The sequence below is a fragment of the Bradyrhizobium sp. RT6a genome (assembly GCF_040547675.1).
GTDB lineage: Bacteria > Pseudomonadota > Alphaproteobacteria > Rhizobiales > Xanthobacteraceae > Bradyrhizobium.
The window spans coordinates 679,413-737,083 of record NZ_JBEPQC010000002.1 but is presented as its reverse complement, the minus strand read 5'-3'; the positions used below and the strand labels follow the sequence as shown (position 1 = coordinate 737,083).

Below are 57,671 nucleotides of genomic sequence, written 5' to 3'. Positions count from 1 at the left end.
CGCCGAAGTATCGATCGGCTCGGCGTGACGGGCTGCCGGGCGATACCGTCGGCAGTAGTTCGGCGCGCACAGATGCGAGCCTCCCTTAAGCACTCTCCGGGGAATGCTGATGTTTGGGGTACGTGGGTCGTAGCTTTCGCCTTCGGCGCCGCCGCGGGGATTCTGCGGAATGCAACAAGCCTTCGGCGCATCGGCGTCGTGCTTCGGCGAATACCAATCGGCCGTCCACTCCCAGACATTCCCGATCATGTCATAGAGGCCGTAGCCATTCGGTGGAAACGCGGTCACCGGCGAGGTACGTTCGAAGCCATCGGCTAAGAGGTTCTCATGCGGGAAGTCACCCTGCCAGGTGTTTGCCATGTGTTTGCCAGCAGGCGTCAGTTCGTCTCCCCACGCGAACTCCGCCTCGCTCAATCCGCCTCGCGCGGCGAATTCCCACTCGGCTTCGGTTGGCAGATCCTTCCCGGCCCATTTTGCGTATGCGTCCACGTCGCGTAATGCGACGTGGACGACGGGATGATCTTCGAGGCCACGGATATTGCTGTGGCGTCCGTACGGCCGCCGCCAGTTGGCGCCGAAGGCGAAGGTCCACCACTCACCCCAGTACCGCAGATCCACCGCCTCTTTGGGCGGAGTGAAGACAAGGGAGCCAGCTTTAAGCATCTGCGGCAATGCGTTCGGATAATCCTTCGCTTCAGGAGTTATCTCGGCGAAGGTGACGTAGCCGGTCGCGTTGATAAAGTCGCGGAACTGGCGATTGGTTACAGGGGTCCGGTCCATCCAAAAACCGTCCACGGTGACGCGGTGGGCGGGAGCTTCTTCCGGATAATGCTTGTCCGAGCCCATCCGAAACGTACCGCCTGGTACGCGCACCATCTCATGCGGAGGATCTTCAAGGGGGCGCCTGAGATCAGACTGGCGGGCAGAATTCATGTGACTTCCGTCTTGACGGTCACTTCAGCAGCAGAATGCCCACCCTGCGCCGTGCGCACTATGCGAATTCGGCAAAATCCGTAAACCCCGAAGAGAAAAGAAAGCCTTAGCTACGAACTCGAAAGGCCAGGATTACCAATCCCGCGCCCTGAATGAGGAGCAGCGCACCAAAGACAACCGGCACGGCCAATGCGGCTGCTATGGGAGACCCTAGTAGCAGAAGACCAACCAGGCCGTTGATCGCTCCCAAGATAAGCGGCCCGATGCCGCCACCCTTGAGGCCGGCAATGATCTGCAGAGTGCCCATGAGAAGTCCTTGAACGCCGAGAATGAGCACCAGCACCGTCGGCACAGTCAGGGCAGCAACGAGCGGGTGTCGCAGAACGAAAAGACCTGCGAGAACGCCAACCACTCCGCTGAGCAACGACCATATCCATGGCGTTGAGCGATCGATAAACACTTGGACGAACGCAAGCAAGCCCGTTATGAGCCAGTAAAATCCCAAAAACGTTGTGAGCGCGAGGATCGTCGCGCTGGGTTGGGTGACAAGCATAAGGCCCAGTATGACGCCGGCAAACCCTTGCAGGAGGAAAACCCACCAGATGCTGGACTGCTGTGGCAGGACGGCGATGTTGGTCATGACCTAACCTCCGGAGTTTTGCTAATTGTTGGCCGGCGGCAGCCTCAGTTTATCCATCGCCTCTTCGACGGAGAACGAACCCGGACGTTGCCGAGGCGGAAATTGCGCGAAAGTTGCTAGGTGCTGCCCCACAATTGCCTGCGCGGGCACGACCACGAACGCATGCTCGATAAACCATCTGACATAGTCGCCGGACTCACGTTGGGCGCGCTCGAATGGATCGGAGCGCAAGTTGAACAGCATTGGGAGGCGGAGCTGAACCATCGGTTGTTGCCAGACGCTGAAACCTTCGGCCTTCTGCTCGAGAAAGACTGCTTTCCATTGGTCGAAGCGGAGCCCGGCGAGGTCGCCGTCATCGGTCCAGTAAAAGAATTCTCTACGTTTGTCGGGCCCCTTTCCTGCCAGCAGGTCGCGCTGATCATAGCCGTCTAGATGAACCTTGAAGTTCTGGCCTGCCGCATCATAGCCTTGCAGCAGCTTTTCCTTGATAGCGGGCTCGCCGGCGGCAGCAACCAGCGTCGTCGCCCAATCCTCGGCGGAGAAAATTTCGTTGATTTCCGTTTTCGCCGGGACGAGGCCGGGCCAACGGATCATCGCGGGGACCCGATAGCCGCCCTCCCAATTGGTGTTCTTCTCGCCTTTGAACGGCGTGGTTCCACCATCAGGCCAGCTGAAAGTTTCAGCGCCATTGTCGGTCGTGTAGACGACGATCGTGTTGTTGGAAATACCGAGGTCGTCGAGTTTCTTCAGCAACTGGCCGACCTGCCCGTCGTGTTCGACCATGCCATCGGGGTAGATGCCCAAACCCGTCTTGCCTTGCGATTCCTTCTTAAGGCGCGTCCAGATATGCATGCGGCTGGGATTGAACCAAACGAAGAACGGCTTCTTGTCCCGATTGGCGCGATCGATGAAATCTGTCGATGCCTTTAGAAATTCCTCATCAATCGTCTCCATTCGCTTCTTGGTAAGAGGACCGGTGTCCTCACACTGCTGTTTGCCAAGAGGTCCAAATCGGGGATCGTCGCCGGGCGTCGCAGTTGCCGTAGCAAAACACTTCATGACTCCGCGCGGACCGAATTTCGCCCGGAACGATGGATTAGCCGGATAATCCGCATGCTCTGGTTCATCCTCGGCATTTAGATGATAAAGATTTCCAAAAAACTCATCGAAGCCGTGCACGGTCGGCAGAAATTCGTTGCGGTCACCTAGATGGTTCTTGCCGAATTGTGCGGTTGCGTAACCCTGCGGTTTCAAGAGCTCCGCGATCGTTGGGTCTTTCGCGGAGAGCCCTTCCTTGGCTGCAGGCAGCCCAACTTTCAAAAGGCCCGTGCGGAGCGGACTCTGCCCGGTGATGAAAGCAGCACGACCGGCTGTACAGGACTGTTGCCCATAATAGTCGGTGAAAATTGCGCCCTCGTTGGCGATACGATCGATGTTGGGCGTCCGATATCCCATCATACCCCGGTTGTAAGCACTGATATTCCAGTAACCGATGTCGTCAGCCATAATAACGAGAATGTTGGGCTTCTGCGGCTGTTGCGCTCGAACAGAAGTGTTGACGGCGGCCAAGGTGGCGAGTGCGATCAGGCTTGGTCGGATGATCTTACTGAAGCCCATTCTACGTCCTGTGATTCCTGGAATTTCTGGAACATGCGGCCGGCCCTTCGCGGCCGGCCGCTAATTGTGTTTCAATCGAGCACTAACCGTTCGCTAATCGCTCCGTCCAGCAGTCTTGGCCTGCTTGAGCTGCTGGATAACCTGGTCGAGGTTGTAGCTTGCAGGATCCTGGAGCGGCGGATATTCGACGTAGGTCTCCAATTCCTTCAGCCACAGCGTCTGACCGATGGGCAACATGTTCCAGTCGTAAACGTAGGCCGTCGAAGGTGAACCGATCGTGCCACCCTGGCCCATGAGGGTCTTGAACTGCGCACCGATCGACGTCTCGAACGGATCTCGCTTGATATTGACGACCTGTGCCCAGTGGTAGGGAAGCGCGCCAGCAATAAAGCCGGATGGAGCGTCAGATACCATCGTGAAGTAGATCTTCCAGTTCTTGTACCGAACCGCCGAGGGGTCCTTGCCGGAATAGTAGAAGAATGTGTCGCGCGCAGACTTTTCCGAACGTCCGGAGAGGTACTCGGTCTGATCGACGCCATCCAAGGTCGTCTTGACGATGCCGGGATATTGCCCGGCCTCGATGCGCTTCTTCAAACCATCACCCTTGGCGCCGCCCGCAATATTGATAAGCGTCGGCATCCAATCCAGCGACGCAAAAATATCGTTCTTGATCGTGCCTGGCTTGATCACTCCCGGCCAACGGATAAGTGCAGGTGCACGCATGCCGCCTTCCCAAGTGCTAAGCTTGCCGCCCTTGAATGGGGTAGTGCCGCCGTCCGGGAAGGTGATGGTTTCGGCGCCATTGTCGGTCGTGAACACGACGATCGTATTGTCGAGTTGGCCCATGTCCTCGAGCTTCTTAAGCACAGTGCCGATGTTATCATCCAGCTGCTTCATGCCGGCCTCGTTAAGGCCCCAATCCTTGCCGCCGGCTTCGCCAATCATGCCCGCGTACTTCTCATTCAGCACGGTCGTAATGTGCATGCGTGCCGGATTGTACCAGGCGAAGAAGGGTTTGTTGGTTTTCTTCGGGTCATTGCGATCGAGGAAGTCAACGACCTTCGCCGAGATTTCCTCGTCGACGCTCTTCGAGCGCTCAAGCGTCAGGGGACCTTGGTCGCTGCACGTCATGTTCTTTGCGGTGCCATCGGACGATTTGCACGACAAGACTGGTCGCGGCGGTGTCAGGCAAACTGGTGACGTTTTCGGATCAACCGCACCATTTACCTCCTGCAACCCAGGTATCGGCGTGTTCTTGCACGGCGGAGCAACGGTCTGTTGAGTAGGAGACTTGTTGAGGTCCGGGAAGCTCACGCCCTGCATCGCGTCGAGATGATACAAATAGCCCCAGAATTCCTGAAATCCATGCGCGGTCGGCAATGCATCGGTATGGTCGCCGAGATGGTTTTTGCCAAATTCGCCGGTATTATAACCGAGATCCAGCAGGAATTTTGCGAGTGCCGGTGTGCCGGGTCGTAGATAGGACGGGCTGCCAGGCAACTGCGGAGGAATCATACCTGTGCGCAACGGATGCATTCCAGTGAAGAAAGCGTTCCTTCCGGCCGTGCAACTTTGCTCGGCATAGTAATGTGTGAAGATCGCACCCTCGTTGCCGATGCGGTCGATATTGGGTGTCTCGCCAACCATCAATCCGCGATGATAAATGCCTGGCTGGTATAGTCCAATGTCGTCGCCCATGATGAAGAGGATGTTGGGCTTTCCGGCTGGTGCCTGTGCGAAGGCAGGCAGGGAGATTACCGGCAGACTGACTGCCGCCAAGGCGGTTGCTGACACCAGCATACGTTTGAAGTTTCTAGTGATCTTCATAACTCCGGCTCCTAGCTGTCACGATACTTGATCGGCAGACTTCTCGAAGTCTGTGGGGTGCAGAAGCGAAGAGGAGCTGCCCCACTCACAGGGCTCCGCTCTCCGTGGAGGTTAGTCTGTCCGAAGTTTCTTCGATCGCGCTATGCGAATTCGGCACAGCGCTTGAATTACTCCTCCTTGCTGGAGACGCGGCGCAACGTTGATGACGGCGTCTCTCCGAAGACGTCGCGGTAAGCCACCGCGAAGCGCCCGAGTTCGGTAAAGTGATGATTTCGCGCAATCTCTGAAACACTGGCTGATGCCGGATCGGCGCAACGCAATGCTGATCGCGCCCTATTCAATCGCTGCAACAGGTAGTAACGGCTTGGACTAACGCCCAGAAATTCGGCGCAGCAAAGTCGCAAGGTGCGCTCCGGCACCCCGATTGTGGTGCAGAGCTCCGACAGATTCAAATGAGGCTCTTTTTGTCGAGCCAAGCAGTCCTCGAAACCAACCATAATGTCCGAGTGGCGCCGCCTGGAGTTCGAGGGTCTACCCCCATTCTTGATCGACAGGCATTTGACAAGCGCGCTGAGCAACTCGCGCTCAAGCGAGGCGGCGCCCGCTGTTGAGAATACTTCTCCCATCAGTTCAGCGAGATCGCACAGCTTCGAAACGATGGCAAGAAACGCTGCGGTGGCGTCGTGTGCAGGCATGACGTCACAGGATTCTGATGGCACTCTGATACTTTCGCCGATCAACCTTCTGCTGCATGCGGTAAGCTCGTCTGGCGGCAGAGATATAAGGCACCACTCGGCTCCTCCAGTCGTGCGCTGGTGTGCTCGCTGTTCAAGGGAATGGAACACCAGGTCGCCGAAGTTCAAGGCCACGCCGCAATAGACCATGCTCCGCGTCCGGCTTGTCGAAAACGAGATATGCACATGGGCCGACGGCAAGGCGATAAAGGCGATGCGGGGAAGGTTCTCTCTTCCTCTCAGCACGTGCAGGCGACCAATTTTCAAGTGGGTCAATTGCCCCTTGAACTCTCCATTACCTGTTACAAAAAGCTCGACCTTTTCTGCTCCAATCGCCGCACCGTAGGCATCGGGACTAACGAAGATCGCCGTTCCGTTCTGGATCATCCGAATCGTCTCGTTCGAGATGGCCGCCACCGCCGCGAGCCCAGCCGGGCTACAGCATGGTAGATTGGCAACGACCTGCCTATGCAGCTTCGGAAGCCGATTGTGCTCCGTCGCGACTTTTTGGTGCCCTGAGATCTCCGCTACGCGACTCGCGCTTTACTCCGAGTGTTGCGCCGGTACATCAACCACGCACAGTTTGTTGTTTTTGCCGATTTTGCATAGCTTAAGGCCGAACCGCAGATAGCATAGGATAAGCATGTATCGAGGAGCGGGCAGATGCGGCGTGATCGTTCGATCAGGGACTTCCAGCTCGGTACCGGTGCGATCTGTGCGATGCTGATCCTCACGAGCCAACAGTCCCGCGCCGACGAAAGCGGCATTTCGTTCTGGCTGCCGGGCCAGGTCAGCAGTCTGCCGGCAGTCCCGCAGGGCGCGCCGGGCTGGTCAATGGGAACCGTCTACTACCACACGAGTGTTGCAGCCTCCGGCTCCGTCGCTGCGGCAAGAGAGATTCAGGTCGGCAGATTGGCACCGACTGTCAATGTCAGCCTCAACGCGAGCCTGAACGCGCAAGCCGATCTCTTGTTGCTCAACCCAACCTACACTTTCGGCACGCCGGTCCTTGGTGGTCAGTTGGCGATGGGAGTAACCGGCATATTCGGCCGGTCAGCCGCGACCATTGACGGAACATTGACAGCTAACCTGGGAGGATTTGCGGCAACCCGGATGGGGAGTATCGGAGATTCAATCACGTCTGTCGGCGACCTCTATCCGATGATCACGCTCAAATGGAATTCGGGTGTCAACAATTACATGACGTATATAACGGGCGACATTCCCGTCGGCGCTTACGATCCAAGTCGCATCGCGAACCTTGGTATCGGCCACGGCGCGATCGATGCCGGCGGCGGCTACACCTATCTGAACCCGGCTTCCGGCGTGACGATTTCCGGAGTTGCAGGGTTTACCTACAATTTCAAGAACCCCGACACTCAGGTTCAAAGCGGGATCGATTTTCATTTCGACTGGAGCACAGCCCAATTTCTTACGAAACAGGCTTTTGTGGGCTTCGTTGGCTACGCCTATCAGCAAGTCTCAGATGATACTGGCGGTCATCCACTGCTTGGTGGCTTCAGATCCCGCGTTCTCGGCGTGGGGCCCCAATTCGGATACATCTTTCCCGTCGGCGACATGCAGGGGTACTTAAACATTAAGGCGTATGGGGAATTCAATGCGGCCAACCGGCCATCTGGTTGGAATACTTGGCTGACGTTTGCAATTTCCCCAACTGCGGCAATTGATGCGAAAGCGACCCGGCATCTCGTGACGAAGTAGGGCCGCAAAGCCGCCGAGGCCTTCGCCTCCCAACGCGCCTTCTACTTTCCTTCTAATCGCTCGATCGGACGGGCTTGGCCGCCATGCCGGAAGCGCTACCGGGCCGGCGAATTACACCCAACGGCCGGGGCCATCGCCAATTTGACGTTCGTGGCTGCAATCGCGCCTGATGCCGAATGAAGTGCAGATAGAATGCAGTGCAGATAGAATGAACCAGCAGTGTTTTCAGCGCGTATCGAAGGGAAAGATCACTTTCCAGTCTTTTTTCATATCGATCACCGTCCACCTATTCGTAGCAGCGGCGTCCAAAGCAACGTCGAGATGCCCGAAATGCGACTGCCGATCGTAGGCGTACTCGCGCACTGCGTCGGTGTGATGAACGATAGCCCCAAAGCGCAAGCCGTCGCTGATGGTAGTCCATTGAAGCATTTCGAGATCTCCGTCTGAGTTTCCGAATGCAGCAATTGGGCGGCGGCCTACGGCTTCGTTGATGCCGACGGGCTTGCCCGCCTTATCGTCGATGAAGTTCAACTCCGGCAAACGAAACAGCGTAGGAATTCCGTCGCGCATCTCGAATTTGGTCTTGATGGATGAGCCTACGACCTGGTCGGGAGGAACCCCGTAAACCTTATCTGTCCATGGACGCATGAACTCAACTCCACCGCCCGAGACGATAAAGGTCTTGAAGCCGTTCGCCCGCAGGTAAGAGAGCAACTCAAGCATTGGCTGGTAGACCAGATCAGTATATGGCCGCCGGAAGCGCGGATCGCGCGCGGAGCCGAGCCAATCCATTACTATTTTCGAGAACTCGTCAGTGGTCATCCCGGCATGGGTCTGCATGATCAGATCGAGGAGGCTCCGCTCGCTGAACCCCGCCAGTGCTTTCATGTCGCCCTCAAGAACCGACTGGAAAGGCTCGGTATATCGCCATTCCGGATGCAATGGCGCCAAAGCCTTTACCCGCTCGAGGGCGAATACCAATTGAACATACATTGGTTGCTCAACCCAAAGCGTGCCATCGTTGTCGAAGGTCGCGATACGTGCGGCGGGCGGCACATACTGGGAACTTCCGGACGTCGTAACTCGACGCACGAAATCGACGATGGCTTGTTTAGTCGAAGTATCGTTCCATGACGGCAATGGGTCATCTTGGGCAGACGCGCGCGGCAGCCAGCTGAGAGTCAGCGCCACGCACAGTATCGCGCCGGCAATGGCGCGCCAACATTTGCGCCTCATAGCTCACCTCCAAAAGCCAATTGATGACAGCAGCCGTCTAGTCAAAGCTTGATGGACTTGGATGCTCACCGTCTATGCAGTTTCGGCGAATCTTCGGAATACACGGGTTTACGAGCAATGAAGGAGGAAGCTCGACATTGCTCAACCTTTCCGAAATATGTCTCCCCTACGGGCGCGTTCACATGGAACTGCCACAAAATCGAATGAATTAAATTTCTCCGGAATTGCATAGCGCGCCTGAGTGTTGAACTTCAGACTGCGGCAAGCCACTGCGATAAACCACCTCCAGGCACGATCGCTTTGGAGGCGAGGACAGCAACCACTCCATGGCCGACTGCAGGATTGTAGGATTGTTCATGATCACCGCCCGCTCGCTGGCTATCATTCTCATCCTTGAACATGCGCTGCCGTCAGTGGCCATCGCCAAAGACGGGCACGAACGCACCGTGACAATTCGCGATACTCGGTCCGCTCTGCGCGTGAGATCTAGCATGGTCGCTCGACAGGATCTGTTTGATCGGCGCAACCCAAATAACTTCCGCGTAGACTGGCCCAGCCCTCCTGCTCAACCCGGCCAATTCTGAGGGAGCAGAACTTTTTGATGAACTTCCTCATCCGTGAGGGTGATCAAGTCGGTCCTGTCGCACGCGATCTTGGGCCGCGTAGGTCGATGCCACGAAACGAACCGAGTTGCAGACAGGCCATTTTATTGTGATCTCGACGCCGACAACCGGACTGCCTTAACACTTCAGAGAGGCCAACAATGCGCAAGATGCTCCTTGTCGTGACAACAATGCTTTTGGCGGAAAACTCGCATGCGAAGCGCAAACGGACCTCACCGCATATGCGGATGCAAACGGATACATCGACGTCCAAACATTGACCTGCGCCGCGCTTGCAGGCACCTAGCAGGGGGACGCCGATCGGCTCCCCACCTGATATAGCGGCTGGTACAACGGCCTCGCCAAGAAGCATTACAATATAGCGAGATCAAAAGAGCTCGAGCATGAGGTGATCGTCTACTGCAAAGCAAGTCCTCAAATAGCATCATTGAGGCCATTGCCGTCATGCTCAAGCAAGAGCGGCTCTCGGCCGGATTCAAATGACATTGCTCTTGACCGCAATTTTTAAGCTTCACGATGTGGAGCACGTGGTCTTGCGAGAGCCTTCATCCCCAGATTCCGCGTCAGAATTGGCCGGCAGAGAGAATTACCTTTCCGGTCGCCGGAATTGCATAGCCAAACGCACAACGCTCTTCCATGGTCGCCCCGAGTAACGGGACGCCTTGCGACAATTCTGGAAGCGAGACGTCCGAGAACGTTGACGAATAAGGGGGCGATATGACGAGCAAGACCAAGACCGCCGCGCTCGCAGGATTTTTGGGCGTTTCCATCGCGTTCACAGGCATCGCCAGCGCATTTGGGCAGGCAGGTCCATCATCGTCCCCAATCAAAACGATCGGCACCCCCAGCGCGCCTGCCAAACCCGAAATCGTCCCGTCCCTGTTCGTAATGAACTCCCGCGGTGCATCACTGCAGGGAGATAACTTGGTTCTGACTGGCGTCACGCCGAGCTCGATTATCTTCGCCGATCGCCCGATACGAGCTGCCGGTCACCAGGCCACCGCCGACGTGATTGCAGAATGGGGCGCAGGAGAGGACAGCTTCGCCAAGAACCCGCCCAATGCGACAGTGTCCGTTTTAGCGAAGGACGGCTCAGTGAAGGATGCAGTCGTGGTGCTGAAGAGCCCGAAGCTCGAGGGTGACAAGCTGACGTTCACCGTGCAGACGCTGGAAGGTGATCTCGCCGGCGCCGACGGAGCGGCAGCGATCTTCATCGATATTATCGGGCGACCGCTGACGCCGCTATCGTTTGCCGGAGTTGCTCGCCGTTCAGCATTCCGCGGCGCAATGTACGCGGGCGCTGCAGGGGCTGCCGCATATGGGGCGGCAGCTTATGCCGCCCCATATTATCGTTCCTATCCGCCCCCTCCGGCCTGCGGCTACTACCCTTACCCGCCTTGCTATTGAAGACGCACCTCCGAGAACAGACCCTCTTGCCTTCGGAGCTCGGCGCCCTTTGCCGCGGGCGCTCAATCCTGACAGCCGCTCGGCTTCCCCGAATGCTCCTCCAGAATTCCGTCGGTAAAACTTGGCGGCTTCAACTCATAAGGACCGGCTCATGTGGCGTTTGTCACGTATCGCTCTCCTCGCCACCACGACCGGCGCCGTTAGCGCATCGGCATCTGCTGCCGACCTCCCAGGTCGACTGGAGCCGCTCGCACCGGTCGCCTATGCGCCTGCGTTTTCATGGACAGGCTTCTACGTTGGTGGAGAGCTGGGGTGGATACAAACGAACCCCCAATACACGACCGGCGCACATTTGTTCGGGGCTCCATTCCTGCTCACATCCGGCTCGCGTAAGGATGGCCTGACATATGGAATTCTCACTGGCTATAACTACCAAGCGGGTCAGTTTGTGTTGGGCGTGGAAGGCGATTTTCAGGGATGGACGGTCGGCGTAATACGCTACACCGCCATCACCGGCGATTTCCTCACGGCGCATAGCAAATGGGGCGGCTCGATACGCGGCCGGCTCGGCTACGCTGCCGACCGCGCCCTGCTCTATGTGACGGGTGGAGCGGCGTTCGCATCCATCGAGACCTCGATTCCTTTTACCGGCATTTCGGTCGGCGGCGACGGCACGCGGGTGGGCTGGACGGCCGGCGCCGGAGTGGACTACGCCATTACAAACAACTGGTTCACAGGCCTCGAGTATCGCTACTCACAGTATCAATCCAGATCCTTGGTGTATCCGATACCGGTTCTCAATCTTGGCATCATTGGGCTTAAGCAAGAGCTGAGCAACAACCAGGTCACGGTTCGCCTTGGCTATAAGTTCTGAATCGCCTTCGACCCTTGGCTGAGCCCACATCGAGTAATTGCAGCAACGCGGGATTTCGTCATGCTCAAATGTCTGTTCACGCTGTTGCTCGTGGGGCTCGCCGCAGTGGTCGTATCACCTTCGGTTGCCCAGCAGCCGGCTCCCGGAGTTAGCGTGGGTACCCTCACGTGCAAAATGGCGCCTTCCATCGGCTTGATCTTTGGATCACGCCAGCGGATGGCATGCCGCTTCGCACCCAATGGCCCTTATCCGCAAGAAGCATATCTCGGCGTAATGGGCACTATCGGTATCGATATCGGGATCACGGCAGGCGGGGCGATGGCTTGGGGCGTCTTTGCCCCCACGGCAGGTCCACGACGCGGAGCGCTATCCGGCACTTATGTGGGCGCGAGTGGCGCCGTTGGCGTAGGCGTCGGGGTCGGCGCCAATCTGCTGTTCGGCGGAACGGGGCGTTCGATCGCCTTGCAGCCGCTCTCCCTCGAGGGCTCGGTCGGGATCAATTTGTCGCTTGGAGTTTCAAGCCTCACGCTTTCCTTAGCGCAATGAATTACAGACAAGGAGCATCCCTCAGTGTTCATCACGAGCCCGCAGCCATTTCAACGATGGCACGGTTCGGAGCCAGTCATCAGAGGACGTATCGATGAGAATGACAGTCAGATTAATTATCATCCGTGGGGCTCTCCTGTGCCTGGCCATTTCGTCGGCTGGCAACGCGTCCGCGCAGACCGACGTGGGAAAGGCCCTTTTGGAAAAGCTGACCGCCAGGGTGGCAAAGCTTGAGAGCGCCTGCGCAAGCGATATCAAGAAATACTGCAAATCGGTGACGCCTGGTGAAGGGCGCATGATTTATTGCATGCAAGCCCATGAAGACAAGATCAGCCCCAAATGCGCATTTGAACTCGGGGAAGCCGCGACAAGTGTGCAAACAACGGCAGACGTTCTGAAAGACGCTGTGATTGCGTGCAAAGCCGAGATAACCGGAACGTGTGGAAAAATAGTGCCCGGCCAAGGTCGAATTGCCGCTTGTCTGCTGTCTAATAAATCGACAGCCTCTGCGGGTTGCGTGGAAGCCATTCAGAGGGTCGAGACCATGTCGTCTCAATAGCACATCGTCGATCAAAGCCTTATTGACCTGCCAGGTCGCTATCCCCATCAGCCTGACGGTCTCCCGAAGATCGCTGGCCCAAACAGCGCAGAAGGACTTCCGTGTCCGACAACGAACCGGAAGAAACGACCCGAGCTTTTTTTTGCTCTCGCACCGGACCGTTCGGGCTGTTCAGAATTCCAATGGCGCGAGACGAAACCGACTGTTTGACGATTAGACAAGTCAGTATTGGTTTGCTCGGAAGGGAAAACCGTGCCTACCCGGCACACGATCAATACACCTTTCCAAGAACCAGATTCTTAAGGCGCGCCAAGGCCCCGTAACACTCCGCCAATTCCAAAAGCTTCCGTCTTTGCGGTCCATCCTGCATGCTTGCGGCGTCTTGAATCAGGATTTGCGAGAGTTCGTCGCACTCCTCCACAGTCAGATGTTGATCTTCGATCGAGGGTCTGACGTTTATCGATGTGTTCACGCTGGCTACCCTTCTGGCGGTGCTCGCGATCAGGCCATCGAGGGGAAGCTTGCGCTACAACATGGGATAAACTTCGTTCATCTTTCTCGGTGGCGGTTCCCCGTGGAGCTACGTGCATGAGTTCTGAATGCTCGTTGCCGTGACAATGCCGGCTTTGCATATCCTGCGGCGACCTATCCGGCCGATTGCCGCACCGCTCGGCGCGCTCACCGGCGCCCGGATGACGATGGACCGGCAGACCTGCGCTGCGCATCGGCTTCCGTCTGGCCGCTGGTGTCGCGCCGGTGTTCCGCTATCCGCTTGATGACGCCGCTCCGGATCAGCCGCCACTGCCAAATTGTGTGATGTTCGGCGCCGGCGGATTGGGATATCGCCTTGTCGTTGCCTTGTAGTCTTCGACAGTTTTGAGCGCCGGCCCCGACACCCAGCCAAACATCGCAGCCACAATGAGGTCCTCGTGAGGATCCATCTCAATGTTGAAAATCTTCGGGTAACCGGCCATTGGAGCACCGGCGGAGAACATTCCCGGCTGCCGCTGCGGGCCGATACCGGTGGGGTGAACGTCGGTAAAGTAAATGCGCCACTGCTTCCAGCGCGTGGCGACGAGCTCTCCTCCGATAAAGCTCAACATGCTTTCGCGACGACCCGTGGCCGCAGCGCCGATCAGGAGATCGAACTGATCGATGCCGTCAATCGCTCGGTCCGCTGGCATCGTGCCTCCCACGATATGTGAGAACGTCGGCAGGAAGTCCATGATGGAGAACATGGCGTATGTAGTCGTTCCCGGCCTGACCCTGCCAGGCCAGCGGATGATCGCCGCTGTCCGTATCGCTCCTTCGGTCACTTCGCCCAATTCACCGCGGAACGGCCCGGAACTGCCCATGTCGGGCGTCCCCTGATTGCCGTGTTCGCGCGCGGTTTGTCCTTGCGGGCCATTGTCGGAAGCAAAGACGACAATCGTGTTGTCCTCGAGTCCAAGTTCCTTGAGCGTGTCGAGAATCTCGCCGACGTGATAATCGCCTTCCATCAGCTTGTCGCCATAGTTACCAATCCGCGATTTGCCCTTGAATTGCTGAGAAGGCAGGTTCGGAAAGTGCCCCATGGAAAAGGGAAGGTAGAGGAAGAAGGGCATCGCGGCGGCTTTTTGACGCCGCATGAAATCGACTGATTTGTCCACCAGCTCATTGTCGATGTTGGCGCGCACCTCTTCGGTGAATGGCTTGACGGTCTGCAAGGGCCCCTTAGCCTTCCCCTCGACGATATGGGGCCCTGCTCTCAGCAACGCATCATAAGGCTCGTCGATCGAATGCGTGAGAGCGATCGTTGCGGGGTATGTTGCTGCATCCCAGCTGATGTCAGGCGGAATACCGTAGAACTCGTCGAATCCGTGCGCCGTCGGCAGGCTTTGGGGGGCGCTTCCGAGATGCCATTTCCCAAAGATCGCGGTGGCATAACCCACGTTCTTGAACAATTCCCCCATCGTGAAGGCGTTTGCAGGAAGTGTATAGGGGCTGCCTTCAATGGCGATCAGCGAAAGCCCACTGCGAATCGAGTACTGGCCCGTCATAAGTGCTGCACGGGAGGGCGTGCAGGCCGGTTCGACCAAAAACTGCGTGAGACGGAGTCCCTCTTGGGCAAGCGCATCGAGGCGCGGCGTCGGAGCTCCGCGCAGCTGGCCTCCGCCGTACGATCCGAGGTCGCCGTAGCCGACATTGTCAGCCAGGATAAAGACGACGTTGGGCTTGTTGCGCTGCTGCGCAAACGTCGTCGACCCCATTACGGCTAGTAGCGCCACACAGGACGTAAAGCGCAATCCAGCAGAGATCTTCATGGGAGCACCTTTCTGAGCCCGGACAATTGATCCTGTTTCCGCGTGAGAACTGAGCAGTGCACTAGGACCAGCGGTGCCGAAAGGCACCCGGGGCGATCAGTGCCATATCGTCTGTTGCGGTATACTCAAAACGCCGTGCTATCGCGCGAACCGGCTTCACCCAGCAGTACATCGGCTTGAAAGCGATTCGCCACGGCCGATGCCCTCGAATGCGTCCGCCGAACATGCTGCCCGCAAGCAGCGTTGATGCGAAAGTTGTTCGGCTGCTTGCGTACATCTGAAACCTCTCGCACTACGACGACACGACCTTACGAACGTTCGTTTGCGCGTCTATGCGATTTCGGCACGCGCCGGTCCATGCTCCGAACAAGTAAGCCCGGAGCTACGAGCGTCTGCTTGCCACAAAGTCTAATCAAGCAAGCACGCTCTTATTCGCCGGGAGGCGGATGAGCCGCTTAGAAATTCTTCCGGCCCCCGTTCATGCTTCAGATCCTATCGCGCCGGCATATCGCCCATCCTGGAAACGCATCCTGTGCAGGGCACACCCGCCGCCCTCAACCTCCGCATACTTCCCAGGAGCGCACTGGGTGATTGAACTTCTAGGCTTGGGCTGGTCCAAGGACCACACTCGCCCGCACTAAGCTGGGTCATGCGGATTCCGCTGGTTCTTTGCATCACGTTTATCTCCATACGATTTGGGCGGAGACACGACAGGACATCGACGCCGATTTGCGACCACAGCAAGCAATTCGATGACGTGAGTTCGGTGCGCGCACGCTTCCGGCGGGTTTCCGTGTAGCGACTATGTCCTACCGTTGCTCTAATTCGCGGCGAATGTACCTGTCTCTCACTAACAAGCGAGTAAAACTGCCCCGTGATGGCTTTTCAGCAGCGGCCGATGTCGAGACTGCCGCCGATCTCAACGCGCTGTCGACGGTGCGCTATACTCGTCAACCCGAACTAAAAGAAGTCTACTTGGCCCATTGGTTCATTTGCAGGCACGTTTGCAAGCTGACGTAACTGGGAGTGCCCCCGATCGACTCCTGGGGAATGCATTCCGCTTTGCTCGAGGCCGGGAACGTCGACCATCGCTGGGCTAATTGCTTTCGCGCTCCCTGTTCATCCCTGATGCACGCCCGGAGCGATTGGGTATCGGACAGTCCGGATGTCGCAGCCAAATCGAGCTTGCAGCTTCTTGCCATGTCAAACGCCGGCACACCGTCCGCTACCGCCACAACCAGTTGTGTGCTCAGAGCGATCATAGCCACTGAAAAAGGCATTTTGTATTCTCCTAGAAGTAGCGCTTTTTTGCCGAAGAGCTGCCCTCAACGAAGGCGCCAGCGGCAGTCTCGATCGCTAACAAAAGCTCATGTCAGTGCGCTTTTCTCTTTGTAGCAAGCGCCCCCTGCGAAGCGGGTCAGAACACTTCCGGACCGCTACGCCAGTTAGCCACGCTCTGCGTACGACGTCTATGCAACTTCGGCAGACGCAATGACACAGGCTGGATTGACGGCTGGGCTTCTCGGGCGGAAGGCGCCTCCTGAGGTTTTGCCAACTCAGGTAGGCACTATGCCGATTTTCGGCGAACGGCCGATTCTGCATAGCCCCTAGCTGCAGCACCGGCGAACATCCTCCCGGCGGACATTCACTCAAACACTCGGCCCGCATGATTACGACTCTTGCTGATGGGGAGAGCAAAATGACGCGTCTCGTGCTCGGATTGCTCCGACCTTATCGCGGCTGGCTCGCTATTGTTTTCGCAGCGATGCTGCTCGAGATTGCGGCCAGTCTGGCGGCGCCTTGGCCCCTAAAGCTCGTGCTCGACGACGCACTCGGAAAGCATAGATTGCCCGACTGGCTGGCATGGGCACATGACTATGGCTTCGGACGCCACACGCTCGGTGTGGCCATGTTCGCGGGCGCCGCGACGCTGGTCATCGCAATCATAAGCGCGCTCGCCACATACATCGACAATTACTACACCACCAGCATCGGACAATGGGTTGCGAACGATCTGCGGATCCGGATTTACGAACACCTGCATCGATTGTCGCTCCGCTTTTACGATACCGCCAAGACGGGCACGCTAATGTCAACCATTACAAGTGACGTCGCGACAATCCAGAGTTTCGCGTCCTCGTCAACGCTAAGCATCGTCGTTGATGTCATTACCATCATTTTCATGGTGGGATTGATGTTTTGGCTAGACTGGGACTTCACCCTGATCGCCCTTGCAGTGACGCCCTTCCTCCTGATGGCCGTGATGCATTTCAAGAAAGCTGTAAAGGAGGTCACGCGTATCGTCCGAATCAAGCAGAGCGAGGTTGTCGCAGTAGTTCAAGAGGGCCTCGGATCCGTGCGCGCTGTGAAGGCATTTGGACGACAGGACCTTGAGACCGCTCATCTTGAGGCTGCGAGTCACGCTACCGTCGAGGCCGCTCTGAAGGCTCGGCAGGTAAAATCGCTGCTGTCGCCTATGGTCAGCATCGTAGTTGCGTTCTGCACTGCAATCGTACTGTGGAGAGGTACGGGCTTGATTGTCGCGGGGGTGATGACAACCGGCGCGCTTACTGTTTACCTCGCCTATCTCGCAAAGTTCTTCAAGCCTGTGAAAGATCTCGCCAGCATGACGAGCGCGATTGCACAGACAACTGTCGCGCTCGAGCGCATCCAGAAAATCCTCCTGGCCGACGCTGTCATTCGCGAACATCCCGAGGCAGTGGATCCAGGCCGCGTTAAGGGCGCCATTTCTTTCGAGAATATCGCGTTCGGCTATAGCGACGAAGTTCAGGTACTTCGGGACGTTTCGTTCAACATCGAACCCGGCCAAGTCATCGGCATTGTCGGCCCTACCGGGTCTGGAAAATCTACCATTCTGAGCTTGCTCCCGCGCTTTTATGATCCCAGCGGTGGCCGCATTCTCGTCGATGGAAACGACGTGGCTACTTTCAAGTTGGCGGCGCTGCGGTCTCAGGTCGGATTCGTCCTGCAGGAGACGGTCCTGTTCCGCGGGACCATTCGCGAAAATATCGCCTACGGGCGTCCCGGAGCAACCGACGAAGAAATCATCGCGGCGGCGACAATTGCCAACGCCGACGAGTTCATCAGCCGTATGCCCCACGGTTACGATACCGTCGTCGGAGAACGAGGAGACACTCTTTCTGGCGGTCAGCGGCAACGGATCGGTATTGCCCGGGCTGTAATTCGGAACAGTCCGATCATGATCCTGGATGAACCGACCGCCGCGCTCGATACCGAATCCGAACGCCTCGTGATCGAGGGGCTACGACAATTGATGAAGGGCCGCACCGTCATCATGATTGCTCATCGCCTCAGCACGATAAGCCAGGCAGACAAAATCGTCGTTCTAAAGGATGGCGTGGTTGCCGAGGAGGGTTCTCACAGCGAACTTCTCGCGCGCAACGGCGTCTATGCCGAGCTGCACCGAATTCAATACGAACCGGCATCGGCATCAGCAAACGCGGCCTAGTTATCGAGCCGGCTAAAGTACGGAGCAACACCATGCCCCACAGACTTATCGTTCTTCCGGACGATACCATCTCGGCAATTCTGGATCCGATCAGCGCCGCCAGGCGCTCCTTAAATATCAGGATGTTTCTGTTCACCGAACCGACCCTATTGAAAGCGGTGATCGCAGCCAAGGAACGCGGCGTCAATGTCCGTGTCATGTTGAATCCCGCAAGGCGCAACGGGAAGAGTGAAAACGCGAAGGCTAGAAAGGCACTTTTGGCAGCGGGCGTCGAAGTGCGGGACAGCAGCGCGGCGTTCGCGTTAACGCATCAAAAATCAATGGTCATCGACGACAAGATCGGTTTTGTAGAGTCCCTGAATTGGGAGCCTCGTGATCTCACGGAAACCAGAGACTATGCGGTCACGACGACCAAGAAGAGCGAAGTTCGGGAAATGGTACGGTGTTTCGACGCTGATTGGACCCGCAAACCATTCAAGCCAGATCCGAAGTCGCACCTAATTTGGTGTCCGAACAACGGGCGCGAGCGTATCGCGAATGTGATCGATAAAGCGAAAAAGACGCTCTGGCTGCAAAATGAACGTTATCAGGACACGGTGATTGTAGAAAGGCTGGTACGTGCTGTGAACCGCGGCGTTCGCGTCAAGATCATGGCTCGAGCTCCACATAAGCTAGGCGGCAAGAAGCTCGCCGAAGGGATCGGCGGCTTGCGCATCATGCACGACGTTGGAGCGAAGGTGCATCTGTTGCAGGGGCTTAAGCTTCACGGCAAGATTCTGATTGCGGATGGGAAAGAAGCAATTGTCGGATCAATCAATCTGAGCCCGGGAAGTTTCGACTCGCGACGCGAGCTGGCGATCGCGACCAAATCCAAGCCTGTGATCAAACGGTTGGTCCAGGTCTCGCGGCGCGACTGGAAACATTCGCATAGGCTCGATTTGTCCGATCTCGGAATTTTGGCCGATCTGAAAAAGCACGGCCAGGATGGGGCGGCGTTGGTTCTGGGTCACGGTGATGGCAGCAGCAAGAAATAGCTGGCCGCGCTTTTCCAAAGCAGTGCTCGGCGTGCGCTGACTCGGTCTAGCATGCCAAGCGGAACGTCAGGCTCGATACTGCCTTTAGACCATTAGACGTGCCGCCAGATATCAGGCAGCCCACACTTCGTCGGTGGCGCAGCGTCACCCGGTCGGCCTGCACGCTTGCTCCGGGCGCAGTTATCACGATCAGCGACGCCGCAACTTGTGGCTCGGCCTTCGCGAGTCACTTTCAACGTTTCTGTGTAGCGTCACGGAGGTGCAAAAGCCGGAAATGGCCGGATTTGCATACTGCTTTCTACGCGTCGGTCCACACTCGACGTGGCAAATCGGCCATCACTGCGGTGTATTGGACCATCTGTACTAAAACCGGCCCCCTGCTCGTTGAGATCGGGCCATTCGGCAAGCCCGCGATCAGCAATGGCTTACATCTTCCTGTCACGACGATCTTCGAATTTTAGGGATGCTAAAATGCAAGCAACTCAATTTGCGGTTAGCCTGGCCATGCTGATGACGATGATCGGGCCAAGCTATGCCGCAGGCCAGCAATTTTTATGCAAAGGTCAAATCGTTCAACAGATGCTGGATCCGGCCATTCAAGCAAAACGAGTCGACCTGAACGTCACGCTGGATGGCAGGGACGGGATGTCGCTGATCATGGCAAATAATAAACTCCCTCTCCGTGTTACCAGTAATAACAAGATCCAGCTCAAGTTTGTGACAAAGGAATTCGTTGGAGAAGACTTCCATTATACGGGCGACCTGTTTCTCATCTACAACTCAGGGCCTCTCGCTCGGCTTAGTTGCACACCCTCCTGATTCCCAATGAATTCTTCCCGTGAGACGTTTGAGGGATCTGGGCTCCGCGCACGCCAATTAGTCCAGATGCTAACGCCGGCCGCCCATGAGGCGCAGCATCATCATGAACAGATTGATGAAGTTTAGATAAAGCGACAGTGCGCCGATCACCGCCTTGCGGCCTGTCGACGTTCTGTCATCGCCACCTTCGTACATCTCCTTGATCCGTTGGGTATCGTACGCTGTGAGACCTGCGAACACGCCGACACCGATGACGGAGATCATCCAATCCAGCCCGCTAGATCTCAGAAACAAATTCACCAGGCTGGCAACAATGATGCCGATCAAGCCCATGAAAAGAAAGGTGCCGGCACCCGACAAGTTGCGCCGGGTCGTGTAACCCCACATGCTAAGCGCACCAAACGCGGCGGCCGAGACAAAGAACACCCGTGTGATCGAAGACTCCGTGTAGATGTGAAAGATGGTCGACAGGGAGATTCCGACAAGCGCCGCATAGAGGAAAAACAATCCTCTCGCGGTTTCCACCGACATCGTGTTGATTCGTGCACTGATGAAGAACACCAGCGCCAGGGGAGCCAGCATCAGCACCCACATCAGCGGACTTTGAAGTAATTCCGGCCCGCTGAACTGATAGGTCAGCAGCGCCATGACGCCCGTTAAAGCAACCCCGGCAGCCATATAGTTGTAGACCCGCAACATGAAAGCGCGGAGGCCGATGTCAATCGCTGTAGCGTTCGGAGAAAGGGGGGCAGCGGGTGCATTTCCGTCGTAATTCGACATAGGTCGCGTCCTTGTTGATCCTCGCGCGAGAAATTCGGCGGCTGCTTATGACGGAGTCTTCGTAAATCTCGCGCTAGACCGGAGCACTTCGTCCTGAATGCGTGCAATCATGCCGCGGCCTGTTGACTGATCAAATTAGCGCGGGGGGCTGCGCGTTACTATGCGAGTTCGGCAAACCAAACGATTGCGCGCGCAAAGGCGACGGCCGTTAGAAGCCAATTTTGCATTCGGAATAGTTGCTGAACGGGGCACAGGCGGTTCAAAATCCGCGTAAAGATGACGCGACTGAATAGGCCTCGCGCGCCCTTTGTCTGATCGTTAGCTGTTGGAGCGAACCTTCAGGGGCGCACCACCTTGTAATTGGTAAGGCTTCTAGATTGGTGGCAACTCGGCTGGGCATGGGCAAACGGCAGCCTGAGTATTCCCGGCAATAACCTGTACAGTGGGCACACCGTATTGGGAAACTGATCGACAGCGCACCGCCTGCGGCCCGACGGCTCTTCCAAATCCATCGGTAGAGCCTTTGACGAACTTACGACACTAGCTTCAAGGGACGGCTTACCTTTTCCTGCCAAGAGTCTGGTGTTTTGCGAAGGGTTGCAATTGGTGATTCGTCAAACATCTGCCGATAAGCTACAGCGAACCGCCCCAATTCACAAAACCCGTGCGCGGTCGCCACTTGGGTAACGGTCTTTGCATCAGGAGCGGCTTGCCGCAAGGCATGGCGGACGAGATGCATTCTCCGCAACGTCAGATATCGAATGGGTCCCATCCCGAGATGCTCCTCGCATGCGGCGCGAAGCGTTCGCTCTGCCACCCCAATGGCTGCGCAAACTTCGCTCAAATGCAACGGAGTATTTGGATTCGCTTCCAAATACTCTTCGAAACGTCCGAGGATGATTCCGTGGCGCAGCAAACCTGTTCCAATGTTGGAGGCCTCACAATCAGCTAAACAGTTTATCAGCGCGTGCAGCAGATGCTGCTCAATCGCGTGAGCCACTTCCGGCTGTGTGAAGAGGTCGGGTGCGCTCTTCGCCAACCCTCCGGCTATCGCATGAAGGTTCAGGAATCGGCTCATTAATCCAGAATTCGGCCGTATGAACCGCGCGCCCTTGTGCGGATTGAATTCGGATCCGACCAATGCCCTCCAGGTCGTAGCCAGCGCCTCTGGTCTTAGGGAGACCCCCCCAAACCTATAATCCCCGGAGGTTTTGACATGTTGCACGTCATAATCGTGGACACACATTTCCCCCAGCGATAATAGTCGTCCCCGGCTGTGCACCTCGGGCTGTTCGTTTGTCAGAAAAGTATAAACCTGACGGCCTGGGCTAATCGTACCCCTGTGCACGCGTGGCAAGCACTCCGCAAAGCGCTGCATCCACAGTTCATTCAATGTAACTTGAGTCAACTCAGCCCGAAAATCCCCTTTGGTCGTCGGGAAAATCTGTATCTCCGCGGAACGTACGCTCGTCGCGTATTGAGCCGGATCGTTGAATACAAGGACTTTGCTCCAGGGCATTTCGACCCCCACAAACGCCACACGCGAAGGCTGTAGAGCAGACGATATTCGTGAATGACCGGCAGAAAGTCTATGCAAATTCGGCAGAATCGGGAATTTGGAGCAAAACGCCGCAGTCGCATAGTCCATGTGACTCAACCGTGACATAAAGCATCAAATCGGAACGGAAATGTCCAGGAAAAGCGCCATCGGAATCAACGAAATTGACCGCGAGTCTATGATGCACCAGCAAGAGCAATGCTTTAGCGCTGAGCCGTGCGACGAATTGGCGCAAGCTCTCCTTCAGGAAGCTGCAGGCATGCCATGCGGACATCGGAATGAGCGCCTGAAAGCTTACGGGACCCTTGGCCAGATGAAGCGAATGTTCCTCCGCGGCCCAAACTAGCTTACTCAGCATGTAAAGCGGCATAGCACCCGATGGATCGCATCGCTTCTTCCGTTCTCAAACAGCGCCTGACTTCTTGTTTCTATCCACCGGCTTAGATGTTTGCAGGGTTGTCCCGGTTTTGCAGGAGCGGCAGATGCTTGCTAACGCTCTTCCGACGTCATCCATTTCGTGCGATCGACTATGGCGTGGGCACGCAGCGATCATAAGGCGGGTAGTAGTAATAGCCGTATCCACAGGTCACCGGCGCAGCAGCGCCATAATAACCGTGACCGTAGTAACCTGGCCTGTAGTACGCACCTGCGGCGGCACCGAGTGCAGCGGCACCGACTGCAGCAGCGCCGATGCCTACGGCGGGGCGGTAAATACCTCCTCGGTAAACGCCGCCTCGGTAGACGCCACCCCGGTAGACGCCGCCCCGGACCCCAACGGCGCGCACGCCGCCTGCGCGAAATCCGCCTGCGTGAAAACCACCAGCTCGAAAACCGCCGGCGTGAAAACCACCACCGCGAAATGCCGATGCTTCGCCTGAAACGGCCAACAAAACGCCTGTGCCGACAATGGCAGATGCGGCGAGTGCTCCAACGGTTCGAGCCGACATTTTGCTCCTCCTCACGCTGATGAGATCCGGCCGCGGGCGCCTAAATCGGCCCTCCTCGAGCCAACCGTACACCGTGACTGAACGGCGCCTATGCAGAAACGGCGCTATATGATTTCGACGCGAAGGGCTTCTGACTGGACTGGAGCGACGCCCTAAGCCGGCGCCGCCGACTTTCTCTGCCGTTTTTGCATAGTCAACGTCTTTCGCCAGCCTTTAACGTGTCCGCACGTTTTGCGTGTATGCAAAGATACCTTGCCGAACTCTCGCAGAAGGCGAAGTGCCCTCTCGGCGACAAGTAAGTTTTCGGATGCGGCATCAAATACTTCGCAGGGAGCACAAATTAGATCTCCGGACGTATTTAGCAATGGAAAGTGTTGAGCAGCCTATGGCCTGGAGTCGTGTTTTCAATTTTGACGATCCATTCCCTTTCCAGCAGTCTATCCGAGGGTCGGACAACAAGCTGCTGCTAACAAGAAAGGGGGACTTCCGCGCCGAACTGACCCAGGTGACATTCAATCGGCTAATGATGCAGCGCTTCGACGTTACGCTGCCGCAAGTCTACACGAGCCAGATCACCTCTGGTCGAAGGGTTATTGCCTTTCTTACCGGCGAGCAGCCGACGTTTCTCCATCGCGGCAGAGATCTTTCGCTCAACGAAATCGTCGTCTGCAATTACGACGTAGTGCATCACAGAACCGAAGGGGACTGCCGCTTTGGAGCGATGTCACTGGCCCCTGGCGATTTCGATGCCGCGTGCAGGGCTATCGCGGGTGATGAGTTTTCTGGAGTGGAGTTGGAATATTTGGTCCGGCCAAGTTCGGTTCTTATGCGGCAATTGCAACAACAGCACGAATTAATTGGTAAGATAGCCATCGCGACACCAAACCTTCTCGAACTCCCAGAGGTGGCCCGGGCCTTAGAGCACAACATAACGTACACTATGATCAAGTGCCTCACTGAGGGCTTAACGTCGAAAGTAGAAGGCGCCAACCATCGCCACGGGCGGATAGTTGCACGGTTCGAGGAATTCCTCGAAGCAAATCCCGTGCAGCCGTTGTATTTAGCTGATATCTGCACCGCGATCGGCGTGGCCGAGCGAACACTTCGAGTGGCCTGCGAAGAACATCTGGGGATGGGACCCATCCGCTATTTGACTCTGCGAAGATTGCATCTGGTTCGTCGCGCGCTGCTCAGGGCTGATCCTTCATGCTCGACAGTCACAAAGATTGCCACCGATCATGGCTTCTGGGAACTGGGGCGATTTGCGGCGGCTTACCGAACGATGTTCGGAGAACCGCCCTCGATCACGTTGCGCCGGTTCGCCGACGACAACTATGTCTTTGATCGTCCGACCTCTCCCGCAACCGTGTCGTTTAGCGACTGACGTCAGTTTAAGGAGTGCGCTGCTCCGCGGCGATAGCGGATAAGCTCATTCGATTCCGACGATTAAGCGCGAACAAGACCTTTTCACCAGTCTTTGAATGTGGGCTCGGCGCACCCCCCGCAAACCCAAGGAAAACTCCAGTCGGCTGTCAGTCTCGCGCTTGCGGGAATGTATCGGCTCCAAACCGACGGTTTGATTGGTGAGATCGATCGCCAAACTACGTCGAACGTTCCTGCGGAATTTATCTTACCAACCATGGCAGGCTTGGACAGATGGTGATTGGTGTTCATCACAACCTCAAAGCCGCTCGGCGCCTTCACTCGCTGACCGTACATCGCTTGACGGACGGCGTTCACATCAACAGTGCCGGCTTGGCTGACCGCCTGGGCCCACATTCGAAAACCGACGAAAGTGGCTTCCATCGGGTCATTTGTCATGCCGTCACGCTGCCCGTTGAAGTCGGTCCACATTTTGACAAAAGCGTCGTTTTCTGACGACTTAACGGACTGAAAATAATTCCATGCCGCCATTTGACCAGCCAGCCTGTCAACGCCAATCTGCTGCAGTTCGCGGTCTCCGATCGAGAGCGCCATAACAGGGAGGGTTTTAGCGCTGACCTGTTGAGCGATCAGCTCACGGTAAAAATAGGTGTTGGCGTCTCCATTAATGGTCGAGATGACAGCCGTCCGTTTCCCTTCCGAACCGAACGCCTTGATCCTTCCGACAATCTCGCGCCACTCTGATTGCCCAAAGGGCGTGTAGATCGTCGTGATATCCTCCGGAGCTACGCCTTCGCTGTACAGATAGGCGGTTAGGATCTTGTTGGTGGTGTGCGGATAGACATAGTCGGTGCCGAGCAATACCCACCTGCGAACTTGGCCGCCCTCCTTGCTCATTAGATATCGAACGGCCGGAATTGCCTGCTGGCTCGGCGCGGCGCCACTGTAGAAGATGTTACGCGAACTCTCCTCGCCCTCATACTGAACGGGATAGAAGAGCAGGCCATTCAACTGTTCGAAAACGGGGGTTGCCGCTTTTCGGGACACGGAGGTCCAGCAGCCGAATACGACTGCAACCTTCTCCACCGTGAGCAACTCGCGAGCTTTCTCGGCGAAAGCTTCCCAATTGGAAGCAGGGTCCACGACTACCGGCTCCAATCTTTTCCCCAGCAAGCCACCCTTTTTGTTCTGGTCCGCAATCATCATGAGAGCCGTGTCCTTGAGAACGGACTCGCTGATCGCCATGGTTCCGGACAACGAATGCAGAATGCCCACCTTGATGGTCTCTTCGGAAGCATGACCCAACGGACCAGAAAGAGCGAGCATCGCCCACAGCAAGCCGCGCCAAGTCGAAGCGAATTTCATGCGGCCCCTCCGTCGAGCCCGTAGATGCGCGTCTCAATGGACATCCCCTTCGCCATGACCGCATCGAAGGCCCTGAATTTAAATTGATCGCGAACGCGCGAGTAGACGGCTTCGCTCACTAGGATTGTCGTACCGACCTGCTTGTTCAGTCCTTCGAGCCGAGCAGCAAGGTTCACCGTGTTGCCAAGAGCTGTGTAGTTCATTCGCTCAGTTGATCCGACATTTCCAACGACGGCCTCTCCAACATGAATACCGAACCGCGTGATGAAGGGCTTCCACCCTTCCGCCGCGAACTCAGCGTTGAGCCGTTCACCGGCGGCTCTGGCTGCCAGTGCCGCACGGCAGGCACGCGCGACATGATCTGCTTGTGGCGCGGGCGCATTCCAGAATACCATCACCGCGTCACCGATAAACTTGTCGATTGTGCCGCCTTCCGCGAGGAAGGCTTGGCTTAGGGCCGAGAAGTAGCGCGAGGTCTGTTGCATCAACAAGTCGGGGTCGACCGATTCCGCGATCGTCGTGAAGCCCTGAACATCCGTAAAGATCAACGTGATCTCCTGTTTGATCCCTCCGAGCCTAGTGGAGATGGAGTTGTCCAGCACGCCGCGCACGATCTCTTTTGGAACGAAATGCGCAAACGACCATATCGCACGCTGCGCCAAATTCACGGTACTGCCTAGATCGTGTATCTCTGCAATGTAGGATGTTACTGGCACTGGATCAGGCTGAGCCAGATTCTGAAGTTTTCCGGCCTGCGCAGCAATAGCGTTTAAGGAACGCGCCATGCGATTGCCGAAAATCCAGACCATCGGGATGAAGGCCGCGCCAACGACCATCGCCAAGATCAAGCCCGTGAACTGTACTTTCCTGACATTCTGGACAAAATCATCCTGCGCCGCCACCAGCAATATGCTGGCGCTGTAGCCATCGCTCAAGGTGAAACTCGTCAATCTAAAAAGATAACCGTGGCCCCGGTTATCTTCGACCGAACCTTCGTCCACGCCAAGATTGCGTGACATCCGCAGCACAGAGGCAATGAGTCCATCTTTGATTTCGCCGATGTTGGGTAGCTGCGATCGCGCGGGATCGATCATCGCATTTTCGAGTAACTCCACAAAGTCAGGATGGGCGATCAGGGAGCCAGCTTGGTCGAAGATCGTTGCGGTGCCGTTTGGTCCTGGCCGCTGAGCCTGGACGAAAGCGCTGAAGCTATCGAGCTTAAGGTCGGCCGCGAGCACGCCGGTCACCTTGCCCTGCAAGGGCGCAGCCACGGTAATTACTGGTGCGCCAAGATTGAAGGAAAGATACGGCTCGGTGACAAAGGTCCGGCCCGTTTTCATGGTCTGGGTGTACCAAGGCCGCGTCCGAGCATCGTAGCCGTATTTCCAGAAATCGATTTCGTCGACGTCGCTGCCCTGCCGATCTTGGAACACCCGGCGCATCGGCAGCTCGCCCGCCGCCGTGGGCCGTACGAGATTAATCACGATGTCAGCATTGGCCGGCGCTCGCAGCTTTGCGCGCTGGTCCTCAGTGAGGTCGCTGGTGCGCCGCACTTGTAACCAGGCGCCATTCGCAAAGCCGACGTAGATACTGTCCATCTGCGGCATTTCGTGCAGAGCGGCCTTGAACAGGGGGATCGCCCTGCCCGTTTCAGATCGGTCATCCGAATCCGCTACGCTCGAACTAGTAGCAAGCACGTTCACAATTGAAGAGATGGAGCTCAACTCACTATGCAAGCGGCCCAAAGACTTGGCGCTTGCTGCGTCCATATAGGCTAAAGCCGCTTCGTGCGTTGCCAAGCGCAGAGATCGAGCCTGAATTGCGATCAATAAACCTGCAAGCGCAACCACAAAGGTAGCCACAGCAAGCGTTATCGACGTCCGGAACGTGAACATGCAGGCGCACCGCTACTTTGAGACTAGACTAGGGGAGCTTGCCTCTCGCCACTATGCTAGTTCGGCAACAACGTTGGCTTGATCTAAACACTTTCGGCTTTGCAGTTCCGCGCGCCCCGGGCGTCTGTTCGACCTAAGGCGACGGCCGTGATCGCCGACGAGACGAGTGCACGAGCAGGATAAGAGGTGCGCTCTTATGTGATTGTCCCCCACTGGTGTCGTTCCCCCGGCATGCGGAGAGAACTAGTGCCCCACAAAGCAGACCCGATTTCTGCAGCGCAGATTGGCCGAAGTAGCATAGTCAGGCCCGCACCTGTTGATACCCTCTTCACGTGGCGATTTCGGGCCACGTTGCAATCACTAGGAGCAAGCGATGATGACTCTAAGGGTTCTGGGCGCGACCGTGATTGTGGCATCAGCCCTGTCCGGCTCTGCTGCATCGGCACAATCGGCCCTCTCTAATCCAGACATGTGCCAAGCTGAATTCGCAAGCTGCACGGGACTCGGGACCGGGGCGACCCCTACCACCGGCTATCGATACCGGCAATCAACGCGGCGCGCCAATAGCCAGCCCGTCGCTGCGGCAGCAGGTGCTACGGTCGGCGGATGGGGCAACTCTTACGCCAACGCCGGCGAGATGGGCTGGCACGGCAACTGGAACACCTATGCCACTCGCAATGGCATCGTTTGCCGCCCCGGCACCTATTTCAAGGGTCCTGACGGCCTTCGACATGTCTGCCAATAGGTCATCCACTGTGACCAGAAGCAGGCGGTCCCTCAGGACCGCCTACTCCCTGCCCTGTAGTCGCGTTCGTCCTGAACAAGGAAATCGCACAATTGCAACCGCTTTTGTAGCGGCTGACGACCGCGTCCGAAGTTGCGAGGTGAGGACGCGAGGACGTCTCTGGGTAAGCAGACGCACTGGTTGCAATAGTTAAGCGGCTCAATTGACCTCAGGCCGCCGGTATCCGCCGCGCGGTGTTGTCAACAAGATAGCGCCGCCCGGCGTCTCAATTTCTGACGAAGTATAGCGGCGTTCTAATCGTCAACTGATAGGCCGGCTTTGGTGTCCATGCAATCTGGGCTGTGATGCCAAACAGGCGATTATCGTTATCGTCCATCCGGTCGAGGTCGAACCGTACAATTGGCTGAGTAAAGGATGGCACTGTCGCCAGGTTCAGCAGTTGCGCTCCGCCGAATGATTGAACGCCCGCGCGGCCCGTGAATTTCCAGTTGTTGGGCCACTGATAGTAGCCGCCGAGATAGCCAATGGTATTCGGGTTGATTGTTGCGGAAGAAGAGTCAACATTGATCCTCGTGTATTGGACGCCGGTCAGAAAGCCTTTGGTCTCGTCTTCGTTCAGCGCATAGTCGAACTCCACAATGTTGTTGAAGGACGTCGTCGCAAGCGCAGAATCCGGCACCGATCTCGTGATGGTGGTCTGCAGTGTAATCGTTGGTATGGATCCGCCATTCTGCTGATAAAGGTCAGCCTGGAAGCCCACGTTCCAGCTCGAGATCGCAAGGGACGACCAGTCAGACGTCCCACTTTGCAAAGCGCTCGCCGTGAACCCGCCATACAACGAAACGGCGTCGCTAACATCGACCGTCAGCGGAACGTCAAGTGCAACGCTCTGGGTTGAAGGCGACGATGGTGCCGGAAAGCTCGAAAGTCGCGGTAAACTCGACGGATCCGAGAGTGCTCGAAGCGCCGCGATGGCCGTTGACAGCGAAGGACTGCTGAAGCCGACCGAAAGTGTATTGGCGGGCACCGAGGCGTAGTTCGTTCTCAGGTCAAAATAAAGATTAGGCCACGAAGTCGGTCCGGATCCACCATTGCTGTCGCTAGGATCCTGAGCCAGGGCGGGACCGGATAGACATACCAGAGCCGGCAAGAGCATCAGACAACAGTACGATCGAACCACATCGGCAAAACGTCGCTCTTGCGCCGTCCCTTTGGCGCGAGCTCGGAAAATGAACATCGTCATCCCAACCGGCCGCTTTGATCGCTACGGCAGTATGGAGCGGACGTAATAGCTTGTCCAATGTGGCTCTAATGTCTGATTCCAGCCCATCGCTGCCGTTGATGCGACCCCGCTGAATGTCGGTTGATAGGGACGGACCGGAAGCTTGCGGGGGTGGGCAAACTGGCGCTCCTGAGCCAGACGTCGGGTAGCCCGTTCTTACCTTTGTCTACCAAGGTCGCCGGCCGGTCTAGGGATGACGCTTACACCTTCGTGTCGTCGCAGTTTCGATGGCGACCAGCAGGGATCCAGGTTGCAGCGGCTTGGTAAGGAAAGCCGCGCACCCGGCGGCTTCGCAGCGTTCGCGAGCGCTGGCCTCGTTGTGAGCCGTGATGACGATGGTCGGAATCCAGATCCCTGAGCGAGTGAGTTGGTGCTGAAGCTCAAGGCCGCTCATTTCGGGCATCTGCAGGTCGACAATCAGGCACACTGGTATTCCGAGCGGCAGGCTGGCCAGAAAGTCCCGAGCGGAGGCGTATGTCCTAGCCTTGAGCGCGCGAGCCCTTAACAAGCGCTCGAGAGCCCTCAGCACGAAGGGGTCGTCATCCACAATCGCGATGCAGCCCGAGTTGTCTCCCATAGCGACACTATCGGCGTCAAGGTTGTGGGCTGTCGAGTTGGCCCTTGGACCAACATCACTTTGGTACCACTCGGCACTAGATCCGCGCTTTTTCTGTCAACCTTACGAGGTCCGCTACCGAGCGTACCCCGAGTTTCATCATCACCCGCCCGCGGTGCACCTTGATCGTCTTCTCCGCAGTACCGAGGTCCCCCGCGATCTGCTTGTTGAGGCGGCCGGCGACTACCTCGGTCAGAACTTCGCGCTCCCGCGGTGTCAGCATCGCGAGGCGTACCTTGATCTCGTCGATCTCAGCAATAGCGACACGGGTCGTCGCATCCTGTTTTTCGGCTCGTGCGATCGCAGTCAACAATTCTGTTTCCTTAACCGGCTTGGTCAGGAAGTCGATCGCACCCGCACGCATCGCGCGGACGCTGGTCGGTATGTCGCCCTTGCCAGTTAGGAAGATGATTGGCCTTTGCGAACCTGCTGCAGTCAAGGTCTGCTGCAACTCTAGCCCACTTAACCCCGGCATCGACACATCAAGGATCGCACAGCCGGGTACCGACCCATCGTGTTCGGCCAGAAACATCGGCGCAGACGTGAATGCCTTAAGGCTGAAGTTTCGCGCCCGTAACAGCCGCGACAACGCATTCAGCACCCTCGTGTCATCATCAACAAGAAAAATCGTGAACGCCGGATATTTCATTCAAGCCTCCGCAAGGACTTCTTGCGTTGGGAGCAATATGGTGGCGACGACGCCACCAGTACTGTCATTGGCCACGACAATCTTTCCTCCATGCGCTTCAATGATGCTGGAGCAGATCGTCAATCCAAGTCCAAGGCCATGGTTTTTTGTGGTGAAGAACGGCTCGAACAATCGGCCTGCCTGGGCAACCTCAATCCCTGGCCCCCGATCTCTGACAAAAACCTCAATGCATCCCTGCGTTGCCCGGCTGGATACCGTGATCATCCGCGTCCCCTCGGTTGAAGCCATCGCGTCCATTGCGTTCACGAGAAGGTTTAAGAGAACCTGCTGCAATTGGATGGCATCGCCTAAGAGATGAGGCAAAGCGGCCGCAAGATCCATGTTGACCACAATGCGGCGATCGATCATTTCGCTCCGAAGCAACGCGACCGTCTGATCGATCAATGCGTTCATACTGACAGATTCCAGTTCCGCCTGGCCCTTTTTCAGCAGGTTTCGCAGCCGATGAATGACTTCGCCCGCCCGGTTGACATCTTGCACAATATCCTGCAGCGCGTCTCCAACCTCCGCGACGTTGGGGGGATCGTCAGCCAGCAGATAGAGCGCCGCCTGCGCGTTCGATAAGATCGCCGTGAGTGGCTGGTTGACTTCGTGCGCGATCGCGCCGGAGAGCTCACCCAGAACGGAAACCCTCATCAAGTGCGTGACTTCCTGTCGTTGCAACTCCGCTTCGGCCTCGACGGCCTTCTGTTCGGTGACATCAACGAAGATTCCGCTAAATCGGTTCGGAGCTCCATGATCGTCTGGGCGCACACGCGTCCGGATGCTGATCCACCGGACCCGCCCTTCTGATATAACACGAACTCGCGTTACGGCAGGTTCCCCGGGATTCCTAATTTGGCGGATCGCGGCGAGTGCGACATCGCGGTCGTTAGGGTGTACGACCTCCAAAAACGCATCGCGAGTAAGCGGCAGGTCACCCACGAGTCCGAACATTGCTCGGCAATGCTCAGTCGTCCACATTTCGTTGGTACTTCCATCAAACTGCCATAGGCCCACATTTACCGAAGCCGCGGTGAAGCTCATTCGCTCCTCGCTTTCCTTGAGCGAGATTTCAGCTTGATGGCGCCGGCGTCGTTGGAACAGCAATGCGACGACGAAGGATGCCTGCAATCCGACAATCAAGATCGTGCTCAGTACGAGGTAGCGATGCTCACTCCAGAGAGTCGGCTCCTTGAAGAGCACAATGCTGCCGAGCGGAAGGTCACTTTCTTTGAGGCCCCACTTCTTCATAGCCCGCGCGTCAGTACGGAAGGCGGGCTTGGGATTGGATTTTGGAGGTATCTTTGTCACCTCGGTACCCGAAAGTATATCAAGCGCCATGTCAGCGGCAGTTATGCCCAGAGATTCGAATGTGTCTGTGTACCCTCCAACGATCCCGGCGCCGATATAGGTATCGAAGATCCCGTAGACCGGAGCGGCGGAAGCTTTCGCCACAGCGGCGGCCACGTCTCTTGGGATGAGGCGTTTGCCTTCGCGATCTGCGAAAAAGGTAAGAATCATGACAATGCTGTCTCTTGGCAGCTGCGAAACATCGCGGAGCAATTCCGCGTATGTGAGGTTGGACCAGTAGAGCACCTCAGGCCCGGCATTTTGGCTTTCGATCGCCGTGCGTGCGATTTCACGCCAGCGGAGATCAACGGCATCGGTCCCGCTAATCACCACTAAGCGACGTGCCTGGGGCTGAAGCCTTTCTGCAAGCTCAAGTGTCTTTCCGGGGTAGGAGTTATTGATCACGCCGGTGATGTCCGGCGGCAGCTGCAGCGCTTCGTAAGTCGACCGGGTGACATCCGAGAATACGACGGGAACCGCCGGGCCGACCACGTCGCGATACTTCAGGATGAAAGGTATCGCCGAGACGCCGATTACGAACAGAAGGTCAAAATGTACGCCGTCGTATTTTTCGCGAAGGAAATTGGCCATTCGTGAGGCGTGGGCCTCATCCGGACGTCGGGCCAAATCCAAATATTCGGCGTCGATTTCGATCCGCTCGGCAGAACGTTCCAGAAAGCGCTTCCGGACCGCATCCGAAACCATTGCAGTAGCCGGGAACGTATAATTGTATGAGTGAAGAACTAAGACCCGCCGCGATGCATCTTCAGCCTGAGATTGCGCGATGAGAATCCAAGGCGCGAAAAAAATCAGCAAAAATACGCCGCGCCAAAAGCGCGCGTACCTAGCAGCCGGCCAATCACCCCGATCGCAGGCTTTCACGGAGTTCGTCCATTCGAAACTTGGGCGAGAATAGAGCATTCCTTCGGGAACTGATGTGACAATCCTGAATTCTATTGCTTTTAATGCAATTTTCGGTCCGGTGGTCTGTTTTGTGAGGCACTCTTGGGTGGCGCTTGTTAGCGAATATACATCAAAATCGCTGCAGCTTCCAACGAGGGAATGTAGCCTCTAACTGAACGACTACCACGTTACGTTCAGCCGAAACTGTCCTTTGAAATTGTAGACCGGATAGTTCTTGATGATCGGAACGCCGACCTCGAAGGAGGTTGCGACATTGTCGGACAGCTTTTTGCCGACGCGGACATCCAGCGGCAAAAACAGACGGCCAGTCTGCCCGGTGATCGAATCCCCGAAATTGAAGCGGATGTCCTGGCTCGGGTAGAAGGTGACGGACCATCGGTCGGGAAGACCAAGGTTTAACGCTGGACCGAATTGCAGGTTGCTAATGTTCCTTCTGGTCGGATCGCCGGCGACGCTGACGTCGTATCGAAAGATTGGTTCGAAGTAGCTCGACGAACTGATTTCCGGCAACGCGACCCGAAAACCCACGATCGGCATCACGCGCCACTTTCCGGAGCCGAGAGGGTCTTCGCCTGTCGGAACGAACATTCGAGCTCCGAACCCGACCGCCCAGCGCTTGTCCAGATCGTGGATGACGGCCGCCTGAATGTCGGCGTCTCCGATGCCGTACAGATAGTTGCCGGTCGGGTTGCTTGAGTTGATCCTATTCCTGGCGAGCAGCGGCAGATCCGCTCGTGTGACCACGCTCCAGGTGGGCGTCAGATAGAACGCATGGTCGTAGCGGAAGTTGAGCGTCTGCGTCGTCACGTCGCGAGTGCTTCCCGGCGCCATGCGGTATTCGTACTCGAGTTGGAACAGGTTCTCGGGCGGGCGGAAGAAGTCCAGACCGGAGGTGTCCGCGATCGGTGGCGATGACTGCGCGACGGCCCCGACGGGCCACAGCAGGAGCGCAATAGTGGCGGCGCCAGATGCCATGTGTTTTCGACGGCAGAGGTCCGCGGTCGTTCCGTAGCCGGCTCGTTCCGACTTGCCACTCGAGAGCTTCGGTTCGCATTCGCTACCCATCAACTCGCTCACGCGTTTGTCCCTCCGCCTCCGCTGCAGCGACCGCCCGGCTCCCGCCATTCCGGATGATCGCTGGCGTGACTGGGCTCTATAATCCTATCCGCCGAACTCGAGCTTCGGGGTCTTATACTTGCCGTCCACCACTGACTCGCCGGGCATGTAGACGCGAAAGGCGGTCCAGAACGGCGCGGTCGGAATGATCAACTCGTTTGCGTGCTTTCCCTTGCCGAATTCGTTTTCGGGAACGAAGTAGATGTCGAAGGTCTTGCCGTCGGAATTGAGCTTGAGTTCGGTGTTGCCGATGGTCGAGCCCTTGTCGGTCTTGAGATACTGGTCGTCTCCGTAGACGGTGACCGAGTAGAAGCCGAGCTTGGGATCGACTTGATCGGGCAGGTTGTAGGTGGCCTTGTAAGCCTTGCCCATCTGAACGTCGTGCTTGTCCGTCAGGTAGACGGCGTCCTTGTCGGGCAGCAGACCTGTGGCGATAGCGACACCCCGGTTCTTTGCCTCCACCGACACGGGATGATCGAGAGTGCCCATCGTCCCCTTCACGCCCTCGCTCTGGGCTTCGGCGACATACGTCTCGCGGACCTTCTGGAAGGACTTCATGTCCCAATTCGTGACCTTGAAGGCCTTCGGCTTGTACCCATTCAGATATTCAATTTTCAGCCGATCCTGGTACTGGTTGACCTTCTTGACGTCTTCCGGATCCTTGTCGTTGATCTGCATACGCACGTTGGCATAGAAGAAGTCGGTGGATTTGTCGGCGGGTACCACGTAGCGGCCGGGGCCGTAGAAGACCTTGTAGGTCACGTGGTCGTGATTCATGACGTGCAGCGACATATAACGGCCGTCGTTCTCCGGCAACGTGATGGCCACGTCGCCTCCGCCATCGAGCACGGCGAATGAGTAGACCGTATCGCGGTTCATCAGCGGTGCCGGCTGCTCCGACAGCGCCATCGTCTTCCGATGATGGTGCCAGGCGTTCGTGGCGCCTTGCTCGACCTCCTTTTGCATGGCGAGATCGGTCATGGCACGTGCGAAGTTCTCTTTGGTCACGCCCACGGGACGGTCTTGAGCTACCGCCGCGCCCGTAAGAAGCGCGCACCACAGGCTGAAGGCAGACAGATTAAGTTTCGCTCTCATGTGCTCACCTTTCTAGACAGGTTGGAGTGATAGAATCGAAACGGCGTGCCTGGAGGGCAGGAGACTAGCGTCGCGGCATTCGCACGCGACGGACGCAGTTCTGCACCCCACTTTCGGTTCGCCGAACTTGCCGCCCATCGACACGCCCTCACAAAACGTAGTTCAACCAGGATTTCATTCGCAGCAGGATGCGCCGGATCGCCGCGACCGGCGCCCAATGATCGCTATAGAGCGCGACCTGGGCGGTGGTGCCGGCGGGCAACTGATAGGAGGAAAGATCGTCGACGATGTCGATGTTGACCGATGCCAGTCCTTGGGATTTCGCCCGGTCCTCGGGGTTCAGCAAGGTGCCCGAGGCCTGCAACTGGCCTTGCGATACCGCGTCGATCAGCGCGTTGACCTTGCCGCGGAACACGCGGCCGGGAATCGCGTCGAAGGCGATCTCCGCTTCGGCGCCCGGCCGCAGGCGCTGGACGACCGTCTGCGGAAAGGAAGCCGAGAAGGTTCGGTCGTCGTTGTGGATGAAGACCATGGCGGGCGTCGATGCCGCCATCATGCCAGGACGCAGGAAGAGCTGCGTCACGTATCCGTCGGTCGGAGCGAACACCGTGGTCTGGTCGAGATCATACTGCGCGTCGCGCAGATCGGCCGATAGTCGAGCCACCGTCGTGTTGACGCCGCCGATATCGGAGGTGAAGGCGAGCCGGGCACGCTGCTCGACCGCCTGGGCTTCGGCGACGGTCTGCCTGGCGGCGTCGAGATTGCGCTGCGCGGTGTCGAGCGCCGCCTGCGCGATATCCTTGGCCTGAAAGAGCTGGTTCTGCCTGTCGTAGTTCGCCTGAGCCAGGGAAAGCTGGGCATTCGCCTTTTCGAGGCCGGCCGACGTCTGGTCGAGCGACGCCTTGAGCTGCTTGACGCCCTGCTCCGCCTCCGCCAACGCCGCCTTCTTCTGCTCGACCACGAACTGGTAGGGGGCCGGGTCGATCCTGAACAGCGGATCGCCCTTCTTCAGCGCCACGTTCGGCTTGACCGCGACCTCCACGACCCGCCCCTTGACCTGCGGGATGACGGGCGTGGTGAAGAAATAGAGCCGGGCGTCGGTGGTGAAGGGGTGGTTGTAGTTCATTCCCGCCAGCAGACCGCCGACCATCGCAACGCCTCCGATTCCGGCAGCGGTGATGGTCCACTTGTTGAGCGGGACGCGCAGGACCCTGAAAATCGCGACGCAGATCGCGGCATAGATGAGCAGGAGCAGGACCGCCATGCGTCAACTCGATTGATGAGATTGCTGCTCGAGCGCTGATATGCGCTTCTCAAGCTCCGCCGGTGCTGCGGCGGCGCCCGACAGGCCCCAGCCCCGGTCCGGTCGATAGGCCATCGCCCAGATCCACAGGAACGGCCACAGGGCGCCAAGCGTGAACAGGCTGACCCAGGTCGCTGCGCCGATGGCATCCTGATGTGGGTGATCGCGCCGTTTGGCGATTTCGTAGGGAATGCCCCAGACGGCGACAACCCCGTAGACGACCAGCAGCAACACGAGGATGAGGATGGCCAATGCGACGTAGTCCAGCGTCATGGGTGATGAATCCCTGCGTATCGCCCGCCGACGATGCTCCGATTGCTACTGGCAATAGTCCCAGAAGCCCTGTGTTCGGGACGGGTCGGTGTAGTACCAGCACATCCCTGGCGCGGGCGCCGCCCCCGCCCAGGCGGCGGCGGTCGCTGCGCTCACGAATCCGATCGCCGCGCCGGCGGCGATCGCGCCGCCTCTCGGCCAGTGGTAATAGCCGGGCCGCGCCCAGCCGCCGCGTCCTCGCGCGACCGTGGTGCTGCGAACTGCGATATTGCCCCGCGGTCCCCGGACAGCGGTTCGCCCGTGATAGGCTCCGCCGCGAGGCCCGACGGCGGCGCCGCCGCGATGGACCACCGCCCCGCCTCGAGGCCCGACCGCTGCCCGGCCGCGGTGACCTGCAGCGCGGACTTCGATGAGATTGGGCGATCCTGCGGCGTGTTGCCCGATCGCAAACTGGCTTAGTGGTGCCACCGGTACGGCGCCTGACGGCCTCGTAGTGATAAACATGACTGCGAGGATCGAAGTCGTCAGCCTGGCTATTCGTCGACCGTAGCTCATGTTGAACTCCTCGTTCGATCTCTTGCGTATGCTTTCGGCTCCATCGCCTCCGCACCGCGCAGATGCGGAGCGCGATGTTACACTGCGGGCTAGGGCGTCACGATGTTGAACCAGAACTCGAAGTCGTCGAGAGCGGCGACGACCTGATTGAGCTTCGCCCGGTCTCCGTCGATCTTGACCGTCCCCGACGAAATCGCCTCGTCGAGCTTCGTCTGCTGAAGGATGATCTTGTTTAGAGTGTCCCTCGACAGGGTCAGACTCGCATCGGCCTTGTCCGACTTCATCTTTGCCGTGTGGTTCAGAACTCCGTTCTCCAGCTCGACAAAATAGGTGCCGTCCTGGCCGAAATCGAAGTTCAGCTTCGCCTTGGCGCTGCCTGCCTTTTCGGCGTTCAGACGAACTCCGAGGTAGTCGAAGAACAGATCGGCGGACATCGCGCGCACCGTATCTGGGCTCGCGGTGTTCGGGGTCGGCAGCTTCGCGACCCCGTTGCGCAGCTCCTGAGCGCCGCTCAGATAGAAGTTGCGCCACGGCCCTGACTCGGCCTGGTAGCCGAGCTGCTCGAGCGCGTCGGCCTCCAGGTTCTTGGCGGCCTGGTTGTTCGGATCGGCGAACACGACATGGTAGACCACCTGGGAGACCCACCGGTATTCGCCTTTGTCGTAGGCAGCCTTGGCCTTCTTCAATACTTCATCGGGGCCGCCCATGAATTCGACGTACTTCTTGCTTCCTTCGACCGGGGGCAATTCGTGCAGAGTCGCGGGATTGCCGTCGAACCAGCCGAGATAGAGAACGTAGGTCGCTGCGACGTCGTGGTACACGGACCCATAGTAGCCACGGTTCGCCCAGACGTTTGCGAGGCTGTCCGGCATCTTGAAGGTGTCGGCGATCTCGCGCATGGTCATGCCCTTGTTGACCATGTGCAGCGTCTGGTCGTTGATATAGCGATAGAGATCTCGCTGGCTCTTCAGGAGCCCGGTCACCTTGTCGTTGCCCCAGGTCGGCCAGTGGTGCTGGGCGAAGACGACTTCGACTTTGTCGCCCCACATGACGAGGGCCTGGTTGAGATACTTCGACCAGGGCAGCGGCTCGCGGATCTTGGCACCGCGCAGCGAATAAGTGTTGTGCAGGGTGTGGGTCGCGTCCTCGGCGCTCTCCATGGCCTTCTTCTCCTCGATGAACCACATCATCTCGGAAGGAGCTTCGGAGCCGGGCGCCATCAGGAATTCGTACGTCAAACCGTCGATTTTTACCTTTTGACCTGTCTCCTTGACGATGTCGGTCGGTGCGATCAGCGTCACGGTCCCTGCGGACGTCGTGGTGCCGAGGCCGGCGCCGACCTGCCCTTTCGGATCGGGCTTGAGCAGATTGCCGTACATGTAGCTGGCGCGCCGGCTCATGGCGTTGCCGGCCATCACGTTCTCCGCCACGGCGGCTTCCAGGAAGCCTTCCGGAGCGTAGATCTTGACCTTGCCGGCCTTGACGTCGTCTTCGGTCGTGACGCCGCGCACGCCGCCATAGTGGTCGACATGGCTGTGAGTGTAGATCACGGCCTTGACGGGCTTGTTCCCGCGCTTGGAGCGGTAGAGATCGAGCGCGACCTTCGCCGTCTCCGCCGAGACGAGCGGATCGACGATCGTGATGCCTTCGCTGCCCTCGATGATCGTCATGTTGGACAGGTCCTGATTTCGGACCTGATAGATGCCTTCCACTACCTCGAACAGGCCCGAGATGTTGATGAGCCGGGATTGCCGCCACAGGCTGGGATTGACCGTGTCGGGCGCGTTGGCGTCCTTGATGAAACCGTACTGCTGCGGATTCCAGATCGCGTTGCCTGCGCTTCCCTTGATCAGTTCGGACGGGAGCGGAGCCAGCAGACCCTTGTTGGCGGCGTCGAAGTCGGAGGTGTCGCTGAAGGGTAGTTGTTTCAGTAGAGCCGAATTGGCCTGCTTGGTCGCGTCGGTCGCGTCCTTGCGTTGGTCTTGGGTCTGCGCTGCGGCGCCTTGAAGGAAGCCAGCGGCCAAGATGCCAACGATCGATAGTTTCGCGAAAGAGTTATTTCTCATACTGCGTCTCCGGTCAGTCTTCTTGTGAATTGTCACGCTCAGGCTTGGGGTCGCTTAGATGCGATAGAATTTCCTGTTCCAACTCGAGCAGTAGGTCAGCGTAGTCTTCGACTTTTCGTTCTCCCGTGAGGTCTCCGCGTTTCGCGGCTTGTCGCCAGTGGTCTCGCGCCTTCGCGGCCTCCTCATAATCCGAGCAGATCGCTCTGAAGGAAGCGTCGCGGGCGAAACGTCGGCGGATATCCAGTTCGCGCTCCGGAAGGCGCTCCACAATGTATCGAAGTTCCTCCATGCGACTCGACCGAATCGATGAGTGATGACGCGCTGCATTCGGCGCTCAAGCGAGCATTCGATTGCGACAGCAGGACTGACGCTTCCGAAATCCATTTGGGTTTAGCTTCTTGGGTTTAGCTTCGGTTCGCGTCGTGAATTGCGCCAGCATTGAGCAGCTCTCGCTTTGCCCGCGCAAGGTTCGAACAGGTTCGAACCGGTCGAGCAGTCGAACGACCGAGCAAACGGGCCGATAAAGGGCGCTCGACCTCCAATTGTCTGAGCTGGTACTTGCTCGCAGTTCCTGGCATGCCAACGCTGCGACGAATTGCCTGATCTCACTCTAAACAAATGTGAACTGTTCGGAAGGCGGTGTTCTGTTACTGATACTACGTCGCATGCAATCAGTATGAGGCGTCTTGTGACGTCCAGTCGGTCTAGTTTCCCAAGTGGAGGCGACGCTGAGCTTCCGGAAGCCGCGTATCGCAAGCCCGAGGGGATACCTCCGGAGATTGTGCTTGCTCAGCTCAAGCAAATCTGTTCCAGCCAGCACTTCCACGTGAACGAACGACGGCGCGGATTTCTCCGTTTCATCGTCAAAGAGACGCTTTCGGGACGTGCCTTGAGTCTGAAGGGCTACACGATCGCTCTGGCTGTATTCGGTCGCGACCAGTCATTCGATCCTCAAGTAGATCCCGTCGTGCGCCTCGAAGCCAGACGGCTTCGACGTGACCTCGACAGCTACTATGTGGACGCTGGTCGAAATGACGTGGTCCGCATCTGGATTCCGAAGGGTTCGTACGTTCCGAAGTTCGAATGGCTCAACATGCCGCCGGTTGCCGGTTCGTCGGATGACTTGGCGCACGATGTTCGAACCGTTCCGGCCCAGAACGATGCGGCAGATGTCGCACCATGCGGCAAGGATGTCGCACCATCCGTAAAGTCCAGTGTCTTCCGTCGGCTGTTGATAGGCGCCGCGCTTGTGGCAGCGGTTGCTGCTGGCCTGGCCATCTGGATGTCTCCATTCGATGCGAGTCGATCTCCCTCGAGTGCGACGAGGGAGCCCGGCGTCCTGGTGATGCAGTTCGACTCTTTGAGCTCTGGCGAAAGTGCCCGCTATCTGGCCATCGGGATGGAGCAGGAACTGATCGCCAACCTTTTCCATCTTTCCGGCTTTCGGCTGTATACGTCGGCGGCATTAGCGAACCAGGAGCCGCGGCCGGCGGCACTACAGGTCGCACGCGACCGGGGTTTTGCGTATATCGTAAATGGAAGCGTCCAGGCCGATGGCGGCGAAGTGCGCGTCACGACTTCGGTCGTGAACGCGGCGAGCGGTTTGATCGTATGGACCAAATCCTACAGTCGGCCACTCGACCCGCAGGCTCTTGTGGGCATTCAGAGAAATCTCGCCGAGGAGATCGCTGAAGTCATTGGCCAACCCTATGGTGTGGTCAGGAGCGATATGAGCAACGGCTCGTCCATGCCTGCGGTTTCGAACATGGACAGCTACATGTGCGTGCTTCGCGCCTATGGCTACAGGCGCACCTTCCTCCGGGCGGACTTCGATCCGGCGATGCGATGTCTCGAACAGAGCGTTCAGCGAGACCCCGGGTACAGCGATGCCTGGGCGATGCTCGGATGGCTTCATGTCGACGCCGGCCGCTTGGGCTTCGCCGGTGATGACCGACAAAAACGGTATGAAAAGGCCCAAGAGGCCATATTTAACGCCCTCAGACTTCAGCCGAAGAACCCGCTCGCCCTGAAGGCATTGGCCGCCGCATACCACTTTACTGGCCGCTATGAAGAGAGCCAGCGCCTCACGCGCCAATTGGCCGAACTCTATCCGAATGATCCGGAGATCCTGGCTCAACTCGGCTGGCGGTTATCGGTGAGAGGCAATTTCGAGGAAGGCGTTCCCATCCTCAAGCGTGCGATAGATCGTACGTTGAACCCGCCGAACTGGTACTTTCATTTCATCGCCGTCGGCCTTTGTCTGAAGGGGGATTGGGAGCAAGCCCGCAGGATCGCGGAGCGATCCGCGCTCGGCGATTCAGGATTCAGTCAATTGGTGCTCGCGACCGCCAATGCCGAGCTTGGAGACCGGGAAGGTACGCGGCAGGCCTTGGAGAACCTGGCGCGCTACGACCCCCTGGCTCGCGACCCCGAAGGATTTCTGCGTCGCCAAGGCATTGCGGATCAGACCGTGGGCGCGCTCGTCGCAGGTTTGGGAAAGGCCCGCGCTCTGGCTTCCCGATAGCGATCCAGCCCGAAACTTCACGTTCCGGCACCGGGCTCGCTCGGGCCCGTTCAAATGATGCAAGCGAGGAGGCCGGAATGCCAGACAAGTCGACGGTCCGATCCGTTTGGCAAGGATTTGATCGCAAGACCTATCCAGCGGGCGCAACGATCTTCGCGGAAGGCGACACGGGATCGGCCGCCTTCATTCTGTTGCGCGGCGACGTCGCTCTCGAAGCCGGCAGGCAGCGCGCATTAATCGAGCTGAAGCCCGGCCAGATGTTCGGCATCCATGCGCTGATGGCGGACGCCCGGCGCGGCGCCACGGCCTCGACCCGGGAGGGATGCGAAGTGATGATGGTAAGCGAGGAGAAGTTGAAGCAGAAGCTGGAGGAAGCCGACCCCTTCATCCGCTACTGGGTCGATTATCTGTCGAAGCGCATCGTCGATTTGTCCTCCTGACAGAACATCGTCCGCAATGAATATCTCCGCAGACCGCAGAACCCGCTTGACGCTGTTCGTCACGATCCTGACGCTGTTCCTGGTCTCCGCGCTACTCGTGGGCATCGGCGTCACGACCGCCGATTACATCCAGAACCGCAGCAACGCGCAGCGCGTAGCAGCCGATGCGTTCAAGGAAAAAATCGGCCGCATCAACGAGCGACGGCTTGCCTTCTTCGCTGCGCCTTTTTTGGTGCTGCAGCAGTTCTACGGCCATCCGGCGCTTCGCGACGCAGTCGAATCCAGGGAGGACATCCTGAAACCTCTCCTGCCGAGCCTCATGATGAATCCGCAGATCTCGGCGGTCTATGTCGGCTATGAGAGCGGCAATTTTTTCCACGTCCTGTCGATCTCCGAGGCGGAGAAACCGTTCATCGAGCAACAGGGCGGTCCACCTGCCACCCGGTTTGCCCTCCACGAAATCCGCGTGGTGGACGGTGTCCGCGAGACCTCATGGACATTCCTCGATGCCCGCGGCCAGCAAATCGGAGCGCTTGCGGACCGGGCGGCCACCTACGATCCTCGCAGCCGCGACTGGTATCGCGAAGCGCGTGCGCAGCCCGAGAAGATGATTCGCACGCCGCCGTACATATTCGCGGCCACCTCGCAGGCGGGAATGACCCTGTCGAAAGCAACCGAAGACGGCGTCGTGGGCGTCGACATCACTCTCGATCGGCTGATGGAGTACGTGCGATCCGTCAGATCGAACCAGGATCAGCGCTTCGTGGCGTTCGACGAGCAGGATCGCCTGCTGGCCCATTTCGATCCAGAGCGGATGTTCAAGACATCTGGCGCCGGCGACGCCAAAAAGACCGAGCTTGCAACGACCGCGGACCTCGTGGACCCCATTGTCCGCGAGGCGGTGCGGATTTTCGTGCGCCAGGGCCCGTATGAAATGGCACGCATCGATGTCGGCGGCTCGGAGTATCTCGCCACGGTCGTGCATCAGGTCGGCAGGGACGGCAGCGGTTTTCGAATCCTATATGCGGCGCCTCTGTCGAACTTCATGGGACCACTGGCCGACGCCGCAGCGCGCAATATCCTCGCCGCGTCGCTGGTCTTCCTGCTCGCGCTGCCAGGCATCATCTACCTCGCGCATTCGATTTCGAAGCCCCTGAGCAAGCTGTCTGAGGAGGCCGAACTGATCCGGTCCTTCCAGCTTGCCGAGCCCATCCGGCTGGAGTCGCGGGTGCGCGAGGTCAACGCACTGATCCGATCCATGTCAGGCATGAAAGGGACCATCAGGGAGATCACCAAGTTCGTGCCGAAGGCGCTGGTCAGAGAACTCCTGCAAAGCGAGGGTACCCTCGAGGTGGGCGGCGAAACGCGACTGGTCAGCATCTTGTTCACCGACATCCGAGATTTCACCGAAATGGCCGGGCAGATGCCAGCCGAAAAGCTGATGATCAACCTGTCTGAATATTTCGACGAACTGGCGTCGCTGATCATCCGGGAGAGCGGAACCGTCGATAAGTACATCGGCGATGCCGTCTTCGCCTTCTGGAATGCGCCGCTGCCGGTCGCTCGCCATGAGCACGCGGCTTGCGCTACGGCCCTCAAATGTCGCCTCGCTCTGCGGCGGCTGAACGAGCGGTGGATGGAACGCGGCCTGGCGCCCTGGCAAACCCGGTTCGGGGTTCACGTCGGCCCGGCGGTATTGGGCAATGTAGGCTCGTCCGACCGGATCGACTACACGGCGATCGGCAACACCGTGAACATCGCCTCCCGACTGGAGGGGCTGAATAAGCATTACGGCACTGGCATCCTGGCGAGCGGCGACATCGCAGACGCATGCTCGGAAGAGTTCCTTTTCCGACGCGTCGACCGCAGCCAACCCAAAGGGGCCGGGCAGCCCCTCGACGTCTTTGAGCTTCTTGGTATGCGTGAAGGCCCGGAGGAATTGCGCGTCACGCTGGAAATGACGCGCCTCGTCGAAGACTGGAATCGCGTCTATGCGGAGTATTCCCGTCAGGACTGGCTTGGAACCTTGGATGCGCTGCAGGCATTTGCCGCGCAGCACCCCGCGGACGTGGTTGCCGGCATCTATCTTTCTCGCGTAATCGGATTTGTGCTCGAGCCGCCGCCCCAAAATTGGGACCGGATCATTCACTTCGACCAGAAATAGGCGACTTCGAAAAAGGCCCCGACCGGAGGAGGCGGAAGTTGCCGCCTGATTGGCCGGCCGACTCTGAAGAGCCGCAACCCAGGTCGCGCCGGCATATCTGGAGCCGTCGACTGAACACCTCCTTCGCCTCTCGCGACACCTTGATCAGCAAACTTCCGAGCACAGGGCAATTAAGGCTGCGCTTTGCGGACGAGCTTGGTTCGCGTCGGCAAAAGACCGCCCTACGGCGGCCTTCTGTCGGCCATTGGGATTGGGGTGGGCGGTTACGGGCGAATCCCGTTTTTGCGCGCGCAATCGCGGTAAGCGGAATAGCCTGCGGAGTTTCGGGCGGCCGTGGCTCCGCTTGTCATACTACCAGCAGCAGCCGACGCAGCTTCGTTCGCCTGTCTGAAGCATTCGGCACGGATTGCGTTGGTATCTTTCTTCGGCGCCGCATCGGCTGGAATGGCACTGCCAAGTGCCAGGACAAGAAGGCCTGCGGTGCCGATTAGTCTTGCATTCAACATCATTATCTCCCTTGGTCTGCTTGACGGAAAGACGCATTCCACCGGCTCAACCGGCAGCTCGGCCCTCTAAGTTTCGCTCAAGAATGGAGGCGATCAAGGTACGAACATGTTCGCACACGTGCCGCAGAACCCTCCAGGGAGGCGTCAACCGGCGGTGGTCATCTCGAAAACGGCGTCCAAGAAGAACCGGGGCGTCGGCTTGCCGAGGAATTCGCTCCAGAGGGTAGACGCATCAAAGCGGTGATCCTGAGGTCATTGTTGTCGATCGAGTCCACGTCCGGCCGAACCGCGTGAGGATCCGCGCAGCGAGCGACGTCGCGTCGGCATAGCGGATCAACGCGGCGACGTGGCTGGCGTCTGCGTCGTCACCTGTCCCGCGTCGCTTTATCCCGCCACCCTCCGAGTTCGAGAAGATATCGTTCAACCAATTCAACCGGCAGACCGGCCATCGGATCAAGTACCTGAAGGTCAATGCCAACATCGGCGATCAGGTGCCCAACGAGGACATCGTCAAGTGCTACGAGCTCGATAAGGGGCAGTACATCGAGGTCTCGAGAGAGAGCTTGAGGAGATCGCGCTGGAGTCGACGCGGGCGATTGAGATCGACGACTTGGTTCAAGGGCACGATCCGCTCGAGCGGGCTCCTGCAGCCTGGACGGATTGGGTGCTCAGCGGGCGATCTCAACCGCTCAAGGCGGTGAGATCGATCGTGCACCGAAAGCGCCACGAAGCAGCTACCCGCCGCCTCGGGCGAGTTGGCAATGATCTTGCCCTCCACGACTTCTTCCGGGCGAGGCCTCACGATGTTGTGCGGCGGGCCTTGCGAGGACGCTGATCCCCGAAATCGTCGCCGTAGTCATCACTGGACACGTTCGCGGCGAACTGTCGAGTGGTGAACTCGGCTTGGGGCCGTGGCGGAACTAAGCCGCACCGGATCAGGGCCCAATTTCATGCGCCTCATGTCCTTCGGCTCTGCCAATGTGGGACCTTGGTCCAATTCAGCGGGGCGGTTTGGCCGCATATCTTCCTCACGTAGATACCTTCGCTGCGGCGCGGCGGCACACCCGCACTCCACAACGGGCGCGAAGATCCCTACCACTCTTGATCCATCATTCACGTTCCGGGCCGCCAAACGCTTCATTTCTCCCACGATGGGGACAGCAATGCGCCAAATCACTATTTCTAGTTGTTCTTAACCGGCCAGCACACCGGCAGCTTCTTCGGTCAGTGCGTCGACGAGTCCGTCGCACTCGTCCGCTGTCACACACGTGTGCCGAAAACTGCGGAGGAGAAGATGGATCGGAGTGCGACGCTCAGTTTTGACGATCCACTTTGTTACCAGGCGGCGATCACTATTGCCGATTTTGAGGTGCTACCCACGTCAGGCTGTTCGTTCAAAGCGGAACTGACCAAGGTTCGCCTAGGCGAGCTATTGCTCCAACGCTTCTTCCACAATTTGCCCACGATCAACTCCGGGTTCATCAAGCCCGGACGCAGCGTACTTACATTCCTGACGTCCTCGTCCCCAGCTAGTATGCGGCACTGCGGGATGGACGTTTCGTCTGGGACCATTATCGTCAATGACAGTGACGAGATACACCAGCAGACCGAGGCCGAGTTTCGTCTAGGATCGATATCTCTTGAGATGCCCAGACTTGATGCGGCTTGCCAAGTCATAGCCGGTTGCGATTTGTTTTCGAGCTCTTCGCAAAGGCAGCTTGTTCGGCCAGATGCTGCTATGATGTCGCGGCTGCTGAACCTGCATGAGATAGTGGGCCAAATCGCTGAGAACGCGCCCGAGATTCTTGTCGTCAACGAGGCGGCGCGCTCTTTGGAGAACCAGTTCATCCATCTATTGGTCAGGTGTCTCACCGAGAGCGCCTCCAGTCGATCCATTAACTGCGGCCTGCGTCAGGCTCGGATAATCGCAAAATTCCATGAATATCTCGAAGCTAACCCAAACGTGCCGCTTTATTTAGGAGACATATGCGGAGCGATCGGAGCTGCGGAGCGCAGCCTTCGCGCCGCCTGCGAAATACATCTCGGTATGGGTCCTATCCGCTACCTCGCGCTGAGGAGAATGCACCTTGTTCGCCGTGCACTCTTGCAAGCCGGTTCTTCCACGACAACGGTGACAAGAATTGCCATGGAGCACGGATTCTGGGAGCTGGGGCGCTTCTCGGTGAATTACCGCGCGATGTTTGGGGAAACACCTTCGGCTACGTTGTTCCGAGCCACCGCGCGACCGAGCCTACGGATGGCCGATGTGGCGTGAGCGCTCCCAGCAGAATGCATCTGGTAAGTGCAACATCCTTGAAGGAGGCGACTAGCGCCATCTCCAGCTTTCCCGTCCTGTCGCGATGTTGATCCCCGGCCTGTTCTGACGCACAGTCGGGCATCCGCAACGTTGCGGTGACGGATTCGTTTTGGCTCCGACCTCTTCAAGATCCCGGTTTACTGGCCGATGGCTGCTCATGTAATTGGTCAGCTTCGAGCCACACCAGAATATTCTCCGACGGGATTGACGCTCTTGGCTGGTGCGGGAGGATAGTCCCTGCCGTAACGATCAATCCGCCGTTCAACTTGGCTCGTGCAAACTCCTTGGCTTCTGATTCGGTTTCAAATGTCTTGGTTAAGCGGGGATGTCGCCGTCTTGAGACCGTGCCAATCGGCGGAACTTCAAAAGTGACGTACCAAGTGTGTTTCATTCCGTCATACCGCCAAGGGGCTGTCAGTAGCCTAACTCCGCGCTGAAGAAAAAAGCGGCCACCCTGCGCTGAGTTCTTCGCATTTCGACCCGCAGCAGATAATTTTCTATCGACGCATGACTTCCATCAGACACGCTTCACACCGGGCGGCCTCCACGTCCCTTCGCCAGCTGGCAGGATCGACGGCGGCATAGGGTTTGGCCAGTACAGGCGCATCACGAGATAGATCCTGTCATCGGGCGCAGGGAGCCAATTCGCCTCCTTGTCCGCGCCGGGACTGTCCTTTTGAATGTACAGCGTCAGGGAGCCGTCCGCGTCCTTTTTCATTGTCGACATCATTGGAGAGTTGATGAGGTACCGATTGAGCCGGTTCTTGACCAGTAGCTGGCTCTTGCCATCGTACATCGTAACTGACCAGAACGCATTTACTGGCGGCAGCTGGCCGGACGCGAAGGTGATTGTGTAGTTGTGCTTGCTGCTGTCGAGCGGCTCACCACTCGCGTCCACTCGGGTATAGGGATACATGGCTTCGACAGCATCATTGCCGTATAGGCCGCCCTTGGCAGCGCCCGCTCGCATGACCCAATCGCCGTTGTAGAAGGTCTCGTCGCCAAAGAACGAACCAACATTCCAGCCGTCGATGTTTTTGTTTCCGGCGGACAGCCATGAGTCTACCTTCTCGTCACCCCGCTTCATCCCCAGAAGGATTTCGGCTTTGTGTTCGACCGATAGATCTTTGAACGCGAAAGTCTTGCCGGGCCCGATGCCGATCTTTGCAAGTTTCGCACGGATCGATTTGTCTCTCGCTGTCTCGGGGACAAATTGCAGCGCTGCGTCGAGATATTGGAAAAAGTTACCTTTGATGCCAGCCGTGGTGGCAGGAAGAAAGTCGATCGGGGGCGCGGCGGGCGGCGCGGGTTGTCTACGGTATGCAGAAAGCGGCTGCGCCTTGTACCCGGACTGAACCTTCTCGACGTTCGACATATCGCCAGGATTGAAGAGCTGAGTACGGAAAATCGCGAGCGCGAACGGGGTCGTTGATTGAAAGACCTGCTTGACCCCGCTGGGCGTTTCACCCTTCCAGCCCGGAGCAACCAGCAGATAGTCACCCGCCTCGCTCCCAGTGGCTCGTGTGCCGATGTAGCCAAAATTGTAGGTATTGCCGTCGATGAACTGGACCGAGTAGTAGCGGTCCTTTTCAGTCATCGGGACCGAGACAACGATTGCTTCAGCGCGGAGATCCAGCCAGAGCAACGAGTAAGGAGTGTCGCTGTTCGGGGTAATGACAGCGGTGTCCTCCGGGGTAGCGACGCGATGCTGGTTGTTGATTTCGTTGAAAGGCGCCTTGAACTGCCCCGAATTCCTATCAACCGCGAATTCCTGCATCACCGCATAGTTCATCACGAGCGGCAAGCCGAAGATGAAACCTTCTTCGGCGATGTCCTTCGCCTCAAAAATACTCGGCCATTCCGGTCTGTTTTGGGCATGCACGTCGGTGGATACCAACGTAGCGGACGCGAGCCCCGCGATTGCAGCAGAGCGGAGCAACTCCCGTTTTGTAAGCATCTAACAACTTCCTTCCGTCTCTCGCCTCGTCAATGACGTTCGGACAGGAAGCACAATAACCAGGGTTTTGGAGTGCTGACTATGCGAAATCGGCGAGCTCAGGCTCGCTTCTGGTGGCGCGAATGACCCTGGAGTGTGAACTCGAAATTCGCGCGATGCCCGGAGAATATCTCAACAACCGGTTTTTGACTGGTTCAGCGCTCTCATCAGTCGTCCGGGCCCGGCGAAGGTCAAGATGAAGGCGCGCGAGCGCTTCCGCGCGGCGTCCGCCAACCAAAAGACGGGATCATTATCGAGGGGGCCGCCGCCTCTGGATCATGACCTCGGTAGCCTAAGCCGAGGCAACCGCGTCGCCGAACGCGCCTTTCGCCCGTTCGTCTTCTCATCTGCCACACCATTTTCCATGGTGCCTCTCGCAGTGCCTCTCGCAGTTCATCCGCCCTCGCCAGGCGTGGGTCCTTGTTTGCAGCATCGTAGGCCGGCAACCTCGCTTCCATCCACAGCAGCATGCCTGGATTTCACTAAACGACAGCAGCCTTCCACGATTGTACACCTCCGGCTGACGTTCCATAGGAAAGGTAATTAACTTGCGACCGGAGCTGATTGCTCCTTTGTGGACGCGCGGCAACTCCTCGCTAAAGCGCTGCATTCAGAATTTGTTCATCGCCATTTGAGTCAATTCGGCGCGCAGTTGTCCTCTTTCGGCGGGAAACCTTTCCCAGTCTCCATCCGGATCGCGACTGGTAGAGGTACGCATCTTCGAAGGCGAAGACTCTGCTCCAAGGCACTTTCATCTCCGCTAGATAATGCTTCGCACTCGCCCCCAGAGTGAATGGGATGCGTTCACCCTTCGAGCAGTGTTGAAATGACTACGCAAATTCGGCCGTGGGAAAAATCCTAGCAACCGCAGATTGGCTCGCCGCGGCCGGGAATTCGATACCGGGAATTACGTTTGGCCGTTTTCGCATAGTCGCGATTACCGAGAGGCATTATCGAACAAGAGGCCTGGCAAGAGACAGTAACAAGCTCGAATATACACCCCGCTCATTGCCGGTGACTGCGTTGAGCAACTTTGGAAAAGGGGAGCCTCCGGTGATCAAATTTGCCAAAGTGCCCTTGGTTCTGGCGATCCTGACCTTCGCACTCGCATGTGCCTGCGAGACTGCTGCCGCTTCGGTGCGCGTCGCGGGCCAGGTCCAGGCCGGCGGTGGACCGTTCGTAAGCTCGACCATCACCCTGTGGGGTGCGAGTGCGGGCGAACCCAAGCAGTTGGCTCAGGCAAGATCGGACAGTGACGGCCGATTTGAGCTTCGAACTGACGAAACACCCGGCAAGGACGTAGTCCTGTATGTGATTGCTAAAGGTGGCGCAGGTACTAAAACCGGCAGCGGCGACAATCCGGCGACCACTCTGTTGAGTGTGCTGGGCAACAATCCTCCCGCGCAGGTCGTCATCAACGAGATGACTACCGTCGCGTCGGCGTTTACTGCCGCCCAATTTATCAAGGGCGACTCCATCTCTGGCAATCCACTCGGTTTACGCATCGCCGCTGGAAATGCTCCAAACTTGGTTGATCCGACCACCGGGGCATGGGGCAAGGTGCTCCTTGATCCGCTCAACAGCACGCAAACCACCACACTTGCAAGCCTAAACACTCTAGGCTCGCTGATTGCGGCGTTTGCGACCGCAGGTAATGATGATTGGCGAGCCCGCTTCCTCAAGGCCGCCACCACCAGCAGCGGCGTGACGCCGAAGACCACGCTCGAAGCGATGGTAAGCATCGCCCGCGAGCCCTGGGCAGACCCAAAGACACTTTACGCGTTGTTCGATGAAGCCTACCCGCAACCCAAGGACGGCGCCCGACGCAAGGCGCCGTTCGTGCCGTACTTGGCTTACGTCCCCGATGACTTCGCTCTCTCGCTTTGCTTCGCAGGCGGCGGGGTTTACTCGGCCGGTCGTCTGATGTTCGACCCCGAGGGCAATCTTTGGAGTGGACAAAATTGGATGGCCGGTTCGCAGTCTGGCGTCAATCAAAGTACCGGCGGCGGTGTGGCCAAACTCTCGCCCGCCGGAACGGCGCTCTCGCCACCAATCACGGGCTTCACCGGGATGGGTATTGATGGAGTCGGCTGGGGCACCGCTGTGACGCGGGATAGGGTTTGGACCACGAGTTTTAACGGAAAGATTTTCGTGATGGATTTCGACGGTCGCCCCAGCGGCATGGAGAGCGACTTTCCTTTCAAGGAGAAATTTCTTGGCCTCATGGGCATCGGCGTCTCGGCAGGCGGTGATGTCTGGATTGCAGATGGCTCCGACAATCAGTTGCTGCACTTTCCTGGTGGGCGGGTGAAGGACGGCCGGATCGTCAAAGTCGCCGGTCTGAAGTCTCCCTTCGACATCGTCGTCGATGGCCAAAATCGGGTTTGGGTCAGCAACTCTCAGTCGGACACCGTCGTCCGGTTTGACGCCGGTGATCCCTCTAAAACGGAAACATTCCGCGCCGGGATTGGTGTTCGTGCTCTCGCGCTCGACAGTAAGGGGAACGCTTGGGTGGCCAGCAATATGTCGCTCGACTTCCCCCCGCCGGTCATTCCCGACGGCGCGTCTATCATGGAGCAATTCAAGATCGCCGCGGGACACATGCTCAAGGTCCTCGAGACCAACCCCAAGATGGTCACCGGCGTCGTCAACATGATCCGTCCCGACGGCTCCCAGCCTGCTCCGATGGGCTTCACCGGCAACAAAGCAGTCAGTGTGCCGTGGGGTTTGAATATTGACGGTAACGACGACGTCTGGATCGGCAATTTCTGAGGCCGTGGTGTCGTGTTGATGGCGGGTGACAACACCACGAGTCATCCGGCGGGTACGAAGACTGGCGATGCCATCCACGTTTTCAGAGGCGGCAGCATCCAAATGCTGACCGATGTATCGATTGATGCGGGCGGCAACGTTTGGGCGGCTAATAACTGGAATGATCTCAACGGAGCCGCCGCGCCTGACCCTCTTCGTCCCACTTCGACATGGGGTGGAGGTTCGGGCATCACGGTCATTTACGGAGTAGCGGGCCCGGTAAAGCCGCCGCGCATGGGCAAGGTCCAAAGGTACTGAACGAGATGAATTGAAAGATCCATTTTTGTGGGTGCCCCAGAAAATGTGGTGCCCACTTCTGGATCAGGGATGGAAAGATCACCCGCGCCTGGCGACTACACCCACACCGCAAGGATTTAGGCAAGCGCCCTCGCGGAACGCGCCTTGGCTCGCCCTCTCGTCTTTTCGTCCGGCAACCTCGTCGCCAACGCGGCCTTTCGCATTTCGACTGCCTTCGCCAAGCGGGGGTCCTTCTTTGCAGCTTCGTAGGCCGGCAACACCGCTTCCATCCACATCAGCATGCCTTCGGCCTTGAACACGACGCGGTCGGCGGCGCTGTAGACGGTCTGGGTAATGGCAGCGACCTCCCGCGACATTTTGTCTGCGCCGCTCACGCGATGATCCAGAAGCGCGGATGCATATGCACCTTCCCCGAAATTCTCAAAGAAGCTCGTGACCGACCGACGCTCGTCATGAGGGCCAATCCGGTTCGGCAGCCCGACAACAGTAAGCAGATCCGGCCATCCCGGTTTGCGACCTGCCAGGGCATCAAGCGCGTGATTGAGGGAGGAAGGGGTAATCGCCTTATCCAGGTGGGCCGGTACGCGATTGTCGTTACGTTGTTTAGCGGCGAGAGCGCGCACAAGGTACTTGTTGCGATCCTGCGGAAACGCCCAGGTCGACACTGCGCCTAACTGTTGTTTCGAGTACCGCGCAACTCTTTCGAGGATCTCGATCGCAATAGGCGGAACGCTCAGCTTGATTTCGCGCTTGTTTTTCACCTCGTCCGGTTTCCAGGTATAGACGCGCCAACCGACACGTTCCGGGGCGGGATCAGGAACCCAGCGATCGGAGCGCAAGGCGAGCATATTCACCAGCGCGGAGCTCCGTTGAGGGATCATCCATGAAACCTGCAGAGCCCCCAGCACTGCGTCGTTGTTATTGCCTCCCAAAGGCCTGACGGCCTCCAGAAGGGCAATGAGCATCCCGATCTGCGCCGGGGTGAGATAGCGCCCTGAGCGATCCTCCATCTCGTACTCGTGGGATAACGCCTCCCACCAGGTCGCAGTCGGTTCGAGACCGGTGAAGCGACGCTTTTGCTTGAGTCCCCAGCGTAGAACCCGCTTGGCAAGATCAGCATATTTTGCGGCAGCTGAAGGACCTGAACCACTGGCCTCAATCAGGTCGCGAACCTCTTCAAGATCCTCAAGCCGAAGCTCCTTGACGAAACGCTTCTTGAGGTCAGCGTTCTCCGGCCGATCCCGCAATCGCGTCTCAATCTCGGTGATTGACGAAGGTGCAAGTCGCAGCTTGGGTGCTTCATTGCGACCACCATTTTTCGAGCTTTTCGTACGTTGCGCATACTGAGTGATCAGCATCTCGAACGTCCACAGTTCGCCCTTCAAAGCTTCAGCGCGATCTACAGCGACAGCGACGGACTTCTCGTCTCCACCCATAAGCCTTGTTTCAATGACTGCATCCGGATCGCGCCCATTCTTGATCGCGAAAATCGTTTCAGTAGCGATCTTCTTTACCTGGGCGAAGGTGAAATCTCCTGCCGCCCCAAGCCGCCGCTTTACAACTGAGGATTTTTGGCCGGGGACGCGCGTGCGAGCCTGCACATAGTATGCAACCTCTCCGCCCCTGACACGGATGCTTAGACCCCTTGGATTATCGATGGCGAACTGACATTCGGCGCTCACGTCGCGCTTGGCACTAGCCTCGCTCAGCAACTCCTTGGTCAACGCGTAGCGCCTGTTCGCCATTTTCCTAGCCTTTTGGGATACATGGGGCTACAACGATATGGAGGTCCAAGGCCCATTCCACAAGCGGTCGATTTAGGCTGTCCGTTTAACCTCCTATACCGTCAACAAATTTTGCCATTCTTGGTTCGTTGAGAGATATCCTGTTTACAGACACGCGGTTTTGTAAACCGAAGGTCGGGGGTTCAATCCCCTCAGCCGGCACCATTCGCCGCCGGAATCGACAACTTAGCGGGCCCTACCCAGGGTAGTCGGCGAAACTTTCGGTTATTTGTCGATGCACCAGCTTCAACGACGGGGCAGCCGTGGTGCATTACAACTGTTCTCACCGTGAAGCTTGGGTCCAGAAGTCGTATACGTCAAACGTGGTCGCGCATTTGCTTTCGTCCAATGCGATGGCCGATCACGCCAAAGACTATCGCCAGGAAGAGCATCACGGGGAACTTGCTCCAACCTGGTCCGTCGAAAACAAATTTGTTCACGGCGAGTGCAAGCATCACGCCGTGGCCAGCAAAGATCAGGCCCTTCCACCGAATCGTCCAGTCGCGGCTCATTACCGGTCCCCTTTTGAGAGTTGGACATCAGTGCCATACGGCCATCGCGCCATCTGTGAGCAACCGCACGCAAGAACTTCGTTGCAATGAGCCCACTTAAACTGCAACGCCCCGCAAATCAGGCGCGGTATACGATTGTTTGAATCACGATGGTCCTGTCACTGAAAAACAGGAGCATCTATAACGACCAAGCCCATCACCTTTGCGCTCGTGGCAGACCCATGCTCGTCCTTCAGCCATTTCATCGTTAGCAGCGGCCCAAGAGTGTCTTGAACGTCCTTAGGGGCTAACGACGCCTAGAATCGATTTCCGACGCAATCACGTCAGAGCTTTCCGAGCGACCGTCACACTCAACTCGAGCAGCGGGTGCTTCTCGTTCCTGACTGTAATAAGGACCTGCGTCCCCTTTGCCGACGCGACGTCTCTGGCAATGGAGGTAGCCATCGCGATCGCCTCTTTTTCGGCGGCTTCCGGGCCGGGCAAATCCATCCCATCCTCGTCGACCGCAGCAAAGAAGTCGTCCTTGATGTCGAAGTAAAACTTCATGGCTCACAGCGAGGGATTGAGATGAAGGTAAAGCACATCGAAGTCTGCTATTTCGCGCAGCCTGGCTTCATCAAGGATCGATATTCGTCCCCGCTCCAAGTCCAACACGCGCTGAGCACGCAGCTGCTGAACGACGCGATTCATGTGAACCACACTCGTGCCAACGGCGTCGGCGAGGAGTGCCTGCGAGGCCGGAAAATCGAAGGACAGGCCGTCCGCTCGGCCGATCGCTTTCAATCTGGTGTAAAGCTCAAGCACGAGGTGCGCCACGCGGCTTGTGGCTTCGCGTTGACCGACGTTGCAAATCCACTCCCGGAAGATCGCGGCGTCAGTCAGTGTATCGCGCCAAAGCGCTTGAGCCACGTTGGGCCGCTTTCTTATCAGCGAACGCACCGCTGCATGCGGAATGAAGCCGAGAACGCTATCGCCAAGGGTTCTGACGTCATGGTCCATCACATGGAGAAAGAGACCCTGCAGATCGGGAATGTCGCCGGGCTGGTGAAAGGCCATGATTTGGCGGTGGCCATTGCCGACGATCTTCGATCTCAGGATGAAGCCATCAACGACAAGGCAGCATGCCGAAGGTCGATCTCCGAGAGAAACGACCGGCTGACCGCCAGCCATCCGCTTCACCGTGATTGGCAGATCACGGATAGCGATCTCGTCCTCTTCATCAATTTCGGTGCTGACCCGCAACCGCTTCAAGAAAGGTTCGAAAATTTCCGCGTTATTCATCGTTAGCTCCGGTCGGCAAACGAGTTTTTGTGACGTTCGTTCCAATCCGGACCGCTAGCTATTGTCTCACGCGAAGCAGAGGGGCTGCCGCAAATTCCAACGCCTCTCGGCGGGAACCGAACGGGAACGGCGTTAATTCATCCCGCCGCGAAGCATTGGCGCAAAATTGACGCGCAACCCTCACTTCGAGTGCTTCGGCGCGCTGCCTTGGTGGAAGTGCTCAGCGCCTGATATCTCCACCCAGGCATGTTTCGACTGCTCGAAAACCGAGCGGATGGGGGCCGGGTAGTTCGGAGCCGCGATCGCGCCGACGGCAACGCCGATCATCGCGGGCAGATTGTCCGCCTTCCAATAGACCGTCGAACCGCACTCGGGGCAAAAATAGCTGCGGACCTGGCCGCCGCTTGCGGCTGTCCGGACGTACTCCTTCGACGTTCCCGAGATCGCGACGCCGTCCGCCGGATAGAACGCACCGACCCCGAACGGCGCGCCGGTTCGACGCTGGCAGTCAATGCAGTGGCAGGCGACGACGAGGCCGGACGGTCCCGGAAGCGACAGTGTGAGCGCGCCGCAACGACATCTCGCGCCGATCATCGAAACTCCTTCCTCTCAGTTGGCTGAGGGGTTCTGTCGCTCGGCTGGAGCGCAGGGCGATCCAGCACGGACCCTCACTCCTTCGCAACCTCGAACGCCAGCAGTGCGTTGCCGGCGACGCCGCCCCATTGTCCGTAGCCGGAATTGGTGTAGAGCATGCCGCCAGCGATGATCGG

At 57.9% G+C, this 57,671-nt stretch carries 46 protein-coding genes and 1 pseudogene (2 of these 47 cut by a window edge); 18 read left to right on the top strand and 29 right to left on the bottom strand.

The features are described from left to right. From ABIC03_RS13275 to ABIC03_RS13255, 5 genes are all read right to left on the bottom strand, one after another. Positions 1–933: the 5' portion of a formylglycine-generating enzyme family protein gene (locus tag ABIC03_RS13275; RefSeq protein ID WP_354058655.1), read on the bottom strand. The gene continues 42 nt to the left of window position 1, outside the view; the window shows 933 of its 975 coding nt (coding positions 1–933); the start codon lies at positions 931–933; the stop codon falls past the left edge of the window. A 106-nt stretch (positions 934–1,039) separates the two neighbouring features. Continuing rightward, positions 1,040–1,573, bottom strand: coding sequence for an HdeD family acid-resistance protein (locus tag ABIC03_RS13270; protein WP_275168318.1), 534 nt, complete (start codon positions 1,571–1,573; stop codon positions 1,040–1,042). Positions 1,574–1,594: 21 nt separating this feature from the next. Next, positions 1,595–3,190 carry an arylsulfatase gene (locus ABIC03_RS13265; RefSeq protein ID WP_354058652.1) on the bottom strand — a complete coding sequence of 532 codons (1,596 nt, stop codon included), beginning with the start codon at positions 3,188–3,190 and terminating at the stop codon, positions 1,595–1,597. 93 nt (positions 3,191–3,283) lie between these two features. Then, entirely contained in the window at positions 3,284–5,017 is a 1,734-nt protein-coding gene (locus ABIC03_RS13260) for an arylsulfatase (protein ID WP_354058650.1), read from the bottom strand. 167 nt (positions 5,018–5,184) lie between these two features. Further along, positions 5,185–6,138 (bottom strand): helix-turn-helix domain-containing protein, encoded by a 954-nt coding sequence (locus ABIC03_RS13255; RefSeq protein WP_354058648.1) that lies wholly within the window; start codon positions 6,136–6,138, stop codon positions 5,185–5,187. Positions 6,139–6,414: 276 nt separating this feature from the next. Here ABIC03_RS13255 and ABIC03_RS13250 point away from each other — a divergent pair, with 276 nt between their 5' ends. Continuing rightward, positions 6,415–7,473: a SphA family protein gene (locus tag ABIC03_RS13250; protein ID WP_502916883.1), complete on the top strand. Its 1,059-nt coding sequence runs from the start codon at positions 6,415–6,417 to the stop codon at positions 7,471–7,473. Between the two features lie 225 nt (positions 7,474–7,698). Here ABIC03_RS13250 and ABIC03_RS13245 read toward each other — a convergent pair whose 3' ends face one another. Then, a complete protein-coding gene (locus ABIC03_RS13245) occupies positions 7,699–8,709 on the bottom strand; it encodes an HAD family hydrolase (protein WP_502916882.1) in 1,011 nt (336 codons plus the stop codon). Between the two features lie 356 nt (positions 8,710–9,065). On the opposite strand from ABIC03_RS13245, the gene ABIC03_RS13240 reads away from it, so the two are divergent. The 5 genes from ABIC03_RS13240 to ABIC03_RS13215 all read left to right on the top strand — a co-directional run bounded on the left by ABIC03_RS13240 (position 9,066) and on the right by ABIC03_RS13215 (position 12,718). Further along, positions 9,066–9,293: a hypothetical protein gene (locus ABIC03_RS13240; RefSeq protein ID WP_275168323.1), complete on the top strand. Its 228-nt coding sequence runs from the start codon at positions 9,066–9,068 to the stop codon at positions 9,291–9,293. Between the two features lie 756 nt (positions 9,294–10,049). After that, complete coding sequence (locus ABIC03_RS13230; RefSeq protein ID WP_354058643.1) at positions 10,050–10,739, top strand: hypothetical protein; 690 nt, start codon at positions 10,050–10,052, stop codon at positions 10,737–10,739. Between the two features lie 151 nt (positions 10,740–10,890). Next, a complete protein-coding gene (locus ABIC03_RS13225; RefSeq protein WP_354058641.1) occupies positions 10,891–11,613 on the top strand; it encodes an outer membrane protein in 723 nt (240 codons plus the stop codon). Positions 11,614–11,673: 60 nt separating this feature from the next. Next, positions 11,674–12,159, top strand: a complete 486-nt coding sequence (locus ABIC03_RS13220) for a DUF992 domain-containing protein (protein WP_275168325.1) — start codon at positions 11,674–11,676, stop codon at positions 12,157–12,159. A gap of 94 nt (positions 12,160–12,253) precedes the next feature. Next, positions 12,254–12,718, top strand: a complete 465-nt coding sequence (locus ABIC03_RS13215) for a cysteine rich repeat-containing protein (RefSeq protein WP_354058638.1) — start codon at positions 12,254–12,256, stop codon at positions 12,716–12,718. A gap of 791 nt (positions 12,719–13,509) precedes the next feature. Here ABIC03_RS13215 and ABIC03_RS13210 read toward each other — a convergent pair. Next, positions 13,510–15,021: an arylsulfatase gene (locus ABIC03_RS13210; protein ID WP_354058636.1), complete on the bottom strand. Its 1,512-nt coding sequence runs from the start codon at positions 15,019–15,021 to the stop codon at positions 13,510–13,512. Positions 15,022–16,720: 1,699 nt separating this feature from the next. Between ABIC03_RS13210 and ABIC03_RS13205 the strand changes: the two genes are divergently transcribed. The 3 genes from ABIC03_RS13205 to ABIC03_RS13195 all read left to right on the top strand — a co-directional run bounded on the left by ABIC03_RS13205 (position 16,721) and on the right by ABIC03_RS13195 (position 20,364). Beyond that, positions 16,721–18,511, top strand: a complete 1,791-nt coding sequence (locus ABIC03_RS13205) for an ABC transporter ATP-binding protein (protein WP_354058634.1) — start codon at positions 16,721–16,723, stop codon at positions 18,509–18,511. Positions 18,512–18,543: 32 nt separating this feature from the next. Further along, positions 18,544–19,545 (top strand): phospholipase D-like domain-containing protein, encoded by a 1,002-nt coding sequence (locus ABIC03_RS13200; RefSeq protein ID WP_275168329.1) that lies wholly within the window; start codon positions 18,544–18,546, stop codon positions 19,543–19,545. A 471-nt stretch (positions 19,546–20,016) separates the two neighbouring features. After that, positions 20,017–20,364 carry a hypothetical protein gene (locus ABIC03_RS13195; RefSeq protein WP_354058631.1) on the top strand — a complete coding sequence of 116 codons (348 nt, stop codon included), beginning with the start codon at positions 20,017–20,019 and terminating at the stop codon, positions 20,362–20,364. Between the two features lie 69 nt (positions 20,365–20,433). On the opposite strand, the gene ABIC03_RS13190 is transcribed toward ABIC03_RS13195, so the two are convergent. Together ABIC03_RS13190 and ABIC03_RS13185 are read right to left on the bottom strand one after the other, a co-directional pair. Next, positions 20,434–21,144 carry a Bax inhibitor-1/YccA family protein gene (locus tag ABIC03_RS13190; RefSeq protein ID WP_354058628.1) on the bottom strand — a complete coding sequence of 237 codons (711 nt, stop codon included), beginning with the start codon at positions 21,142–21,144 and terminating at the stop codon, positions 20,434–20,436. 532 nt (positions 21,145–21,676) lie between these two features. After that, entirely contained in the window at positions 21,677–22,792 is a 1,116-nt protein-coding gene (locus tag ABIC03_RS13185; protein WP_354058626.1) for a helix-turn-helix domain-containing protein, read from the bottom strand. Positions 22,793–23,316: 524 nt separating this feature from the next. Here ABIC03_RS13185 and ABIC03_RS13180 point away from each other — a divergent pair. Together ABIC03_RS13180 and ABIC03_RS13175 are read left to right on the top strand one after the other, a co-directional pair. Then, a complete protein-coding gene (locus ABIC03_RS13180; protein WP_354058624.1) occupies positions 23,317–23,580 on the top strand; it encodes a hypothetical protein in 264 nt (87 codons plus the stop codon). Positions 23,581–24,013: 433 nt separating this feature from the next. Then, positions 24,014–25,033, top strand: coding sequence for a helix-turn-helix domain-containing protein (locus ABIC03_RS13175; protein ID WP_354058622.1), 1,020 nt, complete (start codon positions 24,014–24,016; stop codon positions 25,031–25,033). Positions 25,034–25,116: 83 nt separating this feature from the next. On the opposite strand, the gene urtA is transcribed toward ABIC03_RS13175, so the two are convergent. Beyond that, the gene (gene urtA / locus ABIC03_RS13170) at positions 25,117–26,358 is read right to left on the bottom strand and encodes an urea ABC transporter substrate-binding protein (protein WP_354059639.1); all 1,242 of its coding nucleotides are present in this window, start codon (positions 26,356–26,358) and stop codon (positions 25,117–25,119) included. A 35-nt stretch (positions 26,359–26,393) separates the two neighbouring features. Then, a complete protein-coding gene (locus tag ABIC03_RS13165; protein WP_354058619.1) occupies positions 26,394–28,292 on the bottom strand; it encodes an adenylate/guanylate cyclase domain-containing protein in 1,899 nt (632 codons plus the stop codon). 373 nt (positions 28,293–28,665) lie between these two features. On the opposite strand from ABIC03_RS13165, the gene ABIC03_RS13160 reads away from it, so the two are divergent. Next, positions 28,666–29,037, top strand: coding sequence for a hypothetical protein (locus tag ABIC03_RS13160; protein ID WP_354058617.1), 372 nt, complete (start codon positions 28,666–28,668; stop codon positions 29,035–29,037). Between the two features lie 265 nt (positions 29,038–29,302). Here ABIC03_RS13160 and ABIC03_RS13155 read toward each other — a convergent pair whose 3' ends face one another. The 11 genes from ABIC03_RS13155 to ABIC03_RS13105 all read right to left on the bottom strand — a co-directional run bounded on the left by ABIC03_RS13155 (position 29,303) and on the right by ABIC03_RS13105 (position 40,597). Then, the gene (locus ABIC03_RS13155; RefSeq protein WP_473321008.1) at positions 29,303–30,193 is read right to left on the bottom strand and encodes a hypothetical protein; all 891 of its coding nucleotides are present in this window, start codon (positions 30,191–30,193) and stop codon (positions 29,303–29,305) included. A 313-nt stretch (positions 30,194–30,506) separates the two neighbouring features. Continuing rightward, positions 30,507–30,896, bottom strand: coding sequence for a response regulator transcription factor (locus ABIC03_RS13150; protein ID WP_354058613.1), 390 nt, complete (start codon positions 30,894–30,896; stop codon positions 30,507–30,509). Positions 30,897–30,972: 76 nt separating this feature from the next. Beyond that, entirely contained in the window at positions 30,973–31,584 is a 612-nt protein-coding gene (locus ABIC03_RS13145) for a response regulator transcription factor (protein WP_354058611.1), read from the bottom strand. Further along, positions 31,585–33,858, bottom strand: a complete 2,274-nt coding sequence (locus ABIC03_RS13140) for a sensor histidine kinase (RefSeq protein WP_354058609.1) — start codon at positions 33,856–33,858, stop codon at positions 31,585–31,587. It lies immediately after the preceding gene. Between the two features lie 201 nt (positions 33,859–34,059). Continuing rightward, positions 34,060–35,025 (bottom strand): transporter, encoded by a 966-nt coding sequence (locus ABIC03_RS13135; RefSeq protein ID WP_354058607.1) that lies wholly within the window; start codon positions 35,023–35,025, stop codon positions 34,060–34,062. A 36-nt stretch (positions 35,026–35,061) separates the two neighbouring features. After that, positions 35,062–36,111, bottom strand: a complete 1,050-nt coding sequence (locus tag ABIC03_RS13130) for a DUF1254 domain-containing protein (protein ID WP_354058605.1) — start codon at positions 36,109–36,111, stop codon at positions 35,062–35,064. A 148-nt stretch (positions 36,112–36,259) separates the two neighbouring features. Further along, positions 36,260–37,375, bottom strand: a complete 1,116-nt coding sequence (locus tag ABIC03_RS13125; protein ID WP_354058603.1) for an HlyD family secretion protein — start codon at positions 37,373–37,375, stop codon at positions 36,260–36,262. A 3-nt stretch (positions 37,376–37,378) separates the two neighbouring features. Beyond that, positions 37,379–37,687: a DUF3302 domain-containing protein gene (locus tag ABIC03_RS13120; protein WP_354058601.1), complete on the bottom strand. Its 309-nt coding sequence runs from the start codon at positions 37,685–37,687 to the stop codon at positions 37,379–37,381. Between the two features lie 45 nt (positions 37,688–37,732). Then, the gene (locus tag ABIC03_RS13115) at positions 37,733–38,242 is read right to left on the bottom strand and encodes a hypothetical protein (RefSeq protein WP_354058599.1); all 510 of its coding nucleotides are present in this window, start codon (positions 38,240–38,242) and stop codon (positions 37,733–37,735) included. Between the two features lie 89 nt (positions 38,243–38,331). Further along, the gene (locus tag ABIC03_RS13110) at positions 38,332–40,308 is read right to left on the bottom strand and encodes an alkyl/aryl-sulfatase (RefSeq protein WP_354058597.1); all 1,977 of its coding nucleotides are present in this window, start codon (positions 40,306–40,308) and stop codon (positions 38,332–38,334) included. A gap of 13 nt (positions 40,309–40,321) precedes the next feature. Continuing rightward, a complete protein-coding gene (locus ABIC03_RS13105) occupies positions 40,322–40,597 on the bottom strand; it encodes a hypothetical protein (protein ID WP_354058595.1) in 276 nt (91 codons plus the stop codon). Positions 40,598–41,089: 492 nt separating this feature from the next. Here ABIC03_RS13105 and ABIC03_RS13100 point away from each other — a divergent pair, with 492 nt between their 5' ends. The 5 genes and pseudogenes from ABIC03_RS13100 (at position 41,090) to ABIC03_RS13080 (ending at position 48,217) form a co-directional block, all read left to right on the top strand. Further along, positions 41,090–42,832, top strand: a complete 1,743-nt coding sequence (locus ABIC03_RS13100; RefSeq protein ID WP_354058593.1) for a tetratricopeptide repeat protein — start codon at positions 41,090–41,092, stop codon at positions 42,830–42,832. 77 nt (positions 42,833–42,909) lie between these two features. After that, positions 42,910–43,272, top strand: a complete 363-nt coding sequence (locus ABIC03_RS13095; protein ID WP_354058591.1) for a Crp/Fnr family transcriptional regulator — start codon at positions 42,910–42,912, stop codon at positions 43,270–43,272. A 46-nt stretch (positions 43,273–43,318) separates the two neighbouring features. Continuing rightward, positions 43,319–45,436 (top strand): adenylate/guanylate cyclase domain-containing protein, encoded by a 2,118-nt coding sequence (locus ABIC03_RS13090; RefSeq protein WP_354058589.1) that lies wholly within the window; start codon positions 43,319–43,321, stop codon positions 45,434–45,436. A gap of 831 nt (positions 45,437–46,267) precedes the next feature. After that, positions 46,268–46,570, top strand: a pseudogene (locus ABIC03_RS13085) (Ku protein); the annotation flags it as partial. Positions 46,571–47,236: 666 nt separating this feature from the next. Beyond that, positions 47,237–48,217 (top strand): helix-turn-helix domain-containing protein, encoded by a 981-nt coding sequence (locus tag ABIC03_RS13080; RefSeq protein ID WP_354058587.1) that lies wholly within the window; start codon positions 47,237–47,239, stop codon positions 48,215–48,217. 559 nt (positions 48,218–48,776) lie between these two features. On the opposite strand, the gene ABIC03_RS13075 is transcribed toward ABIC03_RS13080, so the two are convergent. Continuing rightward, positions 48,777–50,216 carry a DUF1254 domain-containing protein gene (locus ABIC03_RS13075; protein WP_354058585.1) on the bottom strand — a complete coding sequence of 480 codons (1,440 nt, stop codon included), beginning with the start codon at positions 50,214–50,216 and terminating at the stop codon, positions 48,777–48,779. Positions 50,217–51,308: 1,092 nt separating this feature from the next. Between ABIC03_RS13075 and ABIC03_RS13070 the strand changes: the two genes are divergently transcribed. Continuing rightward, complete coding sequence (locus ABIC03_RS13070; protein ID WP_354058583.1) at positions 51,309–53,027, top strand: hypothetical protein; 1,719 nt, start codon at positions 51,309–51,311, stop codon at positions 53,025–53,027. Between the two features lie 413 nt (positions 53,028–53,440). On the opposite strand, the gene ABIC03_RS13065 is transcribed toward ABIC03_RS13070, so the two are convergent. The 6 genes from ABIC03_RS13065 to ABIC03_RS13040 all read right to left on the bottom strand — a co-directional run. Then, positions 53,441–55,069: a hypothetical protein gene (locus ABIC03_RS13065; protein ID WP_275168344.1), complete on the bottom strand. Its 1,629-nt coding sequence runs from the start codon at positions 55,067–55,069 to the stop codon at positions 53,441–53,443. A gap of 356 nt (positions 55,070–55,425) precedes the next feature. Next, complete coding sequence (locus ABIC03_RS13060) at positions 55,426–55,620, bottom strand: prolipoprotein diacylglyceryl transferase (protein WP_354058581.1); 195 nt, start codon at positions 55,618–55,620, stop codon at positions 55,426–55,428. A gap of 318 nt (positions 55,621–55,938) precedes the next feature. Further along, positions 55,939–56,166, bottom strand: coding sequence for a DUF6894 family protein (locus ABIC03_RS13055; protein WP_275168346.1), 228 nt, complete (start codon positions 56,164–56,166; stop codon positions 55,939–55,941). Between the two features lie 3 nt (positions 56,167–56,169). After that, positions 56,170–56,901, bottom strand: coding sequence for a Crp/Fnr family transcriptional regulator (locus tag ABIC03_RS13050; protein WP_354058579.1), 732 nt, complete (start codon positions 56,899–56,901; stop codon positions 56,170–56,172). Positions 56,902–57,081: 180 nt separating this feature from the next. Further along, complete coding sequence (locus ABIC03_RS13045) at positions 57,082–57,495, bottom strand: GFA family protein (RefSeq protein ID WP_354058577.1); 414 nt, start codon at positions 57,493–57,495, stop codon at positions 57,082–57,084. A 74-nt stretch (positions 57,496–57,569) separates the two neighbouring features. Then, positions 57,570–57,671, bottom strand: partial view of an outer membrane protein assembly factor BamB family protein gene (locus tag ABIC03_RS13040; protein WP_354058575.1) — the 3' end only. It continues 1,737 nt past the right edge of the window; 102 of the gene's 1,839 nt are visible here — the last part of the coding sequence; the start codon falls outside the window, past its right edge; it ends in the stop codon at positions 57,570–57,572.

Excerpts from the sequence above, each read along its gene's own strand:
- ABIC03_RS13175 (WP_354058622.1), top strand. The coding sequence starts at position 24,014 with ATGGAAAGTGTTGAGCAGCCTATGGCCTGGAGTCGTGTTTTCAATTTT.
- ABIC03_RS13220 (WP_275168325.1), top strand. The coding sequence starts at position 11,674 with ATGCTCAAATGTCTGTTCACGCTGTTGCTCGTGGGGCTCGCCGCAGTG.
- ABIC03_RS13200 (WP_275168329.1), top strand. The coding sequence starts at position 18,544 with ATGCCCCACAGACTTATCGTTCTTCCGGACGATACCATCTCGGCAATT.
- ABIC03_RS13190 (WP_354058628.1), bottom strand. The coding sequence starts at position 21,144 with ATGTCGAATTACGACGGAAATGCACCCGCTGCCCCCCTTTCTCCGAAC.
- ABIC03_RS13075 (WP_354058585.1), bottom strand. The coding sequence starts at position 50,216 with ATGCTTACAAAACGGGAGTTGCTCCGCTCTGCTGCAATCGCGGGGCTC.
- ABIC03_RS13105 (WP_354058595.1), bottom strand. The coding sequence starts at position 40,597 with ATGGAGGAACTTCGATACATTGTGGAGCGCCTTCCGGAGCGCGAACTG.
- ABIC03_RS13120 (WP_354058601.1), bottom strand. The coding sequence starts at position 37,687 with ATGACGCTGGACTACGTCGCATTGGCCATCCTCATCCTCGTGTTGCTG.
- ABIC03_RS13165 (WP_354058619.1), bottom strand. The coding sequence starts at position 28,292 with ATGTTCACGTTCCGGACGTCGATAACGCTTGCTGTGGCTACCTTTGTG.
- ABIC03_RS13160 (WP_354058617.1), top strand. The coding sequence starts at position 28,666 with ATGATGACTCTAAGGGTTCTGGGCGCGACCGTGATTGTGGCATCAGCC.
- urtA (WP_354059639.1), bottom strand. The coding sequence starts at position 26,358 with ATGCTCGCTCTTTCTGGTCCGTTGGGTCATGCTTCCGAAGAGACCATC.
- ABIC03_RS13065 (WP_275168344.1), bottom strand. The coding sequence starts at position 55,069 with ATGGCGAACAGGCGCTACGCGTTGACCAAGGAGTTGCTGAGCGAGGCT.
- ABIC03_RS13245 (WP_502916882.1), bottom strand. The coding sequence starts at position 8,709 with ATGAGGCGCAAATGTTGGCGCGCCATTGCCGGCGCGATACTGTGCGTG.
- ABIC03_RS13115 (WP_354058599.1), bottom strand. The coding sequence starts at position 38,242 with ATGAGCTACGGTCGACGAATAGCCAGGCTGACGACTTCGATCCTCGCA.
- ABIC03_RS13055 (WP_275168346.1), bottom strand. The coding sequence starts at position 56,166 with ATGAAGTTTTACTTCGACATCAAGGACGACTTCTTTGCTGCGGTCGAC.
- ABIC03_RS13150 (WP_354058613.1), bottom strand. The coding sequence starts at position 30,896 with ATGGGAGACAACTCGGGCTGCATCGCGATTGTGGATGACGACCCCTTC.
- ABIC03_RS13265 (WP_354058652.1), bottom strand. The coding sequence starts at position 3,190 with ATGGGCTTCAGTAAGATCATCCGACCAAGCCTGATCGCACTCGCCACC.
- ABIC03_RS13195 (WP_354058631.1), top strand. The coding sequence starts at position 20,017 with ATGCAAGCAACTCAATTTGCGGTTAGCCTGGCCATGCTGATGACGATG.
- ABIC03_RS13230 (WP_354058643.1), top strand. The coding sequence starts at position 10,050 with ATGACGAGCAAGACCAAGACCGCCGCGCTCGCAGGATTTTTGGGCGTT.
- ABIC03_RS13250 (WP_502916883.1), top strand. The coding sequence starts at position 6,415 with ATGCGGCGTGATCGTTCGATCAGGGACTTCCAGCTCGGTACCGGTGCG.
- ABIC03_RS13205 (WP_354058634.1), top strand. The coding sequence starts at position 16,721 with ATGACGCGTCTCGTGCTCGGATTGCTCCGACCTTATCGCGGCTGGCTC.
- ABIC03_RS13215 (WP_354058638.1), top strand. The coding sequence starts at position 12,254 with ATGAGAATGACAGTCAGATTAATTATCATCCGTGGGGCTCTCCTGTGC.
- ABIC03_RS13045 (WP_354058577.1), bottom strand. The coding sequence starts at position 57,495 with ATGATCGGCGCGAGATGTCGTTGCGGCGCGCTCACACTGTCGCTTCCG.
- ABIC03_RS13185 (WP_354058626.1), bottom strand. The coding sequence starts at position 22,792 with ATGGACTATGCGACTGCGGCGTTTTGCTCCAAATTCCCGATTCTGCCG.
- ABIC03_RS13260 (WP_354058650.1), bottom strand. The coding sequence starts at position 5,017 with ATGAAGATCACTAGAAACTTCAAACGTATGCTGGTGTCAGCAACCGCC.
- ABIC03_RS13155 (WP_473321008.1), bottom strand. The coding sequence starts at position 30,193 with ATGCTCTTGCCGGCTCTGGTATGTCTATCCGGTCCCGCCCTGGCTCAG.
- ABIC03_RS13080 (WP_354058587.1), top strand. The coding sequence starts at position 47,237 with ATGGATCGGAGTGCGACGCTCAGTTTTGACGATCCACTTTGTTACCAG.
- ABIC03_RS13095 (WP_354058591.1), top strand. The coding sequence starts at position 42,910 with ATGCCAGACAAGTCGACGGTCCGATCCGTTTGGCAAGGATTTGATCGC.
- ABIC03_RS13145 (WP_354058611.1), bottom strand. The coding sequence starts at position 31,584 with ATGAAATATCCGGCGTTCACGATTTTTCTTGTTGATGATGACACGAGG.
- ABIC03_RS13225 (WP_354058641.1), top strand. The coding sequence starts at position 10,891 with ATGTGGCGTTTGTCACGTATCGCTCTCCTCGCCACCACGACCGGCGCC.
- ABIC03_RS13210 (WP_354058636.1), bottom strand. The coding sequence starts at position 15,021 with ATGAAGATCTCTGCTGGATTGCGCTTTACGTCCTGTGTGGCGCTACTA.
- ABIC03_RS13270 (WP_275168318.1), bottom strand. The coding sequence starts at position 1,573 with ATGACCAACATCGCCGTCCTGCCACAGCAGTCCAGCATCTGGTGGGTT.
- ABIC03_RS13130 (WP_354058605.1), bottom strand. The coding sequence starts at position 36,111 with ATGAGAGCGAAACTTAATCTGTCTGCCTTCAGCCTGTGGTGCGCGCTT.
- ABIC03_RS13135 (WP_354058607.1), bottom strand. The coding sequence starts at position 35,025 with ATGGCGGGAGCCGGGCGGTCGCTGCAGCGGAGGCGGAGGGACAAACGC.
- ABIC03_RS13110 (WP_354058597.1), bottom strand. The coding sequence starts at position 40,308 with ATGAGAAATAACTCTTTCGCGAAACTATCGATCGTTGGCATCTTGGCC.
- ABIC03_RS13125 (WP_354058603.1), bottom strand. The coding sequence starts at position 37,375 with ATGGCGGTCCTGCTCCTGCTCATCTATGCCGCGATCTGCGTCGCGATT.
- ABIC03_RS13050 (WP_354058579.1), bottom strand. The coding sequence starts at position 56,901 with ATGAATAACGCGGAAATTTTCGAACCTTTCTTGAAGCGGTTGCGGGTC.
- ABIC03_RS13240 (WP_275168323.1), top strand. The coding sequence starts at position 9,066 with ATGATCACCGCCCGCTCGCTGGCTATCATTCTCATCCTTGAACATGCG.
- ABIC03_RS13255 (WP_354058648.1), bottom strand. The coding sequence starts at position 6,138 with ATGATCCAGAACGGAACGGCGATCTTCGTTAGTCCCGATGCCTACGGT.
- ABIC03_RS13060 (WP_354058581.1), bottom strand. The coding sequence starts at position 55,620 with ATGAGCCGCGACTGGACGATTCGGTGGAAGGGCCTGATCTTTGCTGGC.